This window comes from Marinicella litoralis (assembly GCF_002591915.1).
Classification (GTDB): domain Bacteria; phylum Pseudomonadota; class Gammaproteobacteria; order Xanthomonadales; family Marinicellaceae; genus Marinicella; species Marinicella litoralis.
The window spans coordinates 80,038-137,708 of sequence record NZ_NIHB01000004.1 but is presented as its reverse complement, the minus strand read 5'-3'; the positions used below and the strand labels follow the sequence as shown (position 1 = coordinate 137,708).

The 57,671-nt window shown below is 41.2% G+C and carries 48 protein-coding genes and 1 pseudogene (1 of these 49 running past the window's edge); 13 read left to right on the top strand and 36 right to left on the bottom strand.

All coding sequences use genetic code 11. The annotated features are described in order from the left end of the window. The 4 genes from CCS90_RS12250 to CCS90_RS12235 form a co-directional block, all read right to left on the bottom strand. Positions 1–439: the start of a WD40/YVTN/BNR-like repeat-containing protein gene (locus CCS90_RS12250; protein ID WP_099019860.1), read on the bottom strand. It extends 494 nt beyond the left edge of the window; the window shows 439 of its 933 coding nt (coding positions 1–439); the start codon lies at positions 437–439; its stop codon lies beyond the left edge, outside the window. Between the two features lie 85 nt (positions 440–524). After that, entirely contained in the window at positions 525–1,889 is a 1,365-nt protein-coding gene (locus CCS90_RS12245; protein ID WP_099019859.1) for a DUF1329 domain-containing protein, read from the bottom strand. 16 nt (positions 1,890–1,905) lie between these two features. Then, positions 1,906–3,843 carry a DUF1302 domain-containing protein gene (locus CCS90_RS12240; protein WP_162846866.1) on the bottom strand — a complete coding sequence of 646 codons (1,938 nt, stop codon included), beginning with the start codon at positions 3,841–3,843 and terminating at the stop codon, positions 1,906–1,908. Positions 3,844–3,853: 10 nt separating this feature from the next. Further along, positions 3,854–5,962, bottom strand: a complete 2,109-nt coding sequence (locus CCS90_RS12235; protein ID WP_162846867.1) for an Ig-like domain-containing protein — start codon at positions 5,960–5,962, stop codon at positions 3,854–3,856. Positions 5,963–6,080: 118 nt separating this feature from the next. Between CCS90_RS12235 and CCS90_RS12230 the strand changes: the two genes are divergently transcribed. Continuing rightward, complete coding sequence (locus tag CCS90_RS12230; protein WP_099019856.1) at positions 6,081–7,454, top strand: SLC13 family permease; 1,374 nt, start codon at positions 6,081–6,083, stop codon at positions 7,452–7,454. A 41-nt stretch (positions 7,455–7,495) separates the two neighbouring features. Here CCS90_RS12230 and epmA read toward each other — a convergent pair whose 3' ends face one another. Both epmA and efp read right to left on the bottom strand, forming a co-directional pair. Continuing rightward, the gene (epmA, locus tag CCS90_RS12225) at positions 7,496–8,470 is read right to left on the bottom strand and encodes an EF-P lysine aminoacylase EpmA (RefSeq protein WP_099019855.1); all 975 of its coding nucleotides are present in this window, start codon (positions 8,468–8,470) and stop codon (positions 7,496–7,498) included. Between the two features lie 13 nt (positions 8,471–8,483). Continuing rightward, the gene (efp, locus tag CCS90_RS12220) at positions 8,484–9,053 is read right to left on the bottom strand and encodes an elongation factor P (protein WP_099019937.1); all 570 of its coding nucleotides are present in this window, start codon (positions 9,051–9,053) and stop codon (positions 8,484–8,486) included. 174 nt (positions 9,054–9,227) lie between these two features. Between efp and epmB the strand changes: the two genes are divergently transcribed. From epmB to gluQRS, 3 genes are all read left to right on the top strand, one after another. Beyond that, the gene (epmB, locus tag CCS90_RS12215) at positions 9,228–10,199 is read left to right on the top strand and encodes an EF-P beta-lysylation protein EpmB (protein ID WP_099019854.1); all 972 of its coding nucleotides are present in this window, start codon (positions 9,228–9,230) and stop codon (positions 10,197–10,199) included. Positions 10,200–10,381: 182 nt separating this feature from the next. Further along, a complete protein-coding gene (locus tag CCS90_RS12210; protein ID WP_162846868.1) occupies positions 10,382–12,436 on the top strand; it encodes a GGDEF domain-containing response regulator in 2,055 nt (684 codons plus the stop codon). A 204-nt stretch (positions 12,437–12,640) separates the two neighbouring features. After that, positions 12,641–13,522, top strand: coding sequence for a tRNA glutamyl-Q(34) synthetase GluQRS (gene gluQRS / locus CCS90_RS12205; protein WP_099019852.1), 882 nt, complete (start codon positions 12,641–12,643; stop codon positions 13,520–13,522). Here the strand turns inward: gluQRS and CCS90_RS12200 are convergent. Genes CCS90_RS12200 through gspG form a run of 8 tightly spaced genes read right to left on the bottom strand, consistent with a single transcriptional unit; the run spans position 13,516 to position 19,140 of the window. Next, positions 13,516–14,547, bottom strand: coding sequence for a peptidylprolyl isomerase (locus tag CCS90_RS12200; RefSeq protein WP_099019851.1), 1,032 nt, complete (start codon positions 14,545–14,547; stop codon positions 13,516–13,518). The genes gluQRS and CCS90_RS12200 overlap by 7 nt on opposite strands. Before the next feature lie 6 nt (positions 14,548–14,553). Then, positions 14,554–15,444, bottom strand: coding sequence for a 5'-nucleotidase (locus tag CCS90_RS12195; protein WP_099019850.1), 891 nt, complete (start codon positions 15,442–15,444; stop codon positions 14,554–14,556). Positions 15,445–15,456: 12 nt separating this feature from the next. Further along, positions 15,457–16,218, bottom strand: coding sequence for an NAD kinase (locus tag CCS90_RS12190; RefSeq protein ID WP_099019849.1), 762 nt, complete (start codon positions 16,216–16,218; stop codon positions 15,457–15,459). A gap of 1 nt (position 16,219) precedes the next feature. Next, positions 16,220–17,212 carry a type II secretion system minor pseudopilin GspK gene (gene gspK / locus CCS90_RS12185; protein WP_099019848.1) on the bottom strand — a complete coding sequence of 331 codons (993 nt, stop codon included), beginning with the start codon at positions 17,210–17,212 and terminating at the stop codon, positions 16,220–16,222. Then, positions 17,194–17,814 carry a PulJ/GspJ family protein gene (locus CCS90_RS12180; RefSeq protein WP_099019847.1) on the bottom strand — a complete coding sequence of 207 codons (621 nt, stop codon included), beginning with the start codon at positions 17,812–17,814 and terminating at the stop codon, positions 17,194–17,196. The genes gspK and CCS90_RS12180 overlap by 19 nt, the downstream gene beginning before the upstream one ends. Further along, complete coding sequence (gspI, locus tag CCS90_RS12175) at positions 17,811–18,173, bottom strand: type II secretion system minor pseudopilin GspI (RefSeq protein WP_099019846.1); 363 nt, start codon at positions 18,171–18,173, stop codon at positions 17,811–17,813. The genes CCS90_RS12180 and gspI overlap by 4 nt, the downstream gene beginning before the upstream one ends. After that, entirely contained in the window at positions 18,163–18,648 is a 486-nt protein-coding gene (locus CCS90_RS12170) for a type II secretion system protein (RefSeq protein ID WP_099019845.1), read from the bottom strand. Before CCS90_RS12170 ends, gspI begins: the two co-directional genes overlap by 11 nt. Before the next feature lie 48 nt (positions 18,649–18,696). Then, on the bottom strand, positions 18,697–19,140 hold the full coding sequence (gene gspG, locus CCS90_RS12165) for a type II secretion system major pseudopilin GspG (protein ID WP_211337045.1): 444 nt from the start codon (positions 19,138–19,140) through the stop codon (positions 18,697–18,699). 79 nt (positions 19,141–19,219) lie between these two features. Between gspG and CCS90_RS12160 the strand changes: the two genes are divergently transcribed. Next, positions 19,220–19,966, top strand: coding sequence for a 16S rRNA (uracil(1498)-N(3))-methyltransferase (locus CCS90_RS12160; RefSeq protein ID WP_099019843.1), 747 nt, complete (start codon positions 19,220–19,222; stop codon positions 19,964–19,966). Here CCS90_RS12160 and CCS90_RS12155 read toward each other — a convergent pair. The 7 genes and pseudogenes from CCS90_RS12155 to pilG all read right to left on the bottom strand — a co-directional run bounded on the left by CCS90_RS12155 (position 19,947) and on the right by pilG (position 31,387). Next, complete coding sequence (locus tag CCS90_RS12155) at positions 19,947–20,414, bottom strand: chemotaxis protein CheW (RefSeq protein WP_099019842.1); 468 nt, start codon at positions 20,412–20,414, stop codon at positions 19,947–19,949. The genes CCS90_RS12160 and CCS90_RS12155 overlap by 20 nt on opposite strands. 11 nt (positions 20,415–20,425) lie before the next feature. Continuing rightward, positions 20,426–21,373 carry a chemotaxis protein CheB gene (locus tag CCS90_RS12150; RefSeq protein WP_099019841.1) on the bottom strand — a complete coding sequence of 316 codons (948 nt, stop codon included), beginning with the start codon at positions 21,371–21,373 and terminating at the stop codon, positions 20,426–20,428. Continuing rightward, on the bottom strand, positions 21,366–27,536 hold the full coding sequence (locus CCS90_RS12145) for an Hpt domain-containing protein (protein ID WP_099019840.1): 6,171 nt from the start codon (positions 27,534–27,536) through the stop codon (positions 21,366–21,368). The genes CCS90_RS12150 and CCS90_RS12145 overlap by 8 nt, the downstream gene beginning before the upstream one ends. Before the next feature lies 1 nt (position 27,537). Beyond that, positions 27,538–28,398 carry a CheR family methyltransferase gene (locus CCS90_RS12140; RefSeq protein ID WP_099019839.1) on the bottom strand — a complete coding sequence of 287 codons (861 nt, stop codon included), beginning with the start codon at positions 28,396–28,398 and terminating at the stop codon, positions 27,538–27,540. Between the two features lie 23 nt (positions 28,399–28,421). Continuing rightward, positions 28,422–29,432, bottom strand: a pseudogene (locus tag CCS90_RS15250) (methyl-accepting chemotaxis protein); the annotation flags it as partial. 1,026 nt (positions 29,433–30,458) lie between these two features. Continuing rightward, positions 30,459–31,004: a chemotaxis protein CheW gene (locus CCS90_RS12130; RefSeq protein WP_099019837.1), complete on the bottom strand. Its 546-nt coding sequence runs from the start codon at positions 31,002–31,004 to the stop codon at positions 30,459–30,461. A gap of 2 nt (positions 31,005–31,006) precedes the next feature. After that, entirely contained in the window at positions 31,007–31,387 is a 381-nt protein-coding gene (pilG, locus tag CCS90_RS12125; RefSeq protein ID WP_099019836.1) for a twitching motility response regulator PilG, read from the bottom strand. Positions 31,388–31,739: 352 nt separating this feature from the next. On the opposite strand from pilG, the gene gshB reads away from it, so the two are divergent. From gshB to CCS90_RS12100, 5 genes are read left to right on the top strand one after another with little or no spacing between them, the layout of a single operon-like run. Then, positions 31,740–32,681 carry a glutathione synthase gene (gshB, locus tag CCS90_RS12120; RefSeq protein WP_099019835.1) on the top strand — a complete coding sequence of 314 codons (942 nt, stop codon included), beginning with the start codon at positions 31,740–31,742 and terminating at the stop codon, positions 32,679–32,681. Beyond that, positions 32,678–33,529: an energy transducer TonB family protein gene (locus CCS90_RS12115; RefSeq protein ID WP_099019834.1), complete on the top strand. Its 852-nt coding sequence runs from the start codon at positions 32,678–32,680 to the stop codon at positions 33,527–33,529. The genes gshB and CCS90_RS12115 overlap by 4 nt, the downstream gene beginning before the upstream one ends. Further along, positions 33,529–34,083: a YqgE/AlgH family protein gene (locus tag CCS90_RS12110; protein WP_099019833.1), complete on the top strand. Its 555-nt coding sequence runs from the start codon at positions 33,529–33,531 to the stop codon at positions 34,081–34,083. The genes CCS90_RS12115 and CCS90_RS12110 overlap by 1 nt, the downstream gene beginning before the upstream one ends. Next, the gene (gene ruvX, locus CCS90_RS12105; RefSeq protein WP_099019832.1) at positions 34,076–34,498 is read left to right on the top strand and encodes a Holliday junction resolvase RuvX; all 423 of its coding nucleotides are present in this window, start codon (positions 34,076–34,078) and stop codon (positions 34,496–34,498) included. The genes CCS90_RS12110 and ruvX overlap by 8 nt, the downstream gene beginning before the upstream one ends. Before the next feature lie 7 nt (positions 34,499–34,505). Continuing rightward, positions 34,506–35,411 carry an aspartate carbamoyltransferase catalytic subunit gene (locus CCS90_RS12100; protein WP_099019831.1) on the top strand — a complete coding sequence of 302 codons (906 nt, stop codon included), beginning with the start codon at positions 34,506–34,508 and terminating at the stop codon, positions 35,409–35,411. A gap of 7 nt (positions 35,412–35,418) precedes the next feature. Here the strand turns inward: CCS90_RS12100 and CCS90_RS12095 are convergent, their stop codons facing one another. The 10 genes from CCS90_RS12095 to CCS90_RS12050 all read right to left on the bottom strand — a co-directional run bounded on the left by CCS90_RS12095 (position 35,419) and on the right by CCS90_RS12050 (position 49,145). Further along, positions 35,419–35,841, bottom strand: a complete 423-nt coding sequence (locus tag CCS90_RS12095; protein ID WP_099019830.1) for an MAPEG family protein — start codon at positions 35,839–35,841, stop codon at positions 35,419–35,421. Then, the gene (locus tag CCS90_RS12090; protein WP_099019829.1) at positions 35,838–36,455 is read right to left on the bottom strand and encodes a DUF2238 domain-containing protein; all 618 of its coding nucleotides are present in this window, start codon (positions 36,453–36,455) and stop codon (positions 35,838–35,840) included. Before CCS90_RS12090 ends, CCS90_RS12095 begins: the two co-directional genes overlap by 4 nt. Positions 36,456–36,586: 131 nt before the next feature. Further along, positions 36,587–37,177: a hypothetical protein gene (locus CCS90_RS12085; RefSeq protein ID WP_133566514.1), complete on the bottom strand. Its 591-nt coding sequence runs from the start codon at positions 37,175–37,177 to the stop codon at positions 36,587–36,589. A 213-nt stretch (positions 37,178–37,390) separates the two neighbouring features. Beyond that, entirely contained in the window at positions 37,391–39,796 is a 2,406-nt protein-coding gene (locus CCS90_RS12080; protein WP_246027030.1) for a S8 family serine peptidase, read from the bottom strand. A gap of 291 nt (positions 39,797–40,087) precedes the next feature. Further along, on the bottom strand, positions 40,088–40,726 hold the full coding sequence (locus CCS90_RS12075; protein WP_099019826.1) for a response regulator: 639 nt from the start codon (positions 40,724–40,726) through the stop codon (positions 40,088–40,090). Position 40,727: 1 nt separating this feature from the next. Then, positions 40,728–41,444 (bottom strand): sensor histidine kinase, encoded by a 717-nt coding sequence (locus CCS90_RS12070; protein ID WP_246027031.1) that lies wholly within the window; start codon positions 41,442–41,444, stop codon positions 40,728–40,730. Continuing rightward, positions 41,444–44,776: a serine/threonine-protein kinase gene (locus CCS90_RS12065; protein ID WP_099019824.1), complete on the bottom strand. Its 3,333-nt coding sequence runs from the start codon at positions 44,774–44,776 to the stop codon at positions 41,444–41,446. Before CCS90_RS12065 ends, CCS90_RS12070 begins: the two co-directional genes overlap by 1 nt. A gap of 15 nt (positions 44,777–44,791) precedes the next feature. Further along, positions 44,792–45,700: an FHA domain-containing protein gene (locus tag CCS90_RS12060; RefSeq protein WP_099019823.1), complete on the bottom strand. Its 909-nt coding sequence runs from the start codon at positions 45,698–45,700 to the stop codon at positions 44,792–44,794. A gap of 18 nt (positions 45,701–45,718) precedes the next feature. Beyond that, positions 45,719–46,537, bottom strand: coding sequence for a DUF6689 family protein (locus CCS90_RS12055; protein WP_099019822.1), 819 nt, complete (start codon positions 46,535–46,537; stop codon positions 45,719–45,721). 139 nt (positions 46,538–46,676) lie between these two features. Then, a complete protein-coding gene (locus CCS90_RS12050) occupies positions 46,677–49,145 on the bottom strand; it encodes a S8 family peptidase (RefSeq protein WP_099019821.1) in 2,469 nt (822 codons plus the stop codon). A 259-nt stretch (positions 49,146–49,404) separates the two neighbouring features. Here CCS90_RS12050 and CCS90_RS12045 point away from each other — a divergent pair, with 259 nt between their 5' ends. Genes CCS90_RS12045 through CCS90_RS12035 form a run of 3 tightly spaced genes read left to right on the top strand, consistent with a single transcriptional unit; the run spans position 49,405 to position 51,604 of the window. After that, a complete protein-coding gene (locus CCS90_RS12045) occupies positions 49,405–50,319 on the top strand; it encodes an aminotransferase class IV (protein ID WP_099019936.1) in 915 nt (304 codons plus the stop codon). After that, positions 50,316–51,065, top strand: a complete 750-nt coding sequence (locus CCS90_RS12040; protein WP_099019820.1) for a sulfotransferase-like domain-containing protein — start codon at positions 50,316–50,318, stop codon at positions 51,063–51,065. The genes CCS90_RS12045 and CCS90_RS12040 overlap by 4 nt, the downstream gene beginning before the upstream one ends. Beyond that, the gene (locus CCS90_RS12035; protein ID WP_133566516.1) at positions 51,065–51,604 is read left to right on the top strand and encodes an SMI1/KNR4 family protein; all 540 of its coding nucleotides are present in this window, start codon (positions 51,065–51,067) and stop codon (positions 51,602–51,604) included. The genes CCS90_RS12040 and CCS90_RS12035 overlap by 1 nt, the downstream gene beginning before the upstream one ends. 8 nt (positions 51,605–51,612) lie before the next feature. On the opposite strand, the gene metL is transcribed toward CCS90_RS12035, so the two are convergent. The 5 genes from metL to CCS90_RS12010 form a co-directional block, all read right to left on the bottom strand. Beyond that, on the bottom strand, positions 51,613–54,009 hold the full coding sequence (metL, locus tag CCS90_RS12030) for a bifunctional aspartate kinase/homoserine dehydrogenase II (RefSeq protein ID WP_099019818.1): 2,397 nt from the start codon (positions 54,007–54,009) through the stop codon (positions 51,613–51,615). Continuing rightward, positions 54,002–55,195, bottom strand: a complete 1,194-nt coding sequence (metB, locus tag CCS90_RS12025; RefSeq protein WP_099019817.1) for a cystathionine gamma-synthase — start codon at positions 55,193–55,195, stop codon at positions 54,002–54,004. The genes metL and metB overlap by 8 nt, the downstream gene beginning before the upstream one ends. Further along, a complete protein-coding gene (locus CCS90_RS12020; protein ID WP_099019816.1) occupies positions 55,152–56,156 on the bottom strand; it encodes an alpha/beta fold hydrolase in 1,005 nt (334 codons plus the stop codon). The genes metB and CCS90_RS12020 overlap by 44 nt, the downstream gene beginning before the upstream one ends. 151 nt (positions 56,157–56,307) lie before the next feature. Next, complete coding sequence (locus CCS90_RS12015) at positions 56,308–57,249, bottom strand: SdrD B-like domain-containing protein (RefSeq protein WP_099019815.1); 942 nt, start codon at positions 57,247–57,249, stop codon at positions 56,308–56,310. After that, positions 57,246–57,641, bottom strand: coding sequence for an SdrD B-like domain-containing protein (locus tag CCS90_RS12010; RefSeq protein WP_257205621.1), 396 nt, complete (start codon positions 57,639–57,641; stop codon positions 57,246–57,248). The genes CCS90_RS12015 and CCS90_RS12010 overlap by 4 nt, the downstream gene beginning before the upstream one ends. Between the last annotated feature and the right edge of the window lie 30 nt (positions 57,642–57,671).

Sequence of the window (57,671 nt, the reverse complement as noted above, 5' to 3'; positions counted from 1 at the left end):
CATCTTCGGTATACATAATAGAACCATAAGCTCCAATGACAATGCCATCGGTTTCGCTGTCAAAATATGCAGACAAAAAGGGCACTTCACGATCGGCATCATTGAACTGTAACTCCCAGGTATCACCGCCGTCATTGCTGTGTATGATGGTGGCATCGTGACCAACTGCCCAAACATGGTTGTTATAAGAAACCACTTTGGTGAGTGTCACATTGACTGGAATATTTTCAATTTGATGCCAGGATTTTCCCTCATCTTTACTTTTTAATACATGCCCTCTTTCACCAACCATGACCAATGAAGTACCCACTTTGGTGATTGATAGGGTCAATGCTTTATCTGCCAAAGGCATAATTTCAGCTGGTTGTTGTGAATAAACAACCCAAGAAGCGCTTAATAACATTAAACCCAAACTGACTTTTAAAATCATTTTATACATAAAATTTACACCTGAAAATAAAAATGGCCATGAACATTAATACATTCACGGCCATTGAATTAAAACATTAATCGAATATCACAGATTAGCGTCTACCACGTTTTCGCAGTGCACTTGGTGTGTAATTATTCTCGCTCAATGGCGTATTAAATGTGTTAACTTGATCTTGGTTGTCCAAGCCAACTGCCACATAACGACCTGACTGCAGATCATGATGCGACTCTATGGTCGACCAAAACGTTGGAACTTCATAATAATTGATGCTGTGAGCTTCAGAAAAACGCCACAGTTCTCCACGTCTGTCATAGTGGTCAGTCAATAAGATTTGATAACTGTCCTCATCAATATAAAAAGTTCGCTTGCTGTTGATGTGTCTGAATCCATCTCTTAAGTTGGCTTCTACAACATGTACACGATGTAATTCATACCTCATGTAACTGGGGTCTAAATGTCCAGGCATAACCATGTCATCAACTTTTGAATCAAAACTATGGGCTTTATAAGAATTGTAAGGTACATACATTTCTTTGGTGCCAGTCCATTTCCAAGAAAAACGATCCATCGCACCATTAAACATATCGGTCATGTCATTGGTTCTTAAACCATCAGATGCCGTTCCTGGGTTGTCATAAGCCACATTGGGCGCACGACGAACACGTCTTTGGCCTGGATTATAAATCCATGCTTGACGCGGCGTTTCTTTTTGATTCATGGTTTCATGAACCAATAACACCCGACCGGCTAGGCGTGCTGGTGACTCGACCACTTGATAAAAATACAACAAGATGTTATCGATGTCATTGATGGTGTTACCTGGAACATAGTATTTACCGTACAGTTCTTCTCTGAGTCGAACCAATGTGTAATTACCGCTGTTATTAGGAGCCACTTGATTGTTATACCTTACCCCACCGGAGCCTTTGTACTTCAACTTGTGATTCAAAATCAATTCATAAGCGTTTTCAGGAAAAGGAAATGGAAAGCCTTCGGCCACATTGGCAACACCTTCACCGTCAGCAACCAATGTGCCTGTTTTACCATTTTCTATGGTTTTCTCATAGATTCTTTCAGGGAAAGAAGCTGACCTGCGAGTTGGATAGATAGCCATTTTATAGGTTTCAGGGTATCGCTCAAACATCGCCATTTGTCCCACAGACAATTTATCAGCATGGTCCTTATAATTACTGGCATCAATGGTCATCTTGACTTTATCATCTGCAAATGGATCAGGATGATGATCACCAACCTGATAACCAGCTGGTGGTGATGTGATGCCACCAGTCCATGCAGGAATGGTGCCGTCTGAATTACCTGCTCTGATTGCACCAACCGGTGTTAAATCAGTTGACAGCCTGTTTATTTCACTTGGTTTAGGACCTGCTTGCGCTGAAGCAGCCACAACTGTCAATCCTATTAAAGTTGAAATAACTGTTTTCTTAAATAATTTCATGTATTGTCCCTCTGTATTAAAACGAGTATTTAACGTTGAAAGCCACAAAATCTCGGTCAAAGATTTGATTGTGGATACCAGCACCTGAATAACCAGTATAGCTTAAATCTGCACTCCATTTCTCAAGATATATGCCATTGACTCCGATGGTATAAGACTTACGCCCTTCAATAAAGTTCCCACCAGGTCCTGGTGTGGTTCCATTGACATCATGATTGAATGCCAATCTTGGTGATAAATTCCAAGATGAGCCGAACACTGAATTGTAATCAAGTCGTGTTACCAAACGATAACCCCATGAGAAAGGTGTGGCAAAAAAGTCAGAACCTTCTGTGACAGGATTTCTGCTGGTTCCGCCAGTCAAAGTACTTGGTCCACCGCCGGTGTCAGTACCAGGGCCGTTGTAACGCAAATCACTTTGCGCAGGTAAGTCCCATACATTGGTAAAACCAACTTCACCCAATAAGACAATTTGATCGGTACCGAAGAACTCATTAGGGCCAAACAACTTGGTTGCAGTGAACTGCAATTGTGAAACCTCATGTCGTTCCCAACCTTGGATGTATTCACCTGGAGAAAATTCGCCCAATTGTGAAACAAAACGATCATATTCTGCTGGTATGGCCACATTCAATGGTGACAAAGCACCAAACAACACTTCCACATCATCAATTTGTAACGGCACATTGTCACGATAAGACAACTCACCCTGCAATGAAATACCCAGTGAATTAATGGTGGTATTGAAACTCAAACCAAACAAATTAATGTCTTCAGGGAACTCAGTGAAATATGAACCTGAGCTTGGTGAAGTCACTCCCAAGCCAACACCTGGCTGACCCAAAGCATAACCACTGATCAAAGGCAACCTTGAGTGATAGTTCAAGTAGTACAAACCAAACTCGGTGTTATTTAATTGTTCAGCATAGTAACGCAATGCGATGCCGTATTGGCCGTCATCACTGGTTGCTGGAGTGGGTTTCCTGAGGATTGAAAAATTGTTGATGTTGCCAACAGTGGCTGCAATCAATCCAGGAGGAACTGGCAATTGTGAGATTTGGCCCACATCTGAAAGTTCAGGAACAATACCAAAACCCAGAGCCACATATTCACCACCTGGTGTGGCGAAATCGTTGGTTGAGAAATAAGTACCGGCTGGGTCAGGGTCTATTTGTTCAAACTCAAACATGTAGACCGCTTCTAAAGATAAATTATCCGTGATGCTGGTAGAGAATGAAATCATATCAATCGGCAAAAAGGCTTCTTTCAGCTCAGCACCCGCCACGCGGATTTTTGAAACATCCACAGGGTTGATGATGTTGATGCCTTGTTGAATGAATGTTGATTCACCCCAACTGACCACTTGACGACCTAATCGAACAGATGCAATTTGGTTGCCAATGTCAAAATCTTTATAAACATAGGCATCGAGCAGGCGGTAATCTTCACCCACAAACTCTTTCGCTGTTCTGCTTAAGTTGTCATTGTCTGCATTTTCAAAATCATAAAATCCTGTCACTCGCATGAATGCACCCCAAGTAGGGCCAGCAAAAGATAGATCAGAAGTGAATTTGAGTGCATTTGAAATCAAATCACCTTGATCATAGTTCAAATTACCATCATCGGAGTTGATCGACCAACGACCGGGTGCCGCAATGCGTTGAGCCAAGGAAGAAGCCGCGCCGGTGCTCAAATCAACGCCAACAAATGGATTGATGTTGGCTTTACCGATCAAGCGATCATCGCGATCTGCCACACGCCATGAAGCGCCCATCGATACGGTTGTGTCGATATTGAAGGAATAATCTCCATTGTTGAATATTTCAGCTGACATGGCAGAACCAGTCATGCCGAGTGCAGCTGCCATCATGGCCAACTTCAATGGTTTTAATTGAAACCTTGTGTTATTTTGAGCCATCTCTTGTACTCCACGCTTTTTAATTGTATTTCTCATAGTCATCTCCTTATTGAACCACATCAGGGTTAACGACATTCAATGTCGTACCAGAAGTTGCTTGGAAAGCTGCCAGCTGACCTTGCATCTCGACCGTGGCTTCAGGTGAAGCGGCTGGGCTCAATAAACTGCCATGATCTCCAGCAACAAACCGGACCACTGCATCTAAACCACTTGGGTTGAACGCAGACTCGGAATAGGAAGTTAATCCCAACGCAGCAATCAAAGGCTCTGTGCCTGACAACGGTGCTCCGGGAACAGTATTGGTCACAACAATGTCACCTATGATTTCATGCACCAAAATATTATTTTGTAAGGAAGCGAACCCAGCCAAGTTAATTGGATCAGCTGCGTCTACTGCAGTCTGAGTGGCTAATACGAATAAATTGAATTCAGTTGTACCCTGTTCAACACCCGCTGCGGCCAAGCCGCCAATGATTCTAGGACCAAAAGTAGGAGAACCGATCAATAATCCAGCAATTCCGCCACCAGGAGCAGACAGTACCGCACTTTGTACATTCGGCGCAAAGGCCAAATAACTGGTTCCAGTAATGGCGCCCAAAGATTGACCAGCAAAAGTAATGTTGCCTTCATTGAAGTCGCCCGCTGAATCACCATCGATGTCCATCATTGGAATGGTCGCCGTCAAAGTGAATAAATCAGCCACACCTTGTCTGGTGTTGTCTCGTGAAACCAACAAATTGGCCAAGTTAATAAAATGAGCGGCTGACGAGTCAATCACACCATCTGGGCCAGGTGCCCCTGTGGTGTTATTTACATAATCCACATTGAATGTTCGTTCAGTGGCTGCAGCACCAAATGGCGTGTTGCCGATATAAAATGGATTGGTGGTGTCTGTAATTCCATGCAAAGCCAAGTCAATGGCAACCACAGCAAATCCGACAGAAGCCATGGTGTCAGCGACAGCCAACATATCGGTTCTGTTACGGGTAATGCCATGTTGGAATATCATGATGGGCCAACCCGCATCCGGCTTGGTGTGGCCAGAGGCCGCATTAGGAACAGTCATCAAAACAGGTAGGTTTTGTGTACTGGTCGCAACCGGTATCGGGTTTGCCAAAGTCAAGTTGGTAGATGTTGGGTCTAAACCAAATGCATTGAATGGAGCCACATAAGCACCAGGCGCTGCCTTCCAAGATTCATTCAGCGGTGCCACTGGGTTTGACGCACTGGGTGCAGTCAAATAGTAAGGTGACGCCATGGTACCGATGTAAATATCGGCCAAGCCAAACCCACCCGCTGCTGCTGTTGTTAAGCCACTGGGCACGATGGTAGAAGCGCCTGGACCAGAAATGGCTTTAACCGCTGACAAAACAGGAGTGATCGATTGGGTACTCAACGTCCATGACAAAACAATGGTGCTTGGGTCAACGCCTTGTGACGCTGCCGCAGCTTCTTGGAAGTTGGTCAGTTGTCTCAATGGCTCAAGTGCATTGGCTGTTGCATTATCCAACAATGGGTCTGTGCTGTTTCCACTGCCATCAACCAAAGGCGATGTGCGCTTACTTAAAAAGTAAGTTTGTGAAGGTGTAGCTGCATTGCCTGAAGTATCTTGTATACCATTGGTGATAACTGCCATATAAGAAGTCAGTTGTTTCAATGGTTTGATGGGGACAATGGCCACACTGCTGCCATTGGCTGCAGCCACAAAGTCAACGCCAAATGTCAATTCGCTGTTCACTGCTATCACGGCACCACCAGGGCCACTCAAGGTCACTTCGTAAACTTTGACACTGCCGGGTCCTACTGATCCAGCAGCCACTGGCACTGAAAAGTTAGTTGACCATGGAGCCACTGTACTGAAACCATCAAGGGCATTGAGTGCCACCAATGGGTCAGAAGAATCTGTTGGATCGGCCACAGGAATGTTCAAGGTCAAGTCTGTTGTGCCCGACAAAAATAAGTTGGTCGGGATGGGTACCTGGGTCGGGTCTCCTGAAGCAGGATTAAAAGTGGCTTCAATAACACCAGTAACCACGTCTCCACCAGGATTGGTGGCGGGCGGTGCATCGACTGCCCTCGGTGAGTTATTGCTGCTGCTACATGCTTGCAACAAAACAATTGATGTTAAAGTAAGTAGGATTGGTTTTAGTTTCATTTGTGTCCCCAAATTAATAAACCCTAACATCATAAATTTTATTGAGGTAAAATTACAAGCTGAATTATTAAAAATTCATTAATATTTTCCTCAAAACATACGCAACAGTATCTATTCCATGGTTACAAAAAAAATAATTCCATTTTTGGTGATTTCATTACTTGTTTTTTTGCTTAAATCGCTGTCAATCCTTAACCTTGTTCAAGCGCTTACGCTGCTCATCACCAGTTACACGGCAATCCTATGGGTCACCGAATGGCTGCCCATACCCGTAGCCTCGCTGATACCCGTCGCATTCTTTCCTTTATTGAACATCATCAGCCCGACTGAAGTGGCACAAGCTTATGGCAGCCCATTGATTATTTTGTTATTGGGAGGTTTTTTATTGTCTACCGCCATGGCTCACAGCAAAACCCACCAATACCTGGCAAACAGCATTTTGCTAAAAATTGGAACAGACAGCCCAAGGAGGGTAATTTTGGGTTTTATGCTGACATCTTTTTTACTGAGCATGTGGATTTCCAATACGGCCACCACCTTATTGTTATTACCCATTGCCTTGGCTGTTATTGATTTAAACAAAGACAAAAAATTTGCAGTCATTCTGTTATTGGGCATTGCTTATGCTGCCAGTATAGGCGGAACCATGACCCCAATTGGGACGCCTCCCAATTTGATTATGATTCAAAATTACCAACAAGGCACACAGCTAGAAATTGGCTTTATTGATTGGATGTGTCAAGTGGCACCCATGGTCATGGTGTTTTTTCCATTGATGTTGTTTATTTTATTGAGACAAATTAACAACCAACAAGCTTTTAAACACAAAATCACCGTTGCCAACAATCCCATGAACACAGCACAAAAAAGAACCTTGTGGGTGTTTGCCCTCACTGCGTTTTTGTGGGTCAGCAGAACCGCCCCTATGGGTGGTTGGAAAACTTATTTTGACTTACCTTTTGCCAACGATGCATCAGTGGCTTTGATTGGTGTGCTGTTGATGTTCATGATTTCTGACGGCAAGGGAGGCAAGTTGTTGAATTGGAAAACGGCCAACACCATTCCATGGGGTGTTTTGCTCTTATTTGCTGGTGGGATGGTCATCGCATCGGCTTTTAAATCCACCGGTTTAAGTGTGTTGTTGGCAGATCAATTGATTTTTTTGCAAGATGTCCATTTGTTTTTTATCATCTTTGCCATCTGTTTTGCCATCACTTTCTTAACTGAGATCACCAGCAATATGGCCACCACTGCCATCATCATGCCCATCTTGTTTTCCGTATCTGGCGCCATCGGCATTGACCCATTGAAAATCATGATTCCTGCTGCCATCAGTGCCAGTTGTGCCTTTATGCTACCAGTTGCCACAGCTCCAAATGCCATCGTTTATGGCGCTGAAAGGATTCCAATTAAAAGCATGATAAAACAAGGTTTTAAATTAAATGTGGTTGGTGCAGTGGTCATTTCATCAATAGCCACATGGTGGTTATGATACAAAACCAACCTTTAAGCATTTTCTGAGCCATAAAAGTATCAGCTGTTGGATGCTTGGAACGGCATCACTTCGCTGATCGATTGTTTGTTCAATAAACACATCAATAATCGATCAATTCCCAGAGCCACCCCAGAACATTCAGGCAAACCATTGGCCATAGCAGCTATCAACCTTGTGTCTATGGGTAACACCGGTTTGTCCATTAATTTTCGATTTAAATTATCATCTTCGAACCGACGCAGTTGTTCATCTGCATCAGTCAGCTCTTGGTACCCATTGGCCAACTCAACACCACCCCAGAGAAACTCAAATCGCAAACAACGGTCCGCATACAGTTGATGAGGTTTTGCCAAGGCCGCTTGCTCAATCGGAAAATCATGAATCAAATAACCGACCTCATCATTTAATAAGGGTTCAATTTGTACCCCAAACATAAAGTCCAATGCCGCTGTTCTGCTCAATAAAGGACCATGGTATCCGGCATCTTGTGCCAAGCGGCTCAGGTGCTCATCACTGACATCAAATGGATCAAAGTTTAGATGATTGCTGAACAATTCTTGGTAGCTGATGACTGACACCGGCATTTCATTCAAACCAAACTGACCCCTCAGAAGCTGGATTAATTCAACCACCTCTTGCATCAAATGTTTCATATCAAAATTTAACCGATACCATTCCAACAAGGTAAATTCTGGGTTGTGTAAACGCGTGGATTCTCCCAGTCGAAACACCTTAGCCAATTCAAAAATATCGCCACTGCCACTGGCCAACAATCGTTTGTGAAAAAATTCAGGTGAGGTCCTTAGAAAAGAACTTTTATTATGAGCTACAAGCGCTTGGGTGTTGAACACTTCAATTTGCAAGTCGGTGTTGGACGCTGAAGAAAGTACTGGGGTTTCAACCTCCATCACTTTTTTATCAGCAAAATAAGACCTGATTTCAGCCAATAAAAAAGCCCGTTGCTGAATGACTTGCAACGGGCTACTGATTTGCCAATCTGTGTTTTTTGACATGGGCGTTAGGTATTTACTTTTTAACCCGACCTACGTATTCGCCAGATCGCGTGTCAACCTTAATGATTTCACCCTCAGGCACGAACAAAGGCACCTGGACCACAGCACCTGTTTCCAAGGTTGCCGGTTTGCCGCCGCCACCAGAAGTATCACCGCGCAAGCCCGGATCTGTTTCGGTAATTTTCAATTCAACAAAGTTGGCCGGTTCTACCGAAATCGGTGAGTTGTCCCATAAAATCACCGTACAAATGTCTTCTTCTTTCAACCATTTGATACAGTCAGCAACCGCTTCTGGTGATGCTTCATATTGTTCGTATGAGTCAGGATCCATAAAATGGTAAAATTCACCATCGGTATACAGGTATTGCATACTCATTTCCATCACATCGGCCGCATCTACTTTTTCACCAGATTTAAAGGTTTTTTCAATTGACCGTCCAGTGATCAAGTTTTTCATTTTAACTCGATTGAAAGCCTGACCCTTCCCTGGCTTAACTTCTTGGTTATCAACAATGTTGTGTGGATCACCATTAAATATAATTTTCAAACCATTTTTAAATTGGCTGGTGTTATAAACCGACATAACGTCTCCTGACAGAATAAATAAAGCCGGCAATTGTATCACAATGCCATGCCACAAAAAACCATTGCAACTGTACCAAAGCTTGAACATTCACCACAACTTCAATTGAGCTTGGTGACACTGTTTTCAGTCACATGATAGAATGCCCGTGTTTATATCCACACCCCTTAACAAATGACAAAAACCTGGCAAGACTCACTCAAAACAGCACTGAAAGGTAACAACCAAAACGCGATGCGTGCGCATGCTGACTTTTCACCTCAAGCAGGGCAGCTGTTTGCACCAGTGGTTACCAGTTCTGTCAACAAACAAATCAATTGGCTCGATGACCAAGACCCATTGTTGCTTCAATTCTTACCACATGTCGACGAATTAACAGAAGCTGCCGACTTCCATTCAGACCCTGTAGGCGACCACCTGTCCACTGTCGTTCCAGGCTTAATCCATAAATACCATGGACGCGTCCTGTTAATAGCCAGTGGCAGTTGCGCAGTGAACTGTCGGTATTGTTTTAGGCGACATTTTCCTTATGGACAAAGTTACGCCCCGAGGAATCATTGGCAAGCCGCCATCGAATACATCAAACAGCACCAAGAAATTCACGAAGTCATTCTCAGTGGCGGTGATCCCTTGACCTTAAGTGACAAAACCCTCAAGTCATTAACAGATCAGTTACTGACCATCCAACAGGTAAAAACACTGAGAATACACAGCCGCATACCCACAGTGCTGCCAACCAGGATTGGTAATTCTTTTGCCATTTGGAGCGAATCATTTGGCTTGAATAAAGTCATGGTTTTGCACGTTAATCATTCAAACGAGTTAAGCAATGATGCCATCAAAGCGATACAAAAGCTGAAATCACTTGGTTTCACTTTATTGAATCAAAGCGTTTTATTGAAAAACGTCAACGATTCAGCAGCAGTACTGATTGAGCTTTCACATCATTTGTTTAAGCATGGCGTTTTGCCTTATTATTTACACTTATTTGATAAAGTGCAAAATGCCAGTCACTTTGACCTGCCTGAATCTCATGCCATTGAAATATACCAACAGATGAAAAAACATCTGCCTGGCTACCTTTTACCTAGATTGGTCAGGGAGGAGGCAGGTGAACCATCCAAATCGCTGATCAACATCAAATAATCATCAAAACAGCAAATTCCAATACACTTTCACCAGAAAAAGTGAAGCTTTAACGCATGAATAATGGTCACACAATAAAATTTGTCGTTTTAATCCACTCAATAAGTTATATAATAAGTCAACCAAGAGACCGTTTTAAACACACATAACACACGTAATTCATGACGACAAGGAGCACTGAATTGGCAACAGAAAATTCCATCAATTTATTAATCATTCACCAATCAGAAGAAGAAGCTGAGCGCATCTTGTCATTGCTCAGGAATTATCAAATTGCTGTCAGACCAACACGCTGTACCGAAGAAGAAGAATTGGCCGGAATTTTGGAACGCAAACCAATTGACATGGTGTTGTGCCAACAACTGCAAACAGACTTACCTTGTCAAACTGTGGTCGATCACTTGAAGCGCATGGGTTTGGATTTACCCGTGGTGGCATTGATTGAAAATTTTGACCCTGATTTAATTCAAGAAGCGATTGAAAATGGTGCGGGCTCTTTTTGCACGCCGTTGTTACCAGAACACATGAAGCATGTGATTCAAAAAGAAATGAAAGCACTTCGCGAACGACGCAACAATGCATTTCTATCCGTTGAACTAAAGAACACAGAACGAAGATGTAACTTGTTATTGGATTCATCCAAACAAGCCATTGCGTACATTCATGATGGCATGCATGTTTATTCAAACCAATCCTATCAAGAACTTTTTAAATATCATGACTTTGAAGAGTTGGAAGTCACTCCATTTTTAAACATGATCGCCAAAGATGACATTGCCAGAGCCAAACAAACTTTACGTGACATCAATAAAAACATACTGCCAAAATCCGATTTAGAATTCAAAATGGTGACTTCTGGTGGTGAAAAGTTTGATGGCTTAATCAATGTATCTAAAGCCACCATCAATGGTGAAAAATGCGTCCAATTTATCATCAACATCCCTTCAGTAGACCCTGAGGTTGAAAAAGAACTGTTTGAAATCAAGAACAAAGATTTACTGACTAAGTTCTATAACCGCAGTTACTTCCATGAAGTGTTATCAAAAGCATTGGATGAAGCCAGTAACAAACCTGGGGACAGCATTATCATGATTGGCATCGATGATGCCGACAAACACGAAAAAGAATTGGGCATAGGTAACTTGGATTTGTTTATCGTCAGCGTTGCCGAATTCCTTGAAAACAAATTGGGCAAAGACGTGACTTATTGTAGGTACGCAGACACCTCATTTGTATTGCGCATTAAAACATCCATCGAAAAAGCAGAACAAGTGGCTGAAAAATTGAAAAATTTATTCACCGACCAAATATTCAATGCAGGCAGCACATCAGTCAATTGCTCAGCCAGTATTTCAGTGACTCAGCTGACACCACAATCTGAATCCGTTTCAGAAGTGATCAAAACTTTGACAGACAACCTCAATGAGATCATGGAAAATGGTGGCAACCAAATCAAAGTGTTTGACCCTGCTGAGGAAGAAAAACAAGCCAGGGCAGCGTCTAAAGCATGGATAGACCGCATCACTGATGGTTTAGAACAAGACAAATTTGTATTGCATTACCAACCGATTGTTAACATCGATGGTGATGAAAAAGAGCATTACGAAGTGTTGATTAGACTCCGTGCAGAAGACGACCAATTAATCTATCCTCAACAGTTTATTCCAGTGGCAACAAAATATGGTTTCATCACTGAAATCGATCACTGGGTAATCAGTAAGTCATTGCAATCAATTAAAAATGCCACCAACCCTGTGATGTTGTTTGTTAAACTCTCACACCACACCTTAACCGACCCATCCTTCCCCAGTTGGTTGGCCAGTCAGTTAAAATCCAGTGGTGTTTCTGGTGACAAATTGGCTTTTGAAGTGCGTGAAAGCGAATTAGTCACTTACGCATCACAAATGAAACCCATCATTAAATCAATCAAAGCCACACACTGCTTAATTGTGGTTGAAAAATTCGGCTCTGGTCTGAATTCTTTCAGTATCCTCAAACATTTTCCAGCTGACATGCTGAAAATTGATTCCAGCTTCATGCAAGACTTAGGCTCAAACCCTGAAAACGAAGCCAAAGTCAAAGACATTGTTGACAAAGCACACAACCAAGGCAAACAGGTCATTTGTGAGTTTATTGAAGATGCCACCACAATGAGTATCATGTGGAAAATGTCAGTGAACTTTGTTCAAGGTAATTTCATTGCCGAACCCAGTGACCAAATGGCACAAGTCGAGTAAATAAAAATGCTTGACTTCATAGGCCATGCTTTTGGTATAAAACCCAGCAGTGCCTCGAAGCTGTATTACATGAACCCCGTTTCTGATGACGCCCTTTCTAGTGGTCAGGAGTTGTTTATCACAAACGAATCTGAGCGCTGCTTGAAACTTTAATGTATACAATAATTTGGCCACCGCATTACAAACCTAACTGGCTGCTTCCCCATGTTTGATGCCAATCACTATCGGGGGCGATTTGCCCCATCACCTACTGGTGATTTGCATTTTGGCTCCTTGGTGGCTGCCATTGTCAGTTACTGTCAAGCCAAAGCAAACAATGGTCAATGGTTGGTTCGGATTGAAGATGTGGATGAAACCAGGGTGGTCGAGGGGGCGGATAAACAGATTATAAAAACCCTGCGACGCTTTGGCATGGAATCTGACTTACCCATTATTTACCAAACAGATCCGGACCGAAAAGCGGCCTATGCGTCTGCCTTCAAAAACTTGGAACAAATGAACTTAACCTACCCTTGTGTTTGTACGCGGGCCATTCTGAAAGGTACTGACAGCTACCCAGGAACCTGCAAAGAAACGCAGGTAGATTTAGAACTGCCTCATTCTGTGAGGTTAAAAGTCAGTGGGGAAAGCTTTCGTTTTGCAGACTTGTTCCAAGGTCATCAGTCGCAAAACATTCAACAACAATGTGGCGATTTTAACATCAAACGCAAAGATGGCTTATTCTGCTATCAACTGGCTGTAGTGGTGGATGATGCAGATCAAGGTATAACAGAAGTGGTCAGGGGTATCGACATCATGGATTCAACGGGCAGACAGATGTATTTAAACCAGGTTTTAAACTTACCACAACCTCAATATGCACATTTTCCAGTGATTACCAATGTGCTCAATAATAAACTAAGCAAACAAAATCATGCCAAGGCCATTACCTCTGAAGACCCATTCAATACCACAAAAATGGCTTTAAAATTACTGCAACAAGAGGTTCCCGTGTTAAACAGGCCTTCACAAGCTGAGTTGATGGCATTTGCGGTTACCCATTGGCAACCGCAAAAACTAAAAGGAATAGAATCGATTGTTTATTGAACGACAATACCCGGATTATTGTCTGAAGCCAATTGTTCGCACAATGCGATGTTAGAAGTCGCGATTTTCACTAATTCTGTAGAGCCATTTAATAAACCATCATACAATGAATAACTCATAACCAACTCGCCACAACTGTTGAATACAAGGCGTACGGTTCCTATCGCCATATTTGAAACGGTGGCGGCTGAGTTTTCAAACAACCCATTGCTGGTTTGATAAACCGTACCATTGAATTCATTGCCTTGAAAATTTCCCACGGCCGTTACCCAGCGACCACCGGCATACCCCACTTCTGAAGGAGTCGCAGTGTCTGGATCAGTGGTATCAAAGGTAAACCATGCCATGATGACTGTTTGGATGTCTGGCAACACTTCAAGGTAAATACCTTGTCCATCTGTGGCTGGATTGAACCATGCACCAGATAAGCCGGCATTGATATGAAATTCTTCAGACAACACAAAGGCTTTATTGATGTAGACATAATTACTCAGTTGTATCGTATTGGTATACAAAGCAAAATATGGGCGTTCACTGAAAGTTTGCAGCGATGAAATTAAGTCGATGATTTCAAGACCATCAATCACTTCACCAAAAACAGTAAAGCCCTGTTCTGATGTATCCAAACTGACGTTATCAGTAACATTAAAAAAGAAGTTATTGGTTCCACTGTTAGGGCTTCCTGGTATTTTTGCCAATGCAATTGTACCCCTGGTATTTGAGATACCAGGTTCATTCATCACTGAAGGGTTGGCAGGAATGGAAGCCAACTGCGTTCCCGTCGAATAAAATTGTCCACCTTGTATCACAAATCCAGGCACTGAACGATGAATGATTGAATTGTCATAATCACCAGCATTGACATACTGTAAAAAATTTTCAACTGTCAAAGGTGTCTCTTCTTCAAACAATTCAATGTCTATATTGCCAAAATTGGTTTCAAAACGAACCACAGTGGCTTGCACAAACAAAGTCACAAGCAATAAAGCCAGCACAGAAATCAGTTTAGTTTTAAATCTTTTCATAATATTTTATTTTTTTGGTTGTTGATTGGTTACACCATATGGAACATGCCCAGTGGCGGTGTGTTCGGATGCAGTTTTAACATAGGTTAACTGATCTTCAAAGAAAATATCAGCTTTGAATGATTTTAAAAATTCTGCTTTGTCTTGTCCACCCAGGAACAAAGCTTCATCAATTCGAATGCCCCATTGACGCAAAGTCAATATCACCCTTTTGTGCGAAGGCGCTGACCGCGCAGTGACCAATGCTGTCCTGATTGGCGAAGTGCCACTGGGGAAAATACGTTGTAAATCATGCAGTTTTTTAAGAAATGCACTGAAAGGCCCAGGGTTGAGCGGTTCATTGCATTTATCGTGTTCATTTTGTCTGAAAGCTTCCAGTCCATCTGCTTGGTAGATCTGTTCTGATTCATCAGAGAACAGCACTGCATCCCCATCAAAAGCCACCCTGACTTGACCATCTATCAAACCAGAAGATCGTCTGGTCATCAAATGAGCTGCCGCATAACCTGCTTCAATGGCACTGATCACATCAGCATGATGTGCAGACAAAAACAATTCAACACCAAGCGCGGACAAGTAATCATAGGGTGAACCACCATTGCTGAACACCGCACGAGTAATATTCAAACCATGGTGCTCAATCGAATTAAAAATTCGCAGCCCCGTATCACCATTGTTCCGTGAAACCAAAACCACTTCAACTAAGGGCTGTTTAGTTTCTGGGTGCAGTATATTCAAGAGTTTTTTTACCAATGGAAAAGCCACTCCTGGATTCAATGGCTCATCTTCTCGTTCTAACTGGTATTTGCGATAAGCTTCAATACCTTCTTCAAGAAAAATTTGATGCGAATCATTCAAGTCAAACAAGGTCCTTGAAGAAATGGCTAAAGTCAGCATTGATTAATCAACTTATGAAAATTGTTCATTGATAATTCGATCTTCCAAATTATGTTTGGCGTCATACAAAGCGTTTATTTTAATGTTTTTGGCTTCTTTTATTTCGACTTGCATCACATCCCTCACCTCGGTGTTATCAGCAGTCGCAGAAACCGGTCTCTTTTCATGGCTCTTAATCACAAAAGTGACTTCTGCATGAGAAGGGATAATGGCTCCTCGCCAGCGCCTGGGTCTGAATGGGCTGATGGGTGTTAGTGCCAAAATATCACTGCCCAATGGTATGACTGGCCCATGGGCTGATAAATTATAGGCTGTGCTGCCTGCAGGTGTTGCCACCATGACACCATCCCCTACCAAGTTATCTATTTTACTTTGGCCATTGATTTGTATTTCAATGTGAGCAGATTGTTTGGTTTGTCGTAATAATGAAACTTCATTAATCGCCAAAGAACTGACCCGTTCACCACTGATTGTTTCTGCCTGCATTGACAAGGGATGTAATACAGTATTTTTGGCTTGATTGATCCGATCAGGCAAATTTTTAACTGAAAAGTCATTCATCAAAAAGCCTACAGTCCCTCTGCGCAAACCAAACACTGGTGTCTCATGGTGCATGTATTGATGCAAACATTGCAACATGAAACCATCGCCGCCGAGAACCACAATCACATCGGCAGAGTCGGCATCGCATTGGCCATAGGTTTTGACCAGTTGTTTCAATGAGTTTTGTGACTTAGGTGCTTGACTCGCAAGGAATGCTAATTTCATGTTCATATCATAACAAATCTGTAGGGATAAATGGTGCCATTGATCGAACGAGCACACGAGCACTTCCATTGTTCTGTCTGCGCATCAGGGCATACATTTGGTGTACCTGACCTTCCATTTGAATGGTTGAACTGGCTTGCAAGTCTAATGTCTGCACCCCTGCCAACATTTCAATGTTATTTCGCTCTTCTGTATTGGTCACAACATAGCGAATGCTGTTGTGTTGGAAAAAATCATTCATGCTGGTAAAGTTGGCCTGGTTATTTTGATTGAGCCTTACGGCCATCTCATTGTTAATGTTTAGACTCAATGACTTAATCAGAGGTGGCGAAATGGTATTCACATTCATTTTAGTCGGCTGGTTTCCTCGAATAGGTAAAGTGGTCACATAAGGCAGCAAACGCCGATAATCACTTGGACTCAAGCCATCCAATAATGCCAACTCACCCACGTGTTGAAAATATTTAGAACCGGTTTGATAACTCGGAGACTTGGCTAAATATATAAAATCCTCAGCACCATCAGCCATTGGAATTTGGTCAGCATCAATCCAATCGATCATTTTTTCAGCAATCCCAAGATCCAATTCCAAGGTGCTTAACAGGCGCCTTAAATAGGTCAAATGCAATTCAGAAACTTCACCATTGACAACCAAATTATTGACATTAAATCGACTGTTCATTCCGTTTAATGAGCCAGAAAGTATGGCATCTTCAACCACCATACCTTGAATACCTTGTAACCATGGGTCACTTAAACTGTCATGTTGAGTTTCATCCTGGGCATAATCTTCACGCAATATATCACTGGCCCACAACATCATACCTTGGCTGTAGTGTTTGGCTTGGTAGGCTTGTTTCAAGTTATGTATGCGTGCCAGGCTGAGTTGACTGTCATACCAAATATAGGCTGCCAGGCTGGAAGCAATCGCCAACATGACCAAAGCCATTAACATCGCCATGCCTTGATTTTTATTTCGAATCACCATATGGATTGCCATGGAGACACCTGTAGCTCAGTTTCAAGTCCATCAGATGACACAATTAAGCATTGAATGGATTGCGGCAATTGACTGTTTTCATTTGCGGTGTTTGGCCAGCTGTTTAAATCAACCCCCACAACATTCCTATAACTGCAATTGAAGGATTCAATGGCTAACACCTGCCTTTCTTGCCAATGACCGATTTGATGGGATGCATGAGCTGGCTGCACCGCCCTGAACAAATATTGGTCTCTTAGGTACCACCTTACTCGCTGAATAGGTTGTGAAACGCCTGAATGCGTTTGTTCAATTCGTGGTGAAGTGGCTATTTGATCTTTAAATTTCAATAAACTGAAACTTTGTGCAGTGCCCTTAAATTCTGCTGCCTGGAGGCTTAATTGTTGGCTACTTACCGCAAACTGTAAATCATTCTGTAACAAATAATAAGCCAAATTAGTTTGGTTCAATTGCTTGGTGTGTTCACTGAGGGTGGCTTTTGATCTCACCATATTGTCAATACTGATGAATGCCATGGTTGAGATCACAGCCAAAATTCCAGTTGCAACCAACACCTCCAGCAGTGTCATGCCACTTTGCCTTTTATATGACCTGTGCTTCACGATTTTTTGAAACCGGTTAAATGAGCTTCGGCATAATCAAATTTACGATCCATTGACACCACGACTTCCATCCGGTTGATGCCTTCATTATCAGTGCTTGATAAATTAACTTGCCAAAAATATGTCACACCATTGAATTGCTGCTGTCCTTGGTGAGTACCCAAGCTGAGCCCGGAGACCTGATACATCTTCAACATCACTTGATCCGCCACATGGTAAGCAGCTGTTTTGCTTTTAGCTTCTTCTAAAACAAATGCACTGTGTTGGCTTGATTGAACCAAAGCCACTAAACCAACACTGATAACAATCAATGCCATCAACACTTCCAACAAAGTAAATCCTGTCGATTTATTTTTCAACCCAGGCTCCAGTCAATTGATAGGGTGTTTCACTCTTCAGGGAATAAAAAGATTCCACTTTTTGACCCTTAAACACCGGCCATTTGACTTCAAAAGGATTGAAAGAACCATCCGTTTGACAAATAACGTGAGGTAATTCTTCTGGATCAGGTAACAGTATTTGTTCGAGTCCATTCAACAGAATCATGCGATCCATTGTGAATGATGATTTTGTTGTTTCTACTAGGGACCAATCCCCTGATTGGTGTTTCAACACCCACTGATCATTTTCAGTCCACTCAATACCATGGGCTCTGTTTTCTAATATTGATTGATCACAGATAAAATTGACTTGGGCTTCGAGCATGGCTGCTTCATTTAAGATTTGTCGCTCAATTGATTGGCTGTTAATCAAGTTGACACCCATCACTGACATGATGCCGATAATCACGACCACCAATAAGATTTCCATCAGTGTAAAACCTGAAATTTTCATCAATAAATCACCTATAAAGCTGATTCAAATGAATGGGTAAATAAAGATTCACCAATTGCCTATGTCAGCATTGACCCCATCACCGCCAGGTTGTCCATCCGCACCAAATGAATAGATATCAATCTCGCCGTGATTGCCAGGGTTTAAATATTGGTAAGGATTACCCCATTGGTCATTCTGTAATTTATTGATGTAACCACTTGGCTTCCAATTCTTCGCCTCTGGTGAACCTGACGGTTTTTGCACCAGTGCCTGCAATCCCTGTGAAGTCGAAGGGTAATGAAAATTATCCAATTTATACATACTCAAAGAGGTTTCAAGATTTCTGATATCAGCTTTGGTAGCAGCAATGCGGGCATTGTCAGGTTGGTCCAGAAATTGTGGCACAACTGAAATAGCCAGTATGCTGATAATCACCACTACGATGAGTATTTCCATTAATGTGAAACCGCCTTGGCGGTGTAAGTTTTGTTTAAGACTTGTGTTTTTCATCATTTACTTCATTTCGTTTTGAGTTAAGATTATATGCCATTTTATTCGTTGCTGTAAGTACATCAGTTCAGTTTGCCATATGAGAATTTCAAGAATCTATTTACCCATAGAAACACCTGACATAGATAACACCATCAATATTGCAGGTGACAAAGCCCATTACATCAGAAATGTATTGCGATTGAAGGTGGGTTTCACCTTGCATTTTTTCACTCCAAACGGCAATCAATACCAAGCCAAAGTGGGTCACATCAGCAAACACCAAGTAGAACTTGTGGACATCAGTTTGACAGAAATACAGCCGAAAAATTCAAGTTTAAAGACCACCTTAGCCCAAGGTATCAGCAGTTCAGACAGGATGGACTACAGCATTCAAAAAGCCGCTGAATTGGGGTGTTCTCGAATAATTCCTTTCATTTCAGACTTTTGTTCTCAGAAAATACCTGTACACAAATTTGAAAAAAAACTGAATCATTGGCAGGCCGTTGCCATCAGTGCTTGCGAGCAATCTGGCAGGTCTTCTGTCATGGAAATAACACCCATCATTGAATTCTCCCCCCTAGTCAAAGAAATTGACAATGGAATATACTTAGATCCAACTGCCGACCATTTTCTATACAACTTGCCTAAATCCTTACAACAAGCACACACATTTTTTATTGGGCCTGAGGGTGGTTTTTCGCCGGAAGAGTTGGATGCATTTGAAAAAGCCAATTATCTTGGCGTGCAACTGGGTCAACGTGTTTTACGAACAGAAACAGTGGCACCGGTCATCATGGGTGCCATGCATGCATTGTATGGAGACTTTAAGCCGCTGGTTGAATAACCGCAATCAAATTACTTTCTAGGTAATTCATATTTGGAATATCTGCCATCTCATCTTGAATGGATACCAAGGAAGCAATCGCATTGTGATTGATGTTTTTCTCTTCATGCAATTGCATGTCACCACGAGAAACCAATTGTAGCTTAGGAATGCCTCTAGACAGAACGGCAAAATAAGGCATGTCTTCTGGATGATTAATACTTTTTAATACTGCCAAGTTATAGGTACTGCTGATGCTGTTATCACTTTCTGACCCTGTCAATACAGCAAAATCAATCAAGGGAATATCCCAACCACGCCAAGACACCGTGCCTAATATCCATTGCTCACTGACAGCTATGTCTTCAATACTTCTCATTCCGAGAACCTCTGCAACCATGGCATTCGGAAGTAACAATTTTCTGTCATCTTCTATGGGTATCAATACTGCTCGAATTTCATTGGACATTTTGTATCTACCTATTTCGTTATCGATTCTTTAATATATTGTGCCATGGAGACTGGATCACCGTCAAACAATGACATGCTCAATTTCCTGACTTCCTCTGCAATGGCCGAAACTACGCAGCTTTCAGCTGACTGGGTAATGACCTTGCCACCATTTTCAAATACATTGATCGCACCTTTGACGCCATCTTTGGCCATCCCACTGAAAATAGCCATATTGATTTGTTCTAAATTTTCAATCATGTCAGAACAAACATCATCAATACAAGGCGTTGATATCCTATGGTGGTTGACATCTTTAACCGCAATGGTGCCATCTGACTTTATGTTGATGTCTTCATCCACAGGAATCAACAATGCCTGGCTTGGCAAGATTTTAACGCCAGCTTCTGCTAATTTAACAGGTATAGACTTATTTTTATTGAGTTGCTTTTCCATCATTGATGAAAATTCACTGTCCATGTGCTGAACTATAATAAACAAAATCGGCTCATCACCTTCAAACTCTTTAAAAAACTTAATCAATGATTCAGGACCACCAATAGATGCCGCCAACACCCAAACGGACTCAATGCCCATTGATTTCAAATCTAATCCATCATTGGAGTTAACTTCAGGTTTAACTTCAGGCAATATGTCATGAGAGGCATCTATTTTATGCAACACATGTCGCAACCACCTGTTTTTATTCCATCCGACCAATTCATTCGATATCTGTGCATCATTAAAGATTACTTTGGCCTTGTGCTCAGAAAGTCGAACTATGATTTCATCAATATTAACCTCATTGTCAAATAAATTGACAATAAACGTTTTGATCTCATGATCAACCTCATCCAGCTGAGATTGATCATATTGTTGAATACCATAACCAGACAATTTCAATTGATTAATCAAAAACTGTGCTGAAGGTTGCTGGGACCCGATATGAATCAGTCCTACAACTTGCTCACTAGGCATCTTCTAATTGTAATAAATCATTGATATTATCTAATAACTCCAGTTCTTGATAAGGTTTACCTAAATACCGCTCCACACCAATTTCTTTGGCACGGTCCTTATGTTTTTGCCCTGTTCTTGACGTAATCATGATGATTGGAATGTCTGCAAACCGTTCAGATTGCTTCATCGCTGTTGCTAATTCGAATCCATCCATGCGTGGCATTTCGATATCTAACAGCATCAGGTCTGGTTTTTGTTCTTGTAGTTTATTCAGCGCGTCAAGGCCGTCTTTGGCAGTCATCACTTCAAAATCATTTCTGGCCAACATCCTTTCACCTGCTCGACGCATGGTGATTGAATCATCCACCACCATAATGGTAGTAACGCGATCATCTTCGACCTCTTCCACAACCTGAACACCTTCCATTTCAAGTTTTTCAAGTTTCTGCATGTAAGCACGATGCATAGGAATGATGTCTAAAATCAAAACCACCGCACCATCACCTAAAATAGTCGCTCCGAAAATACCAGGAACAGAAGCCACCTGGGTTCCCACAGATTTAACTACGATCTCGCGGCCTCCAAATGTTTGATCTACGCGCAATGCGACACCTTGGTCACCTGATTTAATCATAACCAGAGGAACTTGATTGCCTTCAACCAATGCTTCCGAGTCTACACTCAATAATTTATTCAACTCTTGGATGTTGTATTCTTCACCAGCATAATCGTAACTCAGGTCATTCTCTAATATACGCCTGCGGAATTCATCAATACTCATCCTGATCAATCCTTCTACACCAGATGCTGGAATGGCATACCTGTGATCAGCCACTTGAACAATAATGGCCTGAGTAAGCGCCAACGTATAAGGCAGGCGAATGACAAATGTAGTTCCGGCGCCGGTTTCAGAAATGATTTCAATACTTCCACCCAACCGTTTAATTTCATTGTTGACCACATCCATACCAACACCACGACCAGCCAATTTAGTCACTTCATCGGCCGCAGAAAGTCCAGAATGGGTGATTAATTGTGCAATTTCACCATCAGTTAATTCGGTGTCTTTACCAATGATGCCTCTTTCAATCGCTTTTTTCCTCAAGATGTCGGTATTGATACCGGCCCCATCATCCTTCACCGTGATCACAACCTCTGTCGCTTCACGACTTAACTCTATGACAACGTGTCCTTGGTCAGGTTTGCCGGCAGCTTTTCTGTCTGCCTCCAATCCATGAACCATGGCGTTTCTTATCATGTGCTCCAAGGGCGCTTGAATGCCCTCAAGAACAGTTTTATCCATTTCGCCTTCAGCACCTTTGACCACTAATTTAGCATTTTTATCGAGCTCTTGACCTGCTGTTCGCAAAACTCGCCTTAATCGAGGAATCAATGAGTTGAATGTAACCAGCCTGGTTTCCATCAAACCTTCTTGCAATTCTGTATTTACCCGTGATTGTTGGATCAACAATGTTTCCGAAGATCGAGCTGACTCCTGGAGGTAAGATTGAATGTTGGTTAAATCCGAAACTGATTCTGACAATGAACGAGACAATTGTTGTATGGTAGAAAATTGATCAAGCTCCAATGGATCGAAATCCTCCTCTAACTCATCCCCTTCTGCTTGGTAGTTGGAAATAATTTGAGCTTCTGTTTCATGCTCAAGCTCACGCAACTGCCTTCTCACCCTTTCAACTGTATTCTCTAACTCGTCAATGTTCAGTTTCAATTCTGCAGATTGTTGTTCCATCCTTGATCGGTAAATACTGACCTCACCAGCAAAGTTCACCAATTTGTCCAGCAGTTCTGAGTTAACCTTAATTTGTCCACCCGACAATACATTGGCTTTCTTTTTAGGAACCAAGGCTTCTACGTCATCAACTTGAGATTCATCTATGGGTGTCTCAACTCGAGCCAAAGGATCAAAGAACTCTTCATCAAGTTTAGATTTTTCTTTAATCTCACCACCTTCTGAGGACAAGATTTGTTCAAGTTGTGCGGTTTCAGTTTCTATACTCGATAACTGACCAAAATCGTCTGCATTTACCATTCCATGTAATTTATGCATCACCTGTGACATCAACTCATGCTGTTCTGGATTAACCTCAAGATTTTTTTCAGCGATAGATTCAAACAATGATTCAAGCTGATGCGATAAGTCACCAATTTGATTCAGTCCTGCCATACGTGCCCCACCCTTCAGGGTATGTAAATCACGTTGCAAAGCTTGAATGATATTGGGGCTGTCCGGCTTTTCTTCTAACTCAGCCAACAGGTGATCAGCCCGATCGAATATCTCTGAAGCTTCTTCACTAAAAATTTCCAACAATTCATCATCGACTTCTGACTCATATGTGGCGTTTAATTCCTCGTCTTCTGTTTCATCTACTTTACCCTCATCATCGAACAAATTATAAGATTTGTCTTCTGCTTTTGCTGATTCTTCAATATCCGCTACAGGTTCTGTTTCATCTGAAACATCTTCTACTTCTTCAGCCTCGCTTTCGTCAACTGGTTCATCGTCATCTGCTTCAGTCACTTCGTTTTCAGCTGCCATTTCATCTGACGTTGGTTCTGACTCAACTTCATCGGCTTCAGAATCTTCCGCTGCTTCATTCAGATTACTTTCATCAATTGTTTCGACCTCTTCATTTTCAAGGTCTTCTGACAACAAGTCTTCTAATGCCAAGTCCTCATCAACATCTTCAAGTGATTCACCCGCTGCTTCAGTGGTGTACAATTCTTGAATTCTGTTTCTGAAATAATCACCAATGCTTTCATCAACAGGTGTTTCACCCGTTCCAAGTAAGTTCATTTGTGTCTTGGCATGGTGTATTACTTGCTCAATCGATTTAACATCTTCACTACTCAATGGCTGGTTCCTGTCTAACATCATGATAGACATTTTCTCCAATGGAGTAGTCATCTGTGTGATGCCTTTAACCGAAGCCATACTGGCAGCGCCATTCAGTGTATGAACCACCCGGATAAAATCATCACTGATTTTTGGCTCTTCCTGTTCCATGGCAGCTGAAACAAACACATTCATTTCGTTCAAATGGCCGCCCACTTCTTTTTGTAGGATTTCAATAAAGACTGGGTCAACATCTAACTGGTCTGAAATTGATTCTTCGGAATCCTCACTGTCATCTTCAACCGACTCATCCAATGCCATATCGGTTACTTCTGAATCAACTTCATCAAGTTCAAGATCCAATTCATCATCCAATTCATCATCCAATTCTGATGCCAACTCGGACGTGTCTAAATCTTCCTCCAGCTCATGAGTAAGTTCAGTCTCATTCTCTTCATCATCTGACATTTCATCGTCTGAACCAAACACAGCTGAATCATCATCCAAATCCAATTCTGCCAATTCTTGTTCCAAATCAAACTCATCTGATTCAGACAATTCCAAATCAATACTGTCTTCTTCAGTTATTTCACCTTCTGTATCTAACAGGGTGTTCTCTGCAATAACTTCATCTGATTCGTCTTCGCTGATTGAATCTTCAGAATCTAAATCAAACTCAAACACAAAATCGTCATCATCTGTATTTTCAGCTTCATGCACAGATTCTTCTTCACTGTTTACAGATTCAACATCATCCAATGCAATTTCGTCTAATTCGACATCGTCATCTAAATCAATGTCTTCTAATTCAAACTCAATTTCACCCAGTTCAGATTCATCTGAAGCAGCACCAACCGAATCATCACCGACAGTGTCATCATCAACAGCTTCAATGGTGTCTTCACCAGTCTCTTCCATGATGACAGCATCCGCGTCAGTTGACTCATCAGATTCTGACTCTTCAACAACCGCCTCAACCACTTCTGGCGCAACCTCTAATTCATCACCATTGGTCACATTTTCAGCATTTTGCAACAATAAATTGTACCCATTGGGGACCACATCCTGAGTTTGTAGCGCAGCAAACAGTCCTGCCGCCATTTCTACACCTTCAGCCAATACTGTTCTGAAGTCACTCAAACTATTGATGGCATTGTCTAACTTGCGATTACACATATTTTCCAATTGCCAACCAAACTCGCCAATTGCTTCAGCACCAACCAAACGACCACTGCCTTTGAGGGTGTGGAATATCCTTCTTATTTCAGACAATTCACCAACATTGGTTTCAGGATCCTCTTTCCAAATGGCATGCTTTTCCTGCATATTTGCCAATTCTTCTTCAAATTCTTCAAGGAATACTTCTTTGATTTCATCATCAACATCATCGCCAAAAATAACGGTCATTCTTTCAGCTACTTCCACTGCTGTTTGTTCAACAGCAGTTTCCACTTGATTGATTTCACTGTCAGATTGTTCTTCGCTGTCTTCAGAAGCCACTGTTTCAGTTTCTGACACTGCTGATTCTGCTACCTCATCCGATGCTGTAACACTTTCATTTCGCGCATCATTATCTGAGCCAGCTTCAGAAGCATCTTCTTCCATGGTGGCTGATTTCCGGAGTTCGGAATCGTTGGCCACATGTTGTTGTAAGTGCTCAATTTGAGTTTTAACTTCACTCAACAAGCTGTCACGAATGCGCTGGCCTTGGTCTAGATTCTCTAAATAATATTCCAATGAAGAAATCACGGTCGCTAACTGCTCTAATTCCATGGCAGATGGTTTTGAGTCACTGGCCAGAATATCGGTATTTACATATTCAATGATTGATTCTAAATGTTCACCAGCTTCACTTAAATTCAGAATTTTTAATGCACCCGCGATGTCATTCAACAACCTGGGATTGTCTTTGACTTGATTTTTATCCCAAGGTGACTCAATAAAGGCCACAAAATTGGTTTTAATCTGCTGTAAGTTAATGATTGATTCTTTAGCCAATTGCTGCAAAATAGCCCTTTTTTCAGATTTAGGAATGGCATTTTCTTCTTCGCCACCCAATTCTTCATGTATGCCAAGTGACTGAATGTGATCACCTAATTGTGATTCAATTTTCAACAGTGTTTTAGCCACTTCCAATAAATTATCATCAGAGGGCCGTTGGTCAGCCTCAATCATGGTATTCAACTCAGCAGTATGTGATTTAACCGAATCACGCGCCACACCTAAGCCAAGAATACCCAAGGTGTCTGATATATTATGTAAATTATCTAGAATCGGTGACAGTTGATCGACACTGGCCGTTTTGTTTCTGATGTACAAATCCAATGACTCTTGAACCACCAAGACATCATCTTTGATCGCATCGGATACTGTTTGTAACAGCTCTTTATTTTTGCCTGACAAGCTGCCTTCAGCATGCTTGATTTCGTCTTCATCAGGGATAAATTGTGCCAAATTGAAATACTGGCTGATTTCAGAAACCAGACGACTGTCACCCTCACTGATTGCAATATAATAAAGAATATTTCTTGTAATGGTGCGACTTGTCGATTTTGTTTGAGGACTGTTGTTGCCTAATTCCTTAATCAGCAAATCGACTTTACCAGCTATTTGTTTAATGGAAACATTGTCTTCAATATGACCTTCTTGTAAAGCTTCCAACAAGCCAGAATAGGTCCAAAACAACTGCTTTAAATACACTGGTGACAATATCATTTGCAATTTTGACACCACCAGTTTTATGTTATTGATCGCCTTTTCAGTGTCGTTTTGTTTGATCCAATTCAACAATGAAACCTGATAAACCGACCTGATTTTCAAAAGTGCCGTTTTCAACTGATTGCCTTTTAAAGACACATCATTGTCACCAATTCTATCCGGTACGCCCAGATCCAAATTGGGGTTAAACAATGCACTTTCAGAAAGTAATTTTTGACTGCGAACCGCTCGCAAATCATTGACCAATGGCAACAAGACTATGGGGACATCTTTATGACCCAATTCAATTCGTTCTAAATAATCCGGTAATTGCAAAATACTTTGCATCAATACATCGTAGGCTGAATCTTCGTCTTTGATGGTGCCATTCATTAAATCTTTAGCAACAGACTCCATTTCTTCAGCAACCATAGCAGCACCATAAAGTTCTACCATTTTCAAGGTACCTTGAATCTGATGAAGATAAGTGATGCAAAATTGAAGTTGATTGGTATCATCGGTGTCTTCAACGAAGGTTTTCAAAGCTTCCTTTGCCCGATTTAAAGTTTCATCAAGCTCGGTTTTAACCCATGTTAAAGTTGAAAAATCTATTTGTTCTATATTGCTCATATTATTTCAATCTGAATGCCAAAGTTCTGTTTTTGTTGACGCGGTTCATTTTAGGATGGGACCATGCGTTGATTTCAGTTTGTCCTAAAACCAACAACCCATCACGATTTAAATAGGCAACTAAGCCGTTGAGAATGTGCTCCCTCACCTTCTTCTCAAAATACATCAATACGTTTTGACAATAAATCACATCGTATTTAATATTTGAGGGCCGGTTCACATCCAGTAAATTAAACACTCCAAAAGCCATTCTTTTCTTTATGGAATCTTTAACAGTAAACATCTCATCATTGAGTTGGACTAAATTGTTGCGGTATTCTTCATCAATGTTAGCCATTTTTTCAGCAGAATAAATGGCCTGTTTTGCCAAAGCCACTGCGGGACTACTCACATCGGTAGCGGTGACTCCGAAATATGTTTTAATGTCGGTGTTTTGACATGCATTGGATGCCAGCATAGCCAATGAATAGGCTTCTTCACCGGTGGCACAACTGACGCTCCACATTTTGTATTTCAATGTTTCATCACTGAGGTGTATTTTTCTTAGCATGTCTTCCTTCACCAACTCAAACGAAGGTTTATGTCTAAAGAAAGAAGTTTCATGGACTGTCAAGCGATCGACCAATTGGGACCATTCAAGATTACCTTCAATCCCAGAGTTGATGTATTCCCAATATTTGTCATACGCCGTGTAACCAATTTCCCTCATTCTGGACCATATTTTCGACTGCAAAAACATCTTCCTTTCTTTGGGAACAATGATGCCCAGACGTTCAGCCAACAAACCTGACCAGCGTAAGTATTCGACCTCCGTTAAAGGAGATATTTGTATGATTGGTTTGTTGCTATACATTTTGTACATTGTTTAGCTTAATTCGCTTATTTTCAGAAGAACTCGTCATCTGGCAACTTAAAGTCTTCTACTGATTTACGTAATTCTGTCGCCAACTCCACCAAGTTACCAATCGACTCTGCTGTTTGTTGTGTACCGGCTGATGTCTGGGTGGTAATCTCTTGAATCACGTTCATGGTTCCAGAAATATTGGTGGCAGCTACCGATTGTTGTCTGGCCGCCTCGGATATGTTTTGAATCAATTCAGCCAAATCGTTCGATACTGTTTCAATTTCAGTCAAGGCTTCACCCGCATCCTCGGCTTTTCGAGCTCCACCCACCACTTCTGATGTCGTTTGCTCCATTGAACGTACGGCCTCATTGGTATCCGTTTGAATGGTTTTTACAATGCCCTCAATCTGACGTGTCGCGCTGGATGCACGTTCTGCCAACTGTTGTACCTCATCGGCAACAACCGCAAAACCTCGACCAGACTCGCCAGAAGACGCCGCTTGAATCGCAGCATTCAATGCCAAAATGTTCGTTTGTTCGGCAATGTCATTAATCAATTCAACGATGTTTCCAATTTCTTGTGAACTTTCACCCAAGCGTTTAATCCTCTTAGAGGTGTCTTGAATCTGTGTTCGAATGTTGTTCATGCCTTTAATGGTGTCTCGCACAACCTCTGCACCATTATGCGCAATCAATACCGATCGTTGTGCTACATCGGCTGACTCCAATGAATTCTTCGATACTTCATCAATAGAAACTGCAATTTCATTAATGGCTGCCGATGCGTTGGTGATCTGTGTGGCTTGATGCTCTGAGGCTTCAGCCAAATGCATCGCCGTGGCCTGTGCTTCTTGAGCCGCAGATGCCACACCCACTGAAGCGTCATTAATGGTTTTCACCAATGACCTCAAGGCTTCAATCGCGAAGTTAACAGAGTCGGCAATCGCGCCGGTAATGTCTTCCGATACAGTTGCATTCACGGTCAAATCACCATCAGCCAATGAGCCCATTTCATCAAGCAACCGAAGAATCGCTTGTTGATTTCTTTCATTTTGATCCTGTGCAACGGCAGCCCTTACACGGTCATTTTTAGATAAAGTTCTGAAAATCCATAACAACCATAAAAATGACAGGCCTGCAATGACCCAACCCATTCTTTCTGATGGTACCAATTGAGTACGCTCTGAAATTTGGTTTCTTAATTGTTCGGCATCTTCCACAAATGAATCAACATCAACTTCAATGTCAGCCGCTGCAATCTGTGCATCGAATAATTCCATGGCACCCCTGACTGTACCAATGTCTGCTTGGACACTGTCAAAAGCAGCATAAACTCGGCCCAAAGATTCAACTGCTTGGTCATCAGTAACGGCTTTAATGGTGTCATTGCCATTAAACATGCCGGTCATCACTTCATTGAATTTTCTGGCATCCCTGTCTAAACTGTCACTGGCTTGGATAGAAGCAGCGCCCCCTTTTAATATTTCACTCATGCGACGCAACATTCTGTCAGCCAATACCAGTTGTTGTGATGCCAAGTAAATAAGACCACGGTCTTCTCTGATCGCAACCAATCTTTTTACAACAGCATCAGAACTGGCTTGTAAGATTGGAATTTCTGAAGCAAATTTATCAGAAATATCACTTAATTCTTCAATTCGATCACGTTGTTCAATAATCGTTAATGCATCGTTGTTCATTTTTTCCCAACGATCTGCCAATGAACCCAATCTGGGATTCACATCTGATGGCAGTGCCGGGTAATTTGAATTACCATTTTTTAACGACTTAATCGTGTCATCGATAATTCTTCGATCAGTAATCAATTCTTCAAACGCGTCAATATCGCCCGACGACGCTTGTTTGGCATACTGAGCCAATTGTTGAGCCTTAATCTGAACTTTGTCAGTTTCTGACAAATGTGACGTTCTGTCTTGTTCGATGGTGGCTAACCAATAGGAGTGACCAAAGAACGACAACACCAAAATAACCAATACCATCAATTGCCATAAAGGCAACGTACGGGTTCTTTGGTCCATATCTACAGCTGAACTGCTCATATACTTCTACCTCTGTTGTTATTTAATTGATGCATTTTGGAAATTGGTGTCCTGAACCAATTGGTCCATCACAAACACATTCCAATTCACATCATCATGGCTGAAAAATTTATCACAATAAGAATAAACACGTGACGCATCATCACCTTCGATGTCTATACCCTCACTGTGTTTAAAATGTCGCTGACCAAATACTTCGTCAACCACCAAGCCGGCATGACCACCGGGTTGATTGATTACCAACATCCTTGTGTGTTTGGTGAGCTTTGAAGATTCACCGGTTAAATAAGCCCTTAAGTCAATAGCTGGAATCAAATTGCTTCTGATATTCACCAAACCCAAAACCCAATTATCGATGCCTGGAATTCTGACCAACTCAGGTAAAATGACCACCTCATTGATGTCATCAACCTGTGTCACTAAATACATATCACCAATTTTAAAACCGATTCCTGACCAATCACCCAACTCCCCTTCATCAGTTGAACTACCTAAAGCATGAGAAACACTTCTTTTCTCATATTCAAGGAGCAACTCAAATGGTTTGATTATGTGTTTACTCATTCTCAATCCCTTTTAACGTGTTTTTCAATGGCTTCAATCAGCTCCTCTTTAGTAAATGGTTTGGTCAAATACTCTTCCGCACCAACCACCCTACCTTTGGCTTTATCAAATAAGCCATCTTTACTTGAGAGCATGATTACAGGAGTGGATTTGTGTTCACTGTTCATTTTTATTAAAGCGCAGGTTTTATACCCATCGAGTCGAGGCATCATGATATCAACAAAAATAATGTTGGGTTCTAGATCTGATATCTGAGACAACGCTTCATAACCATTGTCTACAGTGATAACTTCACAACCTTCTTTTTTTAATAAAGTTTCAGCGGTTCTGCGAATGGTTTTACTGTCATCAATCACCATCACTTTTAAACCTTCTAAATTCATAATTTCTCCAAACTTTTTTCTCGCATTAGTTCTAATTTACTATTCACAACATTCATGAAGATAATCTCGTAAGTATGTCATTCACAAGAAAATAACTCATTTTACAACTGATTACAAAACAATTTTAAGATAAACACTGATTTATTTACCAGGCCCAATTATTTTCCTTGTGTGATAAACACCTGTCAAACCATGGCCTGTCAACCAGCTCAGGTCGTTCACGGCAGTCAAAGTTGAGCCAACCAGGTCGTTAAACTTGGTTTTATTTATTTTTATTTTGACCCACGCTATTTAACACTTCCCATTAGCTTATTATAATTCATAATAATTCACAAACATTGCGTTAATAGAAATGATTAAAATTGCTGTAGTTATGGATCCCATCGAAAACATCAATCCAATCAAGGATTCCAGTTTTGCGATGATGTTAGAAGCTCAAAAACGAGGCTATGAAATACACTACATCACGGCCAACCATTTATACTGCAAACATGGCAAGGCCATGGCCAAAACCCAGCATATATCAGTGACTGATTCTGCCACAGATTGGTACAAACTGAAACCCCATAACCACACCGCCTTGAATGAGTTTCAAATCATCTTAATGCGCAAGGATCCACCGTTTAACATGGAATACATCATGGATACTTATGTTTTGGATCAGACCAAACCAAACACTCATGTCATCAACAAACCCCAAGCCTTAAGAGATGCCAATGAAAAGTTTTTTACCGAAACTTTTCCAGAATGTACACCAGACAACGTCATCAGTAGAGACGTCAATATCCTAAAATCCGCCATTATGGATTTAGGTGATGCCATCGTCAAACCAATGGACGGTATGGGCGGTGACTCCATTTTTAAGACCCATAAAAATGATAAAAACTTGAATGTGATTTTAGAGACAGTGACACAAAATGGCACTAAAACCACAATGATCCAAAAATTCATCCCTGCCATCAGCCAAGGCGATAAAAGAATCCTCATGATTAATGGCGAAGCTGTTCCTTATGCCTTGGCTCGAATTCCTTCCGCTGAAGACTTTAGGGGCAACTTAGCCAAAGGGGGAACCGGCAAGGGTTTGCCGCTGTCAAAATCTGATTATAAAATATGCGAAATTGTGGGCCCCAAATTGAAAGAGATGGGTATTGTGTTTGCTGGCATTGACGTTATTGGCGAATACTTAACTGAAGTCAATGTAACCAGTCCTACCTGCATCAGAGAATTAGATAAAATATTTGACTTGAACATAGCTGGCGAATTATTTGACTGTATCGAACAAGACATTCTATGAAACCTAAAATAACAAGCAAGGACAAAAATGTCATGACATTGACTCTGGCATTACTCACCTTGTCTTTGATTATTTTAGGGGTCTCCTTTCGCCACAAACAAACCCAACCAGAAGTGATACACAGCATGGATGTGATACTTTCAAAAAAATCAAATCCAGAAGCACCAGATGATGCAGAGTACTTGGCGCAAAACAATCAAATTGGCGGAGGCACCAAAGACAAAAAATCTCGTCCCACCAATCTATTCAGTGCCACATCAATGGTGGCAGAAGGACAAGCCAAGCAAGAAACACACAAACAACAAAAACAACAAACCAAACAATATGAAACACAATTAATCACTGCGCAACAATCCGCTCTTAAAATCAAATCAAACCAGCCAAATAAGGATAAAAACGATCAAGTCGCGAACAAGTTGAATGAAACCAAAGAACAACGGTTAGCGAAAATCAAAGATGAAATTGCACGCAAGATTGAAAATTACGCCAAAAAACCAAGAAGTAAATACGTATCAAGCAGTACCAAAGCCTATGAATTCGCTCCCTACATCAATAATTGGGTCAGAAAAGTAGAACGCACCGGTGACTTAAACTACCCTGAGCAAGCCAAAAACAAATCATTCATTGGCAATGTGATGTTGACTGTCGGCATCAACAAAGACGGTAGCATCCATGAAATCAAAGTCATCAAATCATCAGATTACAATTTTCTGGATGAAGCAGCCAAACACATAGTAAAATTAGCACAGCCCTTTGATCCACTGCCTGAATCAAATGAACGGGTAGACATTCTTTACATCACCAGAACCTGGCAATTCCTGCCAGGACATTTGCTAAGACAAAAATAATGAATTTGACCAATCAATTATTAATTGCCACCCCTGAGATGGCAGACGAGCGATTCTTTAAAGCCGTCATTTTAATCTGTGAACACAATGAGCACGGTGCACTGGGTATCAATATTAATATGCCAAGTGACATCACTTTTGAAGAAATACTTGAAAGCTTGGCCATTCCGATGAACAGTCATAAGGCCGAATCCATTATTTATGAGGGCGGACCCGTGAACACCCAATGTGGTTTTATTTTGCATCAAAACCTGTATGACTATGACAGCTCGATTCAAATTGCCAAAAACATATCGCTGACCACCTCAAAAGACATTATCAAAGCCATCGCACAAGACACCATGAATGGTGATTGGTTAATGGCTTTGGGATGCGCCACATGGCACGAAGGGCAATTAGAACAAGAGATCGCAGACAATGCTTGGTTAACCTGTGCCAGTGATGAAAAACTGATTTTTAAAAACACATTAGAAAAACATGACAAATGGGAACAGGCACTGGACATCATTGGCGTTAAGCCGCACCAATTAAGTGGTGACATTGGACATGCTTGAATACCTGCTGGGCATAGATTTTGGTCAAAAAAGAATTGGCTTGGCGCTGGCACAATCTTTTTCCCGTTCAGCATCGGCTTTAACCACTTTACCTAACGACAAAGCCTTTTGGCCCGCGTTAAATAAAATCATTGATGAATGGCAAATAAGTCGCATCGTCATAGGCCTTCCCTTAAACATGGATGGTGAGGAACAGGAAATCACCAGACAAGTTAGGAACTTTGGCAAAAAGGTTAAAAAACAAACCCAAGTGACCGTTGAATATATCGATGAAAGGCTCACTTCCTATGCCGCTGAACGACAATTTCAAAATCAAAGGGCGGGACAACTGAGCAAAGCAAAAGACAAATCTAAAATAGATGCCATCGCAGCACAAATCATATTACAATCTTGGTTAGACAGTGACCCGAGCTAATAAATTCATGAATCACCTCATTGACATCAAATCTTTATCTAAACTTGAAATCGAACAATTATTTGATCAAGCCAATCAATTCAAACACGCCAAAATAAGCGCAACCAAAAAACTGCATGATGGTCGCTCTGCCATGGCACTGTTTTTTGAAAATTCCACCCGAACTTTGACTTCATTTCAATTGGCATGTCAGCGATTGGGCGTCGACATCACTGCATTGAACATTGCCCATTCATCAACCAGTAAGGGCGAAACAATTAAGGACACCGTTTTAACTTTGAATGCCATGCAGCCTGATTTACTCATTGTACGGCACCAACAAAACCACATCCAACAAGAGATGGTCCACTGGCTAAAAGATTCAACCAGCATCATCAATGCGGGTGATGGCACCAACCAACATCCCACTCAAGGCTTGTTAGATTTATTCACCATCCACCAACACAAAAAGCACTTTGAACCACTGAAAGTCTGCATCATTGGTGACATCAAACATTCACGTGTTGCCAATTCATTGATTGATGGCTTGAACATCATGCAAGTGGGTGCAATCAGTTTATTTGCCCCTGACGCCTTGATTCCTGCCGATAAAACACATTTGGCAGCACCCACAATAAACCAAGCATTGGCAGATGCTGATGTGGTGGTCATGCTCAGAATTCAAAAAGAACGTTTTACCTCTTCTGATCTGATCCAATTTGACGATTGGCACCAACATTTTGGATTGAATCAACAACGTTTACAACTGGCCAAAAAGGAGGCGATTGTTATGCACCCAGGCCCAATGAATCGAGGCGTCGAAATTTCTGCTTCAGTGGCCGATGGCCATCAGTCGGTTATTTTACAACAGGTCAGTAATGGAGTCCTGATGCGCCAAGCCCTGATACATCGTATTTTAGAATCATCACAATAAAAAGTGGTCACAAACGTGAATTGATTTCAAAAATAAACAACACCCACATGGCCAACAACACCAAACTCGAGATCAAAAACACGGTAAATCTATAGAGGACTTTATTATAAAAAATATGTATCAATGCATGAAAATAACGCAAACCCACGTAAAGCCATGCCATATTCAATAAAATCTGTGCCTGCACTTCAGTCAGTAAAATAAGTATCGTCAAAACATAAAACAGCATCGGCATTTCTAGTTGATTATGGAAGGCTCGACCCAAGCGTTGAATCATGACTGGCCACTGGTCTTGACCAGTCATCAACACATAATCTTTTGGATGAACCGTTCGCTGAGAAACACTGCGGAATCGCAGAAATCCCACGGTAAACAAAATACCGAAAGTCAGCACTACTTGTAAAAAAACGGGAATGATGATTTGATTCATGATGTCTCCTGTAACTGAGTTAATTGTTTGTCATGCCATTGGCTCAAAAACAGCAAGGCGCAAACGCTACCAATCAAGGCCAAAAACATGTCTGATTGGGTGTCCCATACATAGCCTTGGGCACCCAAAAATGAATCAGCACCTTCTCCACTTAATAAAGCCACCCACCATTCTATCAATTCATAAAAAGCCGATAAAGCCAAGCAAAAACAAACAATAAAAAAGCGGCGCCAGCTGATTGCTTGAATCACCGCATGTCTGATCACAACTTCCCGGCAAATCATCGCCGGCACAAAGCCTTGGACAAAATGTCCTAACTTGTCATAATTATTTCTTTCAGGCCAGATAGTTGACATGAAATTTTCAAATCCTGGAACCAAAGCATAGGTATAGTGACCGCCAACTATCAGAATGATGCAATGCAATAAAATCAATACCACCACAACAGGTGTTATTTCAACCTTTTTAACCACCAAATACAACAACACCAATGCGCCAATGACAGCTGGCAAAACCTCTAATCCCCAAGTTAAATAGTCGTATGGTTCAATGGCAGACCAAGTAAACACCAGCATAAATACCACAACCCAAATACTGAGTCCTAAATTTTTCATCAACCATTTCCTCCATACAAATTTCTACAACTTATTCTAAATAGCAAAAGTTTCAGCATGTCATTAATCTCAAAGATGGCTGCTGACAACCACAAAAAACCGTAAAAATTCAAGTCATACTTGCAGGTTTTTTACTCAACTGTCAATTGACCATGAAACTCTATCAAAACATCTCCTGGTATGATTGTCATTTTGTTTGATCTGTGCTGCAGAAAGAATTGATGATGGTCATCGCGATACACCATAGTTGTCACATGGAAATCAATTTCCTGCTTCGTTACATTTTTACAAACAGTAAAATCATCTTGAGCAAATAATTGTAGCATGGATGGTTGTTCGCATGGATGTGATAATTTATTATCCAAAACCACTCCTTTTAAGTCCAAAACCAAGTATGTAGCTGGTGTCGTTGAGTTTTGAAAGCCTTGCGAATAAGTATTCTGTAGATACAAAACCTGATCTTGCTCAACGCTGAATTCACTGCCGTCCGCCAATCGCTTACCTGATAAGTCAGACATTAGAATAACTATCCTTGGACCGGTTTGATGATCAGGCAAAATGGCATTGGCTGGTAGGTTCAAAACAAATAATTCAATATTTTCATCCTGGTACAGCCCCCTAACAAATTCACCAGCCACCAATCTGATTGACAAATCCTCAGCTAAGGATTGCTCACTTTGACTAAAACCAAAAAACATCAGGACCATTGCGATAAATTTCATCATTCAATCCTTATTAAATACATCATTCTGTACTTATAAAAGAATAATTTCAATTGTATTTTAGCTACAAACACTTGTTTAATTAATTAAACTTAGGCTAATAACAATGGATCATTAAGGGATAGGCGGCTATTTACAATTTTTGCCTTAAATTACTGACAAAAAAAACAACAGCAATTTAAACACAATTGCTGTTGTTAAAATCGCACTGCTTTAATTAATATAGTATCGAGTTGCTGCAGCAGCAAAATCTGCTCTGGTCATTGTTTTATTTGGCTTAAAATATGCCTTAATAACTGGATTGAAATCAAACTGACCTTGTTCCAAGGTAAACTCAACAGGCAAAATACCCATGGAAATTGCAAATTGAACATAACCTTTATACTCTTCAGCAATTAAATCTTGATCTTCAATGCTGATTGATTCACCATTATAAACAACGACGATATCACTATCAAAATTTCTGGCCTCAGACTCCAGTCCTTTACCCTGAATAAGTGAATAAGCCAATTCCTGCTTGTTAACTTTTCCAAATGGGTTAAACAAGTCATTATTAACTGGCATCATCAAAGAATCTTGAGTCTGAGCTCGGTCTGATAATGATGCACCTAATTCAGTCACTGAATTAACTGCAGCAACTATTGAACTTGGCACATCTGAATAAACGCCTTCAGCAGCTGAATTTGATTGGCGAACACCGACGGTTAAAGTCAAATAATCAGCCAATTCTCCTCTTGAAAGCAAAGCATCTGGTTCAAAACCATATAAGGTAGCATCCATCAACTGCTTAGACACAACAAATTCTACAAAGCTTCTGGCAGGATGATTAAAGCTTACGTCGGAAATTCCTGAAAACCCATCTGTTCTGATGAATTTCACATACGCTGCTACATCTCCTGGAGCTGCATAGCCGTTGGTTTGTCCTGTAGGGTCAACATCAACCCCAGAAACGCCACCAATGCCACCGGCTTTTAAAGTCCATGTACCAGGCTCTGCTGGCGCAGTCACAGCAATGTTTTGCCCTATGACTGGTAAGGCTATACTTGAACCATAGCGTTTGCCTGATGGGCTGTACAAAGACAATGCAACCGTATTATCACTTACGTTGGCCCGCACAAATATCAATGAAATGTCTTCGCTCACTTCAAAAGTGATGCCCTCATTCTCACCCACTGGACTGAATGGTACATCAACCGCAAATTCACCGGCAACTGATGTCAAAGCCATGGCATTAAAGTTGCGGTTAATTTTAACCGTTTCTCCGAAATTTCTTTGTCGGTCTAGAACCGATTGCACCGCTGCATACGCATTCACATAACCCGCACCAGCTTCCCAAGCTTCTCGGCCAGGCATATTTGTGGCAGTATCTTGTAAAATTTGTTTCACTGCTCGCCAATTTAAGGTGGGATCAGCTTCTAACATCAAAGCCACAATACCAGACACATGTGGAGCTGACATGGATGTACCACTGCTTATGGTGTAATAAGGTAAATGGGCAGGTTCTAACTGATCTGCATCATCTTGAAAGCTCAATGCGCCCAAACTTGATAATGAATCTCTGACTGATATGACATCAACACCCGGCGCCGTAACAGTTGGTCGATCAACCCATTCAAAAATTTCACCACTTACCACAACATTACCACCATGACCTTTTACTCCTCTCGAGCTAAAGTCTGCCAGTTCACCATTTTTATCTCCTGCAGCCACTGTGACAACCCAAGGTGCTTTTTTGAAGTTACCGGTAATGGTCGCTTCTCCGCTGCCTGAATTCCCAGCTGAAAATACGACAATGACACCCCTGTCAGCCAAGGCTTTGGTCGCTACATTGGTGGGATGATCTGGATTGAAGTCTGTTCCTGTGTCACTGGTACTACCAAATGAATTTGAAATGACTCGGATGTTGTAATCAAATTGGTGAGTGAGGGTATAATCAAATCCACCTATGGTGTCCAGTATAAATAAACCAGCTCCAGAACCATAACCAATTAATTTGGCACCAGGTGCCACCCCTGCATAACGACCGCTAGACATTGCGCCATTTCCGCCAATGATGCCTGCAACATGCGAACCATGACCACCGGCAATGTCTGTATTGGGAATGTCTTCCTGGTAGGTGATAGGCGCTAAATCTGAGAAAGATCTCAAGTTAGTTTGCGCCAACACATTCTGCACAGTGTGGTTCGGAAATTTAATGTCATTGTGGGTACCGTCAACACCAGAATCATTGATCACTACCCCGATTCCCCTGCCTGAAAATGGCATACCCATGTTACGCATATTTGGGTCATTGCGCAAACGATCCACTCCAGTGATTTCAGTCGAACCATCATTTTCTAAACTTAATTGTTGATTGTGCCAGATTGATCGAACATTGGCTTGTGAATAGATGTCATTGATTTGATTGTGAGTGGCCAAGACACCTACTATTGGCAAATTCTCCATCACTACACCGGTATTGATGCCAATATCATCCAATGTATTTAAATCACTCAATGTTACAGGACCTTGGTTCTCATAAGTCACAATAACTTCTATCAATTCATTTTCGGTCACTTCACTTAATAGCGAGGCTAAAACCGGATCAAATGATTTTGCATGGATTGACAAAGTTGACAAGAGAAAACCTCCAATCAATAACTTCATATACCCAGATTTACAGCTGTTTTTCACCATTATTGTCTCCAAAATTAAAAGTACAACGATAGATTAGGAGATTTCAATGCAAATAAATATTGGGGAAAACCCCCATAAAAAAACTAAAAATCACTTATTTCAAAGGTCTTGTCTGGAATTCATTTAATATACAGCCATATCGATATTAAACATGGATTAAATTATTTTGCCTAGGGCTTAATCATCGGTCTGATATCATTGTTGCTGTCTTGTCATAAATGGCACACAGCCAAACTAAATCAACAGGTTGTTTTTGGCTGCGTACTTTACCAATTCAGCGGTATTAGACACCTTCAATTTGTCTAAAATTTTACCGCGATGGTTTTCCACAGTTTTGGCACTGATATATAACATTTCAGCAATTTTTTTGGTGGTAATTCCATCAATGACTAAATGAAAAATTTGCCTTTCTCTTTTGGTCAATCCCTTGTAAGGATCATCCCAGGCTTGTTGAGGGTTGCTGTATTGCGATGCCAAAACCTGAGCAGCATATTGACTGAAATATGATTTTCCTTGTGCCAATGTTTTGACTGCGTCAATCAACTCTTCCCCTGCACTGTCTTTAAGTAAATAGCCAGACGCGCCTGCTTTAACCATGTGGATAACATACTCCTCCTCCTCATGCATGGTAAGTACCAATAATTTTGTTTCAGGGCATTTGGTATGAACTTGTTTTACCAGCTCCATTCCGTTCATCTTGGGCATCGTGATGTCCACTATGGCCACATCAGGTTTTAATTCAACGATGTCTTTAAGCGCCTTCAATCCATCAGCGGCTTCACCAACAATTTGACAATTTGCATAAGACTTCAGAAGACTCACTAAACCTTGTCTAACTATGTTGTGATCATCTGCTAAATAAACTGTAATCATTTTAATTATGACCCAAAGAAGTCAAGATAACTTTGATTTCTGTTCCCTGACCCAAGGCAGAGGTGATGATCAGTTGACCATCAAAGGAAAAGACCCGGTCCTGAATTGTGGCCATACCAAAACCGTCTTGGTCTTGATTGTCCATACCTATTCCATCATCAATTATTTTTAGAACCAGCACGTTGGCTGAAGATTTAACAATAATTTGTATGCTCTTGGCTTGGGCATGCTTCAATGCGTTAGTTAAAGATTCTTGCACCACCCTGAAAACCAAGGTTTGAATTTCAGGATCTAATTGAGCTTTGATTTCATGATCCAAACTGATCTGAACACCATTTTTTTCCGACATAATTCGAGTTAACCAACAGAGCGCAGGCACCAGCCCTAAATCATCCAATATTCTTGGCCGCATTAATCGCGACAACTCTCTGGTTTCAAGTAAAGCCTGTCTGGTTAAGTCTAAAACTGGACCCAATCCTGAGTTATTTATATCTTGTTTACAGGACTCAAGCTGATTAATAACCGCAGTTAATAATTGCCCTACACTGTCATGTAACTCTTGTGCGATATGCTTTCTCTCGTCTTCTTGAACTTTTAAAATTCGTTTGGCTAATTGCTTCATTTGTTGTTGATTGCTAACCAAATCATGTACAATTTTCTTTTGAATCTGGCTGATTGAATCAACTTCTTTTAATAACTTATTGGCATCCTCTTTCATTACAATCCCAGATAAATTCCTTGCTGTTGTTGAGTAAATTGTTGCCTTGCCGATACAGGTATTTCCTTAATGAGAACTTCCCAGCCATGCAACAAAATTTGTTGTCGTTGGTCATCTGTCAACTTACTGCCAGAATTTTGCATTTTTTTAAGCACCTCAAGATGGTAATTTCTCCAATAGATTGGAAAGTCTTTCGATAGCTTAGTTGCCTCATCCAAATAAGTTGAATAATTTTTCCGATCTTTAACCAATCCAGAATACAACACTTTCAGCTCTAAAAGTTCCAAGTAAGCGAGTTTATATAGCTTCACATTGATGGTGCTGATATAAGTCAGCAGTTGTTTGGCCTTATCAATATCAATTGACAAAAATTGACGGGTTATAAATAAGTAATTTTGAATGACTTCATATTCAGGTAATCCATGATGACTTAATAATTCATCAAGATCCAAAGTATTCAACTCGCCGGTTAATGACAACAGTAACAATTTAAATTTTTGCTGTTGTACCAAGCTCATTGAGGAGGCAGTAAATGTTTCGAGCTTAAGCAGCGTGTTTTCAGCTTGTTCAATGTCACCTATAATAAAATACCATTCTGAGAGCAAAAGACCATATTCAATTTGTCCACGCACATCATCTCTTGATTTTAAGTCTTCTAATACAGTAAGCAATTCACTGATGGCGTGTCTAAAATTACCTTGTAAAAATGAAATTTTTGCCAGATTGGCCTTCGCAACAAATTGTTCTTCTTTGACTTTTAAGTTAAGCGCTTCATGCAATGAACTTTCAAAAGACTGAAATGCTTCGTTAAGGGAACCTTTCCTTAATTGTAATTGGGCCATATTTTGATTCACTTGTAGCAGACCAACCATATCACCAATTTCTGTATATATTTTTTCCGCTTGCTGCCAATAAATCACTGCATGATCTAATTGCGTCATTAAAAAAAATATAAATCCAACATTATTCATACTCTCAGCTTGCAACCATTTTTCATCCAAGTTAAGCCTTAAATTTAAGGCGTTTTGGTAATGTGTCAAAGCCTCTTTATACAGCCCTTGCTCCTCTGCCAGTACACCGAGCTTATTTATCATGATAGACGTATCAAGGTCATTGCCCGAATCATCCAACATGGCCACTCCCTGTTGCAGCAAGGCTTCAGCTTTGGCATATTCCCCTTTGACAGCATACAGGGCCGCTAAATTTGACATACTAGTTACTGCGCCTTTAACATCATCAATCTTTAATCTGATTTCCAAACCATTGTTGTAGTTATCAATGGCCAAATCAATTTCACCCAAGCGTTGATAAGCAACTCCAAAAGCATTGTAAATCAATCCCTTATATCTGGCATCATTGAGTTTATTGGCACTCACCAAAGACCGTACCAAATAATCATCTATGGCTTTTTGAATGTCACCTATTCGAATGGATATTTTAGACAACTCATATAATCCAGCCACATGATTTGGTGCCAACTCAAGTAATTGCTTCAATTTATTTTGTGCTGATTCATAGTCTTCATTTCTGATATAAAATTGCGCTACTTCAAACAGCAAGCTTTCATCTCGCGACTTTTGTAACAAGACAGATTGATAAATTTTTTCGGCTTCTTCTGGATTTCCGTTTAAATCGTTGAGCCTTGCTCTGAATAAATTATGGTAGTATTGTCCAGGCTGGGTAATTGTTATCACCTGAGTCAAAACCTCTTCGGCTTTGTTAAACTGTCCATTATCTAGGTAGAATTGATACAAATGATCCCAACTTGGCACATAACCCGATTGGTTTGAGAGCAACGCTAATAATGCAGACTCTATGGCTTCATTGTTGCCCTCAGCTCTGAGTACTTTAATTTTTGCCAGTAAATTCAAATCTTTTTGGGTTAATACATATTCAGATTCTTGGTTCTCCTTAATCTCAAACATTTCAAGTAACTTTTCAGATGTGCCAACCAAGCTTTCATATACTTCAGCATCCGAGATGACAGCATCAATCAGGTTTTGATTTAACAGTTGAGACCCAACAATATGAACCAAATCAACATTGAGTAATATTTGATTTTGACCCGCCCCAGCGTACTTACCTTTGACCAAATATTCAGCTTTAAGTAATTCGCTTAACACTTGCTGCTGTTTCTGATTCAAAGGTTGTTTGAAGCCAAGCGATTGAATGACTTCGTTAATTCTATCAACTGGAACCAACCGTATCGTAGGTTGTAAACTCAATTGGTTACTTAAAATTTCAGGTGCCACTCTGTTCACCCAGGAGAATTGTCCATCACCTGAGTCAGACCCAGAAAAGGGCAACAAAATGATAGACTGATAACTGCTGCTGTCAGGCAGCAAGTTTTCATCCACAGCATCCCCTTTGAATACAATCCAAATCAATGTAGCGCAGAACATCAAGACCGTTGCCAGAATGAGTATCCAAAAAGTTGTTTTGGATTTATGACCATTTTCAGGCAATAAACAGGCATGGCTTATTTCAGTACTGTCCAACAGCTCTGTTCTTGGTCTTGCCAATGGTGTGGTTAATTGTAAAACCACCTGCTTGAAAGCCTTTAATGATTTATCAGTGCACGGGAATTTTTTAATTGGCTGTTGCTTTTCAACAATCAAAGTTGCCATATCTGAAGCTTTGTACGGCAGTTTTCGACAACACATTTCGTAAATAATAAGGCCCACTGAATAAAAGTCTGTGCTGTTATTAATCACATTGTCCTGCAAGTACTCAGGCGCACAATAAAAGGGCGTCCCACCAAATGATTTGACTGCAGAGGACTCAGTAAAAACAGCCATACCAAAGTCGAGTATGTACAATCGCCCTTGTCCATCTATCAGTATATTTTCTGGCTTCAAGTCACGGTGACATACTTCATGCATCTGGGCATAATCCAGTGCATCCATTATTTGTTCACTGTATTGTTTAACTTGTGTAAAAGAAATGGAGCCTTGCTCGATTTTTTCAGACAACAGCTCACCGTCAATCCAGTCCATGGTAATAAAGCAATGAGACGACTCTTGATAATACTCATACACACGTAAGATATTTTGATGTGACAATTGTCGTAGAATCAGTATTTCATTTTTAAATTGATTAAGTGCAGCTTCATCACTGATAAACTTGTTGTGTAATAATTTGATAGCCACTGAAGCATTCAAATGCAAATCTGTGGCTTTATACACTTGCCCAAACCCACCTTCGCCAATTTGTGCTTCAATCAGAAACCGTCCAATTAAGGTGGTGCCTATTTTTAGCATTTTGCCTGTGGGTTCAATTATTTGAGTTTGACCGTCGCCAATATTGATTGATTTATCAGAGTCGGCGGCCATTTATATTCTCTGGGATCACCTAACCAAAGATAAGATGGGTTTATTGATGACTGAAGATTCCGAATGATTTTGTGAAATTTGCATTACCAAATCACTCAATTGACTTTCTAGGTTAATGACTTGAAGATTGAGTAACACTTGTTCATTTATGGTGTTAAGTATTTCCAAGTCCAATTCAGACAATATCTTTGACGACATTTTACTGTCTAAATATATCAACCCAATAATCCGTTGATTGGTTTTCTCAATGATAGGCAAACAACACAAAGCAGCTATATTTTTCTGCTGTATACTGCTTCTTTTACAAAACATAGTATCTTTCCTGGTGTCCATCGCTATGACGTTTTCACCAGAATTAAAGCATGCTTGAATGGCCCCAATACTGCCTTCAAACTCTTCAACAGTAAAATCCTGAAAGCGAATACCTTTGGCTGAGCAGACCACCAATTCATCCATTGACTGGCCCAATAAAATCATGCCTCTTTGTAGTCCAGTTAATGACAACATAGAAAACAACCTTTGCTCCATACCCTGAGCCAGACAGTCACTGTGATTTTGCGATGAGCTGAAAGATTTTGCTTGTGACAAACGCCACTGATTGTGGTTTTCAATCGCTAACCTTTGGACATCACTTTGTACTTCAAACAAACACTCAATCTCACCAATTGTGATCAGCTCATTGCCAAGCAATTCAAAATTTGAAATAAAGTCACCGTTGATTTGAATGCCGTTACTGCTGGAAGAATCTCTTAATCTCCACGGATTATCATCATGACTGAGTAAAGCGTGTACTTTAGAAACGGTGGGATGATGGAGTATCACATCACACTGGTTATCTCGTCCAATACTGTACTGCCCTCGTTCTTTCAGAACTGCTTCTACTGCAGGTCTGTCTTTGAAACAAGCTGTAATGATTGCGGGCATGTGACTCTTCTGTCCCCCTTAATCAATCAGTCGAACACTGAATTTCAAAGTTTTTGCATGAGCTATCAGCTCACCTGCCACATTATCAATGTCTTTGCTCGCACGCCAAACGTTAGGAATGCCTGTGCCAGCATATTGCGAAACCAAGTATGAAAACTCGGTGATTTTTATATCCGCAGCTGCATAATTTGCCTGGTTAATGTCCGCAGCTATGTCCATTGATTTATTGTTTAACTGTAGAAAAACAGCAGGCTCAATAACATTTTGCCAGCCAGCCAATTCACTTTGCAGCTGATTCAGTTTTTCAGTACTGATTTGACTCGCTGCTCGGTTATCTGCCACGATGATAAACTGTGAAAAAGTACCTGTAGTACTTCTGGCGCGATAACTGCCTGATGAAGTGGTATCGGTGATGTCTCTGAATGTACCACCCAATGGTGCTTTGAATAAGCGCAGCGGAGTATTCTCTGTATATGCTAAGTTGTGGGTGTGAATATCAATGGTCACCAATCCTTCAAAGCTGAGCCCACTGTCATAAGCAGGTTCAACAGTGATCATCATAGGGAATGCCACAGGAATGGAGGTTAAAATACCTGATGGCAAGCGATTGAGTACATTGATGTCATTCAAGTCAATCAGGTCAACAGCAAGACCCAAGTTTTCTTCTGTAAGCCCAACCACATTCTCAAAAGTTATTGTAAAATCAGCAGCAATGCCACCTGGCAATGAAACAAGCAACTCTGCTGAATTACCATTAATGTTGGTTGATATAGACTGGGCATTAACTTGCAGCAACAACAGGGTTAAAGACACAAACAATCCAAACTTATATCTCATCATTACGCACCTCTTATCTGGTCAAAGTTATAGTAGTTACTATCCATATTAACTGACTTATGTTTTGGTTTCAATTGAATTGCTCAATGAACAAGAAAAGGGCTGTATTAATACAGCCCCATTCATCTTTTACATGCAATTATCTGTAATAATTTTCAAACATTCTGCCTATGGCTACAGCATACTCTCCTCTTTTTATCATTTCATTTGGTTTCAAATAAGCGACCAAAGTAGGCTGTAAGTCATAAGGCCCTTGTTCAATGGCAAATTGCACATTCAACAAACTCAGGTTCAAAGCCACTTGCATATGAGCCAAATATTCGGCTGATACCAGATCACTGTCTCTGACAGGGACTTCCTGACCATTGTATTCAACCTTCAAGCTATCGGTGCCAGCAAACAACGCAGCGTCTGACTCCAGTCCTAAGGATTGCACCATAGAGTAACCCAACTCTTCTCTTGAAACTTTATCATTGGGTTTAAATGCGCCGGTTTTAGCCAACATAATAGGTGCTTGTTGATGCTCTGGATCTTTAAGTGCTGAACCCGTTTGAGTCACTGCATTGATGAATGCCGCATCCGTTGAGCTGACATCGCTGTATACTGTCATGGCACTGTTCAGCAAATCTCTTTGTTGACGAACTGCTGCACCCATGACCAAGTATTTTGCCAAATGTTTTCTTTTTAACTTTCTATCTGGATAGAAGTTTGAATCATTCAGACTATCGACCAATCTATTTGCCACAGCAAATGTAATGGCATTTTCGGCAGGGTGTCCTGCAATGTCATTTAATCCTTCATAACCACCGTTACCAAATATTTCAATTTCACCGGAAATAAATTCTGGCACACCTGGTCCATTGGTTACGCCTGTTGGATCTGCTTGAACACCTGACAATGAAGTTAAACCAAAAACCGACAGTTTCCAAGTACCCACTTGCGCTGGCGCTGAAACTTTAGTTGACCATGATAATACCGGCAAGGTTAAGTTGCCCAAATATTCGGTTCCATCCGGTGCTTCTAATTTCAACTTTACAGTGTTGGCTAAAGGTTCAGCTGAGGCAGAAACAAAGGCCGCATCTTCATCGACTTCAAATTCATAAACTTCGGGTTCACCCACCGGAGAATAAAATACTTCAAAGGCCTCAGATCCATTAGGTGGAATAATCAAAGCATTGGCATTAAACTCATTGAGGTTATTAACTGTTTTTGCATAGTCGGTGTTGTAATCCAATGCACCAGCAACAGCAGCTTTGGCATTCACATAACCGCCGCCCACTTCCCATTTTTCATAACCAGGAATGTTGGTCGCTGTTTCTTGCAAGATGGTTTTAACTTCTAAGGGGGATAAATCAGGGTTGGCTTCCAACATCAATGCAATGATGCCTGCCACATGAGGCGTGGCCATTGAAGTTCCAGATATCATGGTGTAATAAGGCAGGTATTCAGTTTCAATCGCATCAATGTCCGCATCGCCACCATTGGAAGCTATGTTGGTTTTTGCCCTGGTAGATATGATGTCTTGCCCTGGAGCCACAATACTCACTTCATTGTGGTAAGTCCATTCAGTACCATCAGGCATACTGAAATCACCCGACTCAAATCGTTTGCCACGAGAAGAAAAATCAACCAAGGTACCATGTTTGGTACCTGCGCCAACAGACATTCCCCATGGAATTTGAGCGTAGGGGTTATGGGTGTCTTCACCTGGGCCATCATTGCCAGCGGCAAACACAGAAATCATGCCTAATTTATAGGCTTTGTATGAGGCCACAGAAATGGGACCGTCTGGCTCATATTGACCACTTGAACCCCATGAATTACTCATCACACGAATCGGTGAATTAAAATCCCAAATATGGGTGATGGCATAATCATAACCGCCCAAAGCATCTAAAATTGATAAACCCGCACCTGAACCATAGCCAATCAGATCCGCTCCGGTTGCAACACCTGCGTATTTACCATCCGAATGAGCGCCTGTACCACCCACTGTTCCAGCACAATGAGTTCCATGACCCACATTCAAATCACTGTTCAACTGACCTTCTATCCACATACCAGGAAACGGTGTTAATGACAGCACACTGGCATGGGTAATGCCTTGTACATTTTCAACCACTTTATCGCCAAATGCCAAATCATCCAAAGTGGCATCTATGCCTGAATCATTAACGATGACGGTAACACCTTCACCAGTAAATCTAATGCCATTTTCTTGGTAAAACTCATCATTTTGGATTTCGTCAACACTGGTTACTTTTCTTGACTCATCATTAAAGTATTCCAGCTCTCTGTTTAAGAAAACGGATTTCACTTCACTCATGGCCGCAATTTCATTAATCTGCGATGGGTTTGCCAACACGCCAATACTTGGCAAAGATTGGAACTGAACACCTTCAGTAATACCCAAGTTCATTAAACTTTGTACTTGGTTAGAATCAACTGAGTCTAACTGGTTATATGTAACCACTACCATGGTGTTTTCTAAAGCCCCCAAGGTATTTAACCTTGCTTCTAATTGAGTACCGATAACTGCAGCATTTGCATTTAAAGTATACCCAGCCAAAGATGCCATCACAGCACTTTTAAGTAGATAATTTTTCATTGGTTTTCTCCGCTCTAAAGATTGAAATAAATTGAGTACCCTATCTTCGAGTTTTGCATTACTAATGACCATCAGGAAAGGCCTTTATAATAAGCCAGGGAAAACCCCTATTTTTAAATACATGTGACCGGTGAAAACAAGTCCCTTAATTCATTTAAAGACAGACAACTTTTTACTAACCGCTGTTGATTAAATGATTCAAAACAGCTTTTATTTTCTGTTACTATCAAGTTTTGGCCAATTATTCAGGAAGTTATTTATGAGCAAAGGCACACACGAATACATAGAAGATGTACGCAATCGTTCGATTTTAATCAACGTCAATGGCCTGTTGTTGCCTCGTGAAAAAGCCGTAGTTTCGGTTTTCGACAGTGGCTTTATTCTTGGTGACGGTGTATGGGAGGGCTTGCGTCTACACCACGGCGTGGTGGTATTTCTCAAAGACCACTTAAGGCGATTATATCAAGGAGCCAAATCATTGGATTTAGACATTGGCCTGAGCCCTACAGAAATGACTGATCGAATAATGGCAACGCTTAAAGCCAATGACATGCATGACGGTGTACACATCAGGTTGATGGTCACCCGTGGTGAAAAAATCACCCCATACCAAGATCCCAGATGCACCATTCCTGGCAGTACCATAGTCATCATTGCTGAATACAAAAACCCATCACCTCGTAAAATTGCAGGCGGCATAAAACTGTTCACCACTCATGTCAGGCGTGGCTATCCCGATGTGCAAGACCAGAAGATGAATTCGCACTCAAAAATCAATTGCATCCAGGGCTGTATTCAAGCCGCCAAAGCCGGTGCTGATGAAGCCTTGATGCTGGACCCGCATGGTTTTGTTGCTACTTGTAATTCAACCCATTTCTTCATCGTCACACAAGGCGAGGTATGGACCTCAACCGGCGATTATTGTTTGGGTGGTATCACCCGTTCGAAAATTATCCAGCTGTGTGAGACCAATGACATTCCAGTCAAACAAAAGAACTTTTCATTGTTTGATGTTTACGGCGCTGATGAAGCTTTTGTTACGGGTACCTTTGCAGGCATCACACCGGTCAATGAAGTCGATGGTCGCTTGATTGGTGATGGGCAAACCCGCGATATGATCAAAAAACTGCAAGACCTGTACCTGGACTTGATCAAAAGCGAGGCACCGGCATGAAACCAGATCAATTGATCCGCATTGCCATGTGGTCTGGGCCACGCAACATTTCAACAGCGATGATGCGAGCTTGGGAAAATCGGCAAGACACCGTGGTGGTTGATGAACCCTTATATGGACCCTATCTTGCAACAACCGGAAAAAAACACGCGGCTTATGAAGCCATCAGACTGGTCCAAGGCAATGATTGGCGCCCAATCGTCAAAAACTTGACCGAAAAAATGCCTGAAGATGCCACCGAGTTGACCCATATTTACTACCAAAAACACATGAGCCACCATTTAACCGATGATCTTGAACTTGACTTTGTTGATCATTTACGCAATGGCTTTTTAATTCGTCACCCCAATGATGTACTGGCCTCATATTTGCGCAAACACCACCGTGCCACCCCAGCGGATCTGGGCTTTCCACAACAGGTTAAATTATTCAATTGGATCAAACAACGCACTGGTAAAACACCACCCATCTTGGAATCCAAAGACATCCTGATGGATCCGAAAGGAATGCTAATCAAGCTATGTACAGCCTTAGAAGTGCCTTTTGATACCGCCATGCTCTCCTGGCCCAAAGGGTACCGTGATTCGGACGGTATTTGGGCAGAACACTGGTACAACCGGGTGATTGAATCCACTGGGTTTTCTGAGTACAAACCCAAAGAGAATAAGCTGAGCCTAGAGGAACAGCGCATTGCTGATGAATGTTTGCCCTACTTTGAAACTTTGGCAGAACATAAAATTTCATGATGAAAGGTTTAGAAAAAATAAACAAAGTTATTTCATACGTGCTCAATCTAAACAATGAAACTCAATTAGGAGCTGAAACCGATATTGATAGCATCAATGCATTTTTTAGTAATTTGAACTTAACCCAGCCGGAAGTTATTACTCAAATATATCTCCAATTTAATGGTATTGATAATTTGAATGCTTTTTTCCATCTAAATAGTTTAGAAAGAATAAATCTAATTTATCGAATTAATTTAAATTTAAAGCAAGATTTTCCAAACTTTCCATGGGAGAAAAGTATGGTTCCCATTTTGGACATTAACTCAGACATTCAAATCTGTATTGACTTTAATGATCATTCGATGTGGGCGATTGATTTAGAAGGTAGCACAGTAACAAAAATTGCTAATCACTTTGATAACTACCTTGATGGTTTACTTTTTTCATTCGAAAGTCAAATCATAAAATATAACCAAACATATGGATGCTTTGAAGTTGATGAACTAAGTTGGCAAAATATGTTAATCAAGTTCGACTTAAAACTCATTGGCTGGTAATTTCAATTTTATAACCTCAAAACCTCAATCAAATCATTCAACACCCCTGCTGCGGTGACTTCACGTCCAGCACCGGGCCCTTGAATCACCAATGGATTATCGCGGTACCAGTCTGATTCAATGATGAATATATTATCTCCTGGCTTCAGTCCTGCTGCTGGATGACCAAGCTCAACAGCCACCAGCTCCACCTTCAACTCATCGGCGCTGACTGAGGCCAAATAACGTAATTGTTGGCCTTGTAGACTGGCTTTGTGCCACATCGTTTTGATGTAACTGTTAATAGTTACTTCGTTTTGCCAAAAATCATCAATCGATCCTGACAACAATTCCTTGGATAGAACCGGTTTGAAATTTATTTTTGTCGGTTCAAAACCCAGCTCTTGGGCCAAAATAATTGCCTTCCTGTAAACATCTTGACCGGACAAGTCTGCTCTGGGATCGGGCTCTGTGAAACCATTTTCTTGGGCTTGTTTGACCCAATGCATAAAATCAGTTTGACCATCATATTGACCGAACAACCAAGACAATGAGCCCGAGAACACCCCGGTTACAGACCGAATTTGATCACCACTTTGTTTCAGCCTTTTGATTGATTTCTGAATAGGTAAAGCAGCACCTGCTGTGGTATTTTTAAGCCATTGACGTTGATTCTTTTTCAGCACATGTTCGATGGATTGTGCATAACTTGGGTTAGCAGCAGCCACTTTATTGGCTGAAATCAAATGCCAACCATTTTGCGCAAATCCCAAATACTGCTTGGCCACCCACTCACTGGCCGTTAAATCTATGATTATCAAAGGTTGTCCTGCATAGGACTGTATCGCTTGCAACACAGCTCCATTTTTATTAGATTGGTTCAATTCAATGGTTTGATCTAACAATCCGCGTTGGTTGAACTGGAAAGATTGACTGTTGGCCACCGCCACCACCAACAAAGATTGCTTGATGGCTTTTTCTGTCTTCGTTTTATTTGCTTTAAGAATTTTAACTAGTTGCTGGCCAATGTTGCCATAACCCAATATGACAATCGGTGTTGAGGGCTCTAAACCAAAAAACGTTTGATGCAAGTCATCAAGCAATTGTACAGCTGGTCCATCACTCAGGAATATACTCAAAGTGTGGTCATTGGCGGGGTAATGAATTTGATGAATTTTAAATTTGGCAGAACGGTTCAATAGCTTGCTGATCACAAAATGGTTTTGCCTGATGTTACACCCAACTGCACTGACCATACTGACATTTGTCAATTGTGTGTTCAAGGCCAAGTCCTCTTCTGCCATCAGTTTCGTGGTTTTAAATAAATCCCGGCTTTCCACATAAAAACTCAAGGTGTTTTCAGTTTTGTCAAAATGATTGGCATAGTTATTAACTTGAGCTGCAGTGAGTTGAGTTTGGAGTTGACGCGCTTTGAGTTCTTTAATATGGCTGATTGAAAGGTATACCAAATGTTGTTTGTGCGCCAAAGTTTTAATCTTTCCAGCTGAATGGCTGGTAGCCGTTTTGGGTTGACTCACAGCCAAGTGGTCAACAACAGTCCCAACTGATGTGGATGAACACGAATTTATCACTAACTTTGTGGCTTGTTGCAAAATCGGCGTGATGGTTTTTTGATGCAATACATTGGAACCTAATTCAGACAACGCTTGGGCTTCGCCGATGGTTAAATGGTCTATGCAACGAGCCGATTGAACCACCTTGGGATCTGCACTGTAAACCCCATCAACATCAGTCCATAAATAGACAGTTTCTGACTGAACCAATTCGGCAATCAATGTGGCCGTGTAGTCACTGCCATTTCTGCCCAGTGTGATGCTGTTACCCTGTAGATCTCTGGCGATGTATCCAGTTACCACATTAATCAATAGGCCGCCAAGTTCATGACTGCATTGTTCAGCAGTCTCTAACAGCAAACTTCTGACTGCGGTTTTATTGACCAAATCATTTTGCTCGTCCAAAACTAAAAATTCCCTGGCATCAAGCCAGTTGTTGGAAAGGTCAAGTTCATTCAATTTTGCTGACAACAATTGAGCTGACCACAATTCACCTAAAGCCAAAATCTCATCTTGATGGCTACTTGCTTGCTGTACATCATCAATCAACTGGTTCAATTCACGCTCTACTTTTGCCATCAATAAATCAGGTTGCTTGAGAACTGACCCAATCAATTGTTTCAGGTATGTATTCAAATCATGCCAAGCCTGCTTTTTACCATGAATAAATGCCAGTAAATAATCGGTGACTTGACCATTGGCAGAAACCACCACAAAATCGCCTTTTTTAACTTTGCTTTGGATCTTTTCAATCACTTTTAATATGTGTGACGAATCTTGTAAACTCGTCCCACCAAATTTATGGACATCAGGTGAATGACTGTATTTTTGGTTCACTTGTAAATCAGCCATGTGACCGGTCCTTTATCACTGATTTCTTAATTGGCCTGATCTGACAACGGTTCAAACCATATTCCAAATCGGCAATCAAATCATCCACTTGTTCAATGCCCACGGACAGGCGTATTAAATTGGCTTTGATGCCAGCCTTGGCTTGTGCTTCTGCTGCCATGGCAGCATGTGTCATGGTGGCAGGATGACAGACCAATGACTCAACGCCACCCAGTGATTCTGCCAAAGTAAAGTACTTCAGGTTATTGACCAAGGACTTGACTTCATCAAAACCTCCTTTGATTTCAAAGGAGAGCATGGCTCCATAATGTTGTTGCTGTTTCTTGGCTATTGCGTGACCGGGATGATTGTTCAAACCAGGATAATGGATTTTTTCTATCGCGGGGTGTTTTTGTAAAAATGCCAATATTTGTTCTGTATTTGCCAGATGTTGTTTCATCCTCACATGTAAAGTACGCAAACCGCGTATGGTCAACAAACTGTCAAAAGGAGAAGCTGTAATTCCAATACAATTGGCCCACCAGGTAATTTGTTCAGTCAATTCAGCGGTTTTTGCCAACACCGCACCACCCACCACATCACTGTGACCATTGATGTATTTGGTGGTTGAATGCACCACCAAATCAGCGCCCAAAGTGATTGGTTGCTGCAGGGCTGGTGATAAAAAGGTGTTATCCACCACTTTCAATACTTCCGGCCCTGCCAATTCGCACAAAGCATGGACATCAACCACTCGTAACAATGGATTGCTGGGTGTTTCTATCCACAGCAATGCTGGTTTCTTTTTCAGTGACCGTTGAATGTCTGATAGATTTGATTGATCCACAAACTCAACCTGCAACAAGCCTTTTTCATGAAAGGTGGATAACAACCTAAATGTGCCTCCATAACAATCATGCGGCGCGATCACCAAAGCTTCTTTAGGCAACAATTGCATTACCAACAGTACCGCAGACATACCTGTTGAAGTCACCACGCCCCCCGCAGCTTGCTCTAATTCTGCCAGGGCCTCAGCCAAGATGTCTCGGGTTGGGTTGCCCGACCTTGAGTAGTCATATTTCCTGGGTTGATTTAAATCAGCAAAGGCATAATTGCTCGATAAATACAAAGGAGGGGTTACGGCACCGTGTTGTTGGTCACAATCAATTCCGGCTCGCACTGCGGCTGTTTCGTTGAATATTGTCATGTTTGTACTCTCTAAAAAATGTCTGGAAAATGGCATCGATTTGTTCGGCTTCCAACAGAAAGCCATCGTGTCCATGGATCGAATCTATGAAATGTGTTTGACAAGCACTTGTAAATTTTTTACTCATTTTTTGAATATAATCTACAGGGACCATCTGATCCGATGTCACGCCTATCAGTAAAGTGTCTGCTTCTATGGTACTTACATCAACCTGATGAAAATCGATCGATTGGGACAATTGGCAATACCTTGAAGATGAAAATTTTTCAGCAAAACGATCACCCTGATATGTTAAGTATGAAGTCACCGCAGTAAGCGTCAGTCCAGGTGACCTGTTTTGGAACCGTTGTTCCCATTCCTCCTCTCCTCGGTAACCAACCATGGCCAATGCTCGTGCCAATGAAATAAAACTTTTGTGCTCGTTTGAATCATGGGCAAATTGTTCACCCAAAGCCATGATCTGTCGCTGTATCTGACGCAAGGCTTGGCTTTTAACAGAATTCTTATCTGCGGCTGCTATACAAATCAAACGATCAAGAGAATGTGGATAATTAGCCGCGAATGCCAAAGAAACCATGCCACCATAAGATGAACCAATAACAGCATGGAATTGAGGTAATGAACATGCTTCTTTAATCCTTTGTAACAAGTAAGCTTGGTCTGTGGTAGTGATCACTGGTGGATTGGTGACTCGATCAGCAAAACAAAAATATTCAAATGTCAGGTATTGGTAATCTTTGTAATTTAAATGTTTGTTGCTTTGAATGACTTGGTTCCACCAACCAACCTGATGGCCGCAGTCCAATGCCCAACGATTGGCTGAAATCCCTCCCATGATAACCAACAAAGGTTTGTTTGCATCGCCCCACAGGCAACACTCAACTGCCAAGTCACCCGACGCTTCACCACAGGACAAAGTGAATGACTTAATGGATATGGTTTTGTTGATTACTTCAATCACTGCAGTATATAGCCGTCTAAATGGCTATATACTAGTTGTAAATTTTAAGAAGTCAAGACGTTTAGCCGTCTATATTACTTATTGATATAACAAAAAAAACCATTGATTTCACAATCAATGGCTTCAAGACTTACTTTTGCCTAAGTGACAACTATGACAAAAGTTTTCGCCTTCTCGAATACAATCCCACTCCACCTAAAATGGCCAGTAATATCAATAAGGCTAAATTTGAATTGAGCGGTACTGGAATTGGTTCTGCTGGAGGAATTACACCAAATTCAACTGGCGGTGCATCTGGATTATCAGTATCTAACATTACTGTTTCAGAATCAGGCGTAATTGGGATGTTACATTCTCCCAAAGCTGGGTCGTTAGAATCAAAATCCATAACGTAACATACTTCAGGGTTGGGTGGTGCTGGCGACAATGCCACCGGCAAATTCCCAAATAAGAAATCCCCAGCCAAACCTGTATTTTGAGAGTCAATCAATTGAAGTCCATTACCATCACAAGTCATGTCACGGTACAAACTAATCAAAACACCTGATATTTCTTCACCAGCATCATTTACCCCATTCTGAGGATTGTCATCACAAAATATTTGTCCAGATACCGAGCCAATAGGCGCATAAACACCTAAATCAATGGTTGGATCGACAGCCGTCAGATTGATGTTTTGTACTTGGCCTGTTACCGGATCACCATCAGAATCCACTGAATCGTCACCTGATACATTTTGATCCGTGATGACAAAGTCGACTGGTAAATCCATAAATTCGACGCAATAACTTCCAGCATCTAAATCAGGAAAGTAATAATAACCATCTGTAGCAGGCACTCCACCATTGGCAGTAATTTCAGAATCAAGCACAGGGGCAGTACAAGTCGCGTTGTCATACAAGTTTACAGTTACCCCATTAACTCCTGGCTCTCCTGCATCTTGTAGGCCATTTTGATTGTTGTCATACCAAACATAATCTCCAAGTGCTAATAAATCATCAAAACCAAAATCATTGTTCGGATTGTCTGGGTTACTGGTATCCAAATCTGGACCTAAAGTTTCTGGAGTAATTGCAGTATCGCAAGCATTCAAANCAAATCACTGAACTCAACACAATAACTACCTGGGAACAATGGTCCAAAATTGTAATAACCATCAGCAGCAGGTAGTCCACCATTGAGCGTGGTGGTGGTCATAAAAATGGGCGCGGTACAGGTGGCGTTGTCATATAAGTTGACCGTCACACCATTAACACCAGGTTCACCGCCATCTTGGATACCATCTTGATTGGTGTCAAACCAGACATAATCACCCAACTGTAAGATCTCTTCAAAACCAAAATCATTGTTCGGATTGTCTGGGTTACTGGTATCCAAATCTGGACCTAAAGTTTCTGGAGTAATTGCAGTATCGCAAGCATTCAAATCAGTGTCATTGACATCAACTTCTGTGATGTAACACAAGGCATTACCGACTGGACCCACAGGTAAATTACTGAACAAGTAAGCACCAGA

Bases quoted from the DNA above. Each gene is read 5' to 3' on its own strand.
- CCS90_RS12190 (WP_099019849.1), bottom strand. From the start codon at position 16,218: ATGAACATGAAATTAGCATTCCTTGCGAGTCAAGCACCTAAGTCACAA.
- CCS90_RS12055 (WP_099019822.1), bottom strand. From the start codon at position 46,537: ATGAGATATAAGTTTGGATTGTTTGTGTCTTTAACCCTGTTGTTGCTG.
- ruvX (WP_099019832.1), top strand. From the start codon at position 34,076: ATGCTTGAATACCTGCTGGGCATAGATTTTGGTCAAAAAAGAATTGGC.
- CCS90_RS12065 (WP_099019824.1), bottom strand. From the start codon at position 44,776: ATGGCCGCCGACTCTGATAAATCAATCAATATTGGCGACGGTCAAACT.
- CCS90_RS12050 (WP_099019821.1), bottom strand. From the start codon at position 49,145: ATGAAAAATTATCTACTTAAAAGTGCTGTGATGGCATCTTTGGCTGGG.
- CCS90_RS12060 (WP_099019823.1), bottom strand. From the start codon at position 45,700: ATGCCCGCAATCATTACAGCTTGTTTCAAAGACAGACCTGCAGTAGAA.
- CCS90_RS12240 (WP_162846866.1), bottom strand. From the start codon at position 3,843: ATGAGAAATACAATTAAAAAGCGTGGAGTACAAGAGATGGCTCAAAAT.
- CCS90_RS12115 (WP_099019834.1), top strand. From the start codon at position 32,678: ATGAAACCTAAAATAACAAGCAAGGACAAAAATGTCATGACATTGACT.
- CCS90_RS12230 (WP_099019856.1), top strand. From the start codon at position 6,081: ATGGTTACAAAAAAAATAATTCCATTTTTGGTGATTTCATTACTTGTT.
- CCS90_RS12085 (WP_133566514.1), bottom strand. From the start codon at position 37,177: ATGAAATTTATCGCAATGGTCCTGATGTTTTTTGGTTTTAGTCAAAGT.
- CCS90_RS12245 (WP_099019859.1), bottom strand. From the start codon at position 1,889: ATGAAATTATTTAAGAAAACAGTTATTTCAACTTTAATAGGATTGACA.
- CCS90_RS12095 (WP_099019830.1), bottom strand. From the start codon at position 35,841: ATGAATCAAATCATCATTCCCGTTTTTTTACAAGTAGTGCTGACTTTC.
- epmA (WP_099019855.1), bottom strand. From the start codon at position 8,470: ATGTCAAAAAACACAGATTGGCAAATCAGTAGCCCGTTGCAAGTCATT.
- CCS90_RS12155 (WP_099019842.1), bottom strand. From the start codon at position 20,414: ATGTCCAATGAAATTCGAGCAGTATTGATACCCATAGAAGATGACAGA.
- pilG (WP_099019836.1), bottom strand. From the start codon at position 31,387: ATGAATTTAGAAGGTTTAAAAGTGATGGTGATTGATGACAGTAAAACC.
- gspK (WP_099019848.1), bottom strand. From the start codon at position 17,212: ATGGCAATCCATATGGTGATTCGAAATAAAAATCAAGGCATGGCGATG.
- CCS90_RS12100 (WP_099019831.1), top strand. From the start codon at position 34,506: ATGAATCACCTCATTGACATCAAATCTTTATCTAAACTTGAAATCGAA.
- CCS90_RS12040 (WP_099019820.1), top strand. From the start codon at position 50,316: ATGAAACCAGATCAATTGATCCGCATTGCCATGTGGTCTGGGCCACGC.
- metL (WP_099019818.1), bottom strand. From the start codon at position 54,009: ATGGCTGATTTACAAGTGAACCAAAAATACAGTCATTCACCTGATGTC.
- gshB (WP_099019835.1), top strand. From the start codon at position 31,740: ATGATTAAAATTGCTGTAGTTATGGATCCCATCGAAAACATCAATCCA.
- CCS90_RS12110 (WP_099019833.1), top strand. From the start codon at position 33,529: ATGAATTTGACCAATCAATTATTAATTGCCACCCCTGAGATGGCAGAC.
- CCS90_RS12160 (WP_099019843.1), top strand. From the start codon at position 19,220: ATGAGAATTTCAAGAATCTATTTACCCATAGAAACACCTGACATAGAT.
- CCS90_RS12235 (WP_162846867.1), bottom strand. From the start codon at position 5,962: ATGAAACTAAAACCAATCCTACTTACTTTAACATCAATTGTTTTGTTG.
- CCS90_RS12150 (WP_099019841.1), bottom strand. From the start codon at position 21,373: ATGCCTAGTGAGCAAGTTGTAGGACTGATTCATATCGGGTCCCAGCAA.
- CCS90_RS12035 (WP_133566516.1), top strand. From the start codon at position 51,065: ATGAAAGGTTTAGAAAAAATAAACAAAGTTATTTCATACGTGCTCAAT.
- gspG (WP_211337045.1), bottom strand. From the start codon at position 19,140: ATGAAAAACACAAGTCTTAAACAAAACTTACACCGCCAAGGCGGTTTC.
- CCS90_RS12130 (WP_099019837.1), bottom strand. From the start codon at position 31,004: ATGAGTAAACACATAATCAAACCATTTGAGTTGCTCCTTGAATATGAG.
- CCS90_RS12170 (WP_099019845.1), bottom strand. From the start codon at position 18,648: ATGAAAATTTCAGGTTTTACACTGATGGAAATCTTATTGGTGGTCGTG.
- CCS90_RS12140 (WP_099019839.1), bottom strand. From the start codon at position 28,398: ATGTACAAAATGTATAGCAACAAACCAATCATACAAATATCTCCTTTA.
- CCS90_RS12075 (WP_099019826.1), bottom strand. From the start codon at position 40,726: ATGATTACAGTTTATTTAGCAGATGATCACAACATAGTTAGACAAGGT.
- CCS90_RS12200 (WP_099019851.1), bottom strand. From the start codon at position 14,547: ATGAAAAGATTTAAAACTAAACTGATTTCTGTGCTGGCTTTATTGCTT.
- CCS90_RS12045 (WP_099019936.1), top strand. From the start codon at position 49,405: ATGAGCAAAGGCACACACGAATACATAGAAGATGTACGCAATCGTTCG.
- metB (WP_099019817.1), bottom strand. From the start codon at position 55,195: ATGACAATATTCAACGAAACAGCCGCAGTGCGAGCCGGAATTGATTGT.
- gluQRS (WP_099019852.1), top strand. From the start codon at position 12,641: ATGTTTGATGCCAATCACTATCGGGGGCGATTTGCCCCATCACCTACT.
- CCS90_RS12070 (WP_246027031.1), bottom strand. From the start codon at position 41,444: ATGAAAGAGGATGCCAATAAGTTATTAAAAGAAGTTGATTCAATCAGC.
- CCS90_RS12145 (WP_099019840.1), bottom strand. From the start codon at position 27,536: ATGAGCAATATAGAACAAATAGATTTTTCAACTTTAACATGGGTTAAA.
- CCS90_RS12090 (WP_099019829.1), bottom strand. From the start codon at position 36,455: ATGAAAAATTTAGGACTCAGTATTTGGGTTGTGGTATTTATGCTGGTG.
- epmB (WP_099019854.1), top strand. From the start codon at position 9,228: ATGACAAAAACCTGGCAAGACTCACTCAAAACAGCACTGAAAGGTAAC.
- CCS90_RS12195 (WP_099019850.1), bottom strand. From the start codon at position 15,444: ATGCTGACTTTAGCCATTTCTTCAAGGACCTTGTTTGACTTGAATGAT.
- efp (WP_099019937.1), bottom strand. From the start codon at position 9,053: ATGTCGGTTTATAACACCAGCCAATTTAAAAATGGTTTGAAAATTATA.